This is a genomic window from Luteibacter flocculans, assembly GCF_023612255.1.
GTDB classification, from domain to species: domain Bacteria; phylum Pseudomonadota; class Gammaproteobacteria; order Xanthomonadales; family Rhodanobacteraceae; genus Luteibacter; species Luteibacter flocculans.
On the sequence record NZ_CP063231.1, the window covers coordinates 1,312,146 to 1,365,074 of the forward strand.

A 52,929-nucleotide genomic window follows, 5' to 3' on the forward strand; every position below is an offset into this window, starting at 1 on the left:
CCAGCTCGTGCAGCCGCCAGCGCGGTCATCACGCAGCACTCGGCCCTGTGCCTGAAGCGCGTGCAGCCGCCGCCGCGTCATCGGCACCGACATCCCGGCCGCCTCCGCGATCTCGCGCAGGAATGGCCCATAGCGCACGGCATACGCGTCGCCGTTGGCGATGATGCTCTGCCCAGGCCACATCGTCGTGTAACGTGTGGCGCGCTGAACGCACGCGAGGGCCAGGGCCTTCTCGAACTCTGGGGTGATGAGGGTGGTGGTCATGCCGTTTCTCTCAGCTTCATGGCCTGCTGACGCATGGCATCGAACGCTCTTTCGGCGTGTGTTCCTCGCGCTCTGGCAATGGCAATATGGTTCGGGTCGTCGTCGATACCGATGTAATCGAATCCATTCAGCGCGGCGCCGCGCCCGGTACTACCAGATCCCTCGAATGGATCTAAGACGACACGGGTGCCATAGAAAGGCGTTACGAGTTGGCACAGATAGCGCATCAGCTCCGTTGGCTTCACCGTAGGATGGGTATTGGCTCTTTTCGGCAGCTTGCGTCCTGCCTCTCTACGTGTGATGTGCTGACCAGACGTATTCGAGACCATGCCAGCGGCACTTCTCTCGAAGTCATCCAGGCCCGCCTCGCGATCCTTCGTGCTCGCCTTCGCGCAATAGAAGAACCGCGCCGCACTGCCGCTATCTTTTCGCGCTAGCGCGTCTGGCGCGACGGGCATATCGCCGTAGATGCCACGCGAGACACGCTTGCGCGACTGGCCCCGCAAATCACCTTGCTGGCCAGGAGCCTCGGGAAATGCGGCAAGCACCTCGTCGGCGCCATCGTGGATAACGTTTGCTGGCCACCGGCCGAGGTCCGAGGGACCGGTCCGCCCTACGGTCTCGCCTATCTGGCCTGGAGCTGCTGTGAGCTTCTTCGACGGTCCACCCCATCCAGGTGTCCCGATTTCGGGCGGCTGACCGCCCGGCCATTCAACGCGGCAACCATCGATATTCAGGCCGCCCGTTCCCCACTTGGCGAAGTTCTCGGCGACGGTGCCGTCAAAGGGCTTGCGAGCCATGACGATAGGCTCATGTGCAGGCTTGCACGCCGTGCCACCCCATTTCCCATTTTTGGACTTTGGGAAGCCTTGGCCGTAGATCCACATTATGCTGTCGCGGATCTCCCACCCAGCATCCTCGATCGCGCAGGTCAGCCGGTGCACAGTACGAGTGCCACCGAAGGCAAGCAAAAATGCTCCCGGCTTTGCCAGGCGAAGGACTTCGGCCCAAACTTCGACTTGGAACGCGATGCCAGATTTATCCCACGCCTTACCCATGAAGCCGAGTTCATACGGCGGATCCGTGACCACGGCATCGACGCTATCGCTCGGAAGTGAGCGCATTACTTCGAGGCAGTCACCGAGGTAGTGCGTCATCGTCATACGCTATCCGGCAGCTCGGCGTGATCGTCAGTCCAGTCAACGGCCTCGCGAGAGATCAGGCCGCGAACGGTTTCGAGTGTGTTGCAGCTACCTGTGTTGTCGGCGATCCGCCAGCCAGGCAATTCAAGCCCGCGGAAGAACTCGCCGTACTTGCGATAAGCGCCGATGCAGGCAGCTGTGAAGCCCTTATGCGTGACCACAAGGCCGAGGCGCTGGCGCGTACCATCGTCGCGCTCAAGGAACAGTTCGTACGTCTTGGCCTTCCGGACCCGGCGTAGCGCGGCGCGCACGGCGCCGGACGTGATGCCGAACTGGGCTGCCACCTGCTCTGTGGTGCAGGAGGCGCGCGCCGCGGCGATAGCCTGGTAGCGCTCGGGATCGCGGACGTTCGCGTAGATCGGCGAGGCGGCCATTACTCGGGCCTCGGCAGCTTGAAAAACTGGGCGAGCTTGTCGAGGAGGCTGCCGTGTTCGAGGGTCATCAGGGCAAGGTTGGCATCCAGCTCAGCCGCTGCTGACTCCGGCGAATCCGGCTGCTCGTCGAGCACGACGTCGGTGAACTTGAGCTTGCGCACGACGAGGTCTTCGCCCAGGACGAAGCTGATGCGATCGTCGAAGACCAGGCCGAGGCGGAACACCTGCTTGCCAGCGCGAAGGTGCTCGCGCACCTCGTCAGTGTCGAGGTCCAGCAACCGCCCGCGCACGACGCCACCGGATGCCGTTGCCGGGTCGCGCAACTCTACTTCGTCGCCGAGGGCGAAGCCGGTCGGAGCCTCGCCGCTGGCGAGCCAACGCGTCAGCAGGACGCGCGGCGACTCCTCGGGTGCGAGCGGCACGGCCGGGAAGCTACCAAGGGCCTCGCGCAGCATCGACAGGACGTCCTCGGCGGCGCGGCGGCTGCTGGTATCCACGACGACCCAGCCATTGCGGGCGTCGACGTAGGCAGCCGTGCGTGACTGCCGGACGAAAGCGCGCGGCAGCAATTCGTTGAGCACGTCGTCCTTGAGCTTCTTGCGCTCACGGCTGCTGACCTTTCGGCCCTCGTTCTCCGCGATCTTCTGCACGCGCTTGGCGAGTTCGTCGTTCACGACCGAGGGCGGGAGCATGCGGCTCTCGCTCGCGGCCACGACCTTGGTGTAGTGCCCGACGGTGTGCGTGAGCGAATCCTCCGCCGGGCCGAGCGGCGAGACGAAGCCACGCGTGGACATTTCCATCGGCCCCACGGGGCGCAGGCGGTGCCCGGCGAGCGCTTCGTCAAGGCGTGACACGTCATCGGCCACTTCGGTCGAGAAGCGGAACAGCGTGAGGTTACGGAAGAACATCCGAATTCCTTTGCCAGCCGAGGCTGGCGCAGCGTTGAAGATCAAGACAGGGAAGCCGCCTCACGTGCGAGACAGTCGGGGGGAGGGAGGAAACCAGCCCGCGACGTGAAGCGGCTTGCTTGTGCCCCGTAGCCCACGGGGCGAGGGCCTTACGGGTGGGAAGCGGGATCGATGACCCAGCAAGCGGCACCGAGGGTCCAGATGGTCAGCACGAGCAGTGCGGCAGAGCGCTCGTCGAAGGGCGCGGACATCCACCAGGCGATGAGCCGGCGCATCAGCGGGGCCTCCGGCACGGCTCGTCGGTGACGACCACCACCGGCGTCCCGTACGCCCCGAGCGTCCCCGTCTGCTGCACGCGGTGTTCGCGCACGCAGTCAGGCTTCGTGTTCGGCAGCGTCATGGTCGACGCGGGGTGCTGAGTGCTCGGGCGGAAGTTGCCGCATGCTGCGAGGCAGAGGATCGCAAGGCCAATCAGGAGGGCCAGGTAGATCACCTGCGGCGTTTCGCCGATCCGCTGCAACGCGGGCGTGGAGGACGATGCATGCAAGTGCACTTCGGCGGCGCGGACCTCGCGATCGCCTCCGGTCTTGATCGTGGCGTAGCGCAGGGCCTGCCGCTGGGGAATGGTGTGGGCGCTCATCAGTTCACCCTCATGTCTTTCATCGTGATGAAGCAGGGCTTTTCCAGTTGCTCTGTCGCACCCATTAGCAGCCCGCGAACGAAGTCATCCTGCTTGCCGCCATCGCGCAGCAGTTCGAAGCCGATCTGCACGACGGTCGTCAGATACGGGATCACCTGATCGGGCGGAAGCTTCGCGATCTGCGAAAACGTCTCGCGCATGGCCGCGGCGGTGGCGGCCTGACTGGCTTCGGGCTTCATGCCGCAGCCTGCTGCGCTTCGCGCGCCATCTGCTGGTAGTGATCGACGACTTGGTCGCGGGCGGAATCCGCCAGAGTGAGGACGGCGTCCTGAAGTGCGCGGTGCGCGACCCTGGCGTTGAACGCAGCATCAGCCGGCGCGCGCAGGTCGGACTCGATATCCGCGATCAGGTTGTTGACGACTTTGACCAAGGCGCCCGCCCGTTCGGCGAGTACTTGGTGGCTCGGCTTGTGCTGGTTGGTGCCCATGGTTCTCTCCCTCGCCGGCGGCCCGGCGCGGCAGAAAGATTACCAAACGGTAATTACTTGTCAATACCAAAAGGTAAACTTTTCCCCATGGGCACCGAACGGGGCCGCCGACGAGCGGTTCGTTCATCGGCGCGGGCTCTTCATTAGGTCCCAGCAGCTTGAAAGTTCAGCTATCGAACTTATGTATTGCTCAGATGTCCGTTTATGCGTCGTGTATCACGTAACTAGGCCAAAAGCTGATGTTGAGACGCTTGACGGTTGTATATACAATGCACACACGTCGCATCATGGAGGATGACCTTGAAGCTCAAGATTTCGAAGCGGATTGCCGACAAGATTCGAGACAAGCACGGCGTCTCCCCGAAAGACGTGTACGAGTGCTTCGAGAATCGACGGGGCAAGGATCTCTTTGACACGCGTGCGGAGCATCTAACGGATCCGCTTACGCGGTGGTTCCTGGCCTATACCAACCACAAGCGATTGCTCAAGGTTGTCTTCATCCCAGTCGACGGGTGCATGGAGATCAAGTCTGTCTTCGAACCGAACGCCGAAGAGATTCGAATCTACGACAAATACGGTTTGGATAACTAATACTTTCATAAACTTACATTCGAAGACTACGATTTACACCGCGGAGGAACTAGGTATGGCTACCCGAAAGAAGACGCTCGACAGTGGCGAGTGCCTGTGGGAGTCGGGACAGCTTGGTCAGAGCGAGCAGCACGTGCGCGTCGCAACGCCGGAAGAAATGGCGGAGGTGGACGCGGCACTGGGTTTGCAGATGATCTCCATACGTCTGCAGAAGGGACTGATTGATGCGCTGAAGGAGATTGCGAGCTATCACGGGATTGGTTACCAGCCGATGATCCGAGACCTTCTGAATCGCTTCGCGCGGTCAGAGATCAAGACGATCTTGGAGAGCCGGCTGTCTGGGCTGGAGAAAGAGCCCGAAGAGCCGCCGATGAAGCCTGTCGACGACTTTGTCGCCAGACTCAAAGCGGCATGAACGAAAAAGCCCCGCGGAAGCGGGGCTTTTTCTTTGGCGCTCAGAATTCTCTGAGGGTCCAGGCCGCGATGGCCCGCCCGCCGATTTGGATGTCCTCGATCGGCGCATCGATTGCCGGGTAGTCCGCGTTCTTGCTGAGGATGCGCAGCATGCCTCGGCCAACGAACTGTAGCCGCTTCACCAGCACGCGGCCCTCCCAGCGGAAGCAGTATGCGGAGTCCTGGTCGAAAGCTTTCACCCTGGTATCGATAAAGATCAGATCGCCGTCGTTGTACTGGCCCTTCATGCTATCGCCGCGGCCGGTGATGACCCGAATGGCCTCCGGCGGAACGCCTGGCAGCTTTCGCTCGACCCACTCCCTAGCCACCCGCAGGCTCTCAACGACCTCGGGATAGTCGGCCACATAGTCACCTGGTCCCATGCCAGCGAATCCCTCCAAAAGCGGGAATCGAACGTAGCTTTGGCCGGTCTCATCGATCGAGATATTCTGCGCGCCCGCCGCACGGGGACCGGTCAAACCACCAGAGGTTGCTGGACGATCAAGCCAACCGGCTGGCATGCCTGCCTGTCCCTCCAGCTTGCGAGCCTTCTTTTCGCCGAACGACTTCTTTCCGCTCAGCAGGCCCGAGAGTTCGCCTTGATTGGCCGGCGTACCGGTTCGCGCTGCAATGTCCGCCAAAAAAGCGTTCTGCACGCCAGCGAACTTCTCATCGATCCATGCCTGCAGTTGGCTGCGGCGCACGGCGGCATTGGCAGGTTCAGTCGGCATGACGGTAGTGTCCATTACCTACCGGTAAAGTACCAAAGGGTATTGACTGGAAATTACCAAATGGTAATATCGACGCATGGAGACCCTTCGCGCCTATCTGGCAACTCTGACCCCGGCTGACCAAGCCGCGTATGCACTTCGGTGCGGCACTTCCATCGGATACCTCCGCAAGGCGCTCAGCACGAAGCCCAGGCTCGACGGAGCGTTGGCACGCCGTCTCGACGAAGAAAGCGCAGGACGTGTTAGCCGTTTCGATCTCCGTCCCGATGTCTTCGGTGAGCCAGAGGGGAAGGTGGCCTGACGTGCTCACCGACCTTGCAAGCGTCCTGATCTTCGCGCTCTTCGTCGCCGCGCCGCTTCGAAAGCTGGCGCGAGGCTGAGGCGCGGTTCGTTCGAAGTCCCCTGATTTCCTACTCGTCGTGATCTCCATGGCGACGACTGTACCGGCGGAGCACCGCCAATTCTTCATGTGAGTGAGACCGCGATGCATGTTCTCGACGCTGCAGCCCAAACCGTGCACACCTACCCAGGCGGTGCTGAATCGCTTGCGCCGCGCATCGGCGTTTCCGCAGGCATCCTGCGCAACAAGGTCAACGTCAACAACACGACGAACCACCTGACCCTAGCCGAGGCGAACGAGATCATGTCGGCGACAGGGGACCATCGCATCCTCCAGGCGCTGGCGCAGGAGCATGGCTACGTGCTGGCGCGCATTGACGTTGGTGCTGGTGATGACAGGACCGTCGTTCATCACCTGCTCGACCTCGGCATGGCCGAAGGCGAGCTGTCGCGCACGATCCACGACGCGCTGGCGGACAACGTCATCACCTGCAACGAAATGAACGCGATCGCCGCAGCCGGCCATGCGAACCAGGCGGCACTGATCGGCTTGATCAACCGACTGCGCGCGGCAGCGAAGCCGGGGCAGGTGGCCCGATGAGCACGCCTTCCCGCATGTGCTGGTGCGACGACATGGCGTGCCGTTTCACGAGCCCGGATATCCCGTGTCCGTCGCCGCGCCCGATGTGGGCTGACGAGAACGGCTACTACCCCCTGGCGATCGACGCGACGGATAAGTGGCACGGCCGCCTGTTCACGTGCTCGCCGCTGCTGAGCCCGCCGCGATGAACCCCGGCACGCCTCGGTCCGACCGCCTGCTCGCGCACCTGCGCGACTGCGTGGCTGCGGCTGAGCGCGTCGCCACCCCTGAAGAACTCGTTGCCGCCAAGACCGCGCTGAATCAGCCAAGGCATGCGGTGCAACGCCCCTTGTTCAACCCGCAGCACGCTCACCTGGGAGTAGCTCCCCAGGGACAGCCGGATCCGGCCGGTTGCGTGTCTGCACTTGCCCGGAACCCGGAGTAGTCATGCAGGACCGAGTAATCGACGAAATAATTGGGCTGGCGAGGCACTTCCATCGCCTTATCAATCCCAGCACGACCAACACCGAGCAGTCGATGCTGATCATTTCGCTGAGCGGCCAAGTGCTTCAGGCCATCGTCGGCGTGTTTCAGCCTTCGGACGAGCAGCGCGAGATCCTGCGCGATCGGATCGATGCCGTATGCCGCGAGGTGGTCGCCGAGCATCAGGCTGAAGCCCAGCGGGCGTCGGTGCACTGACATGGCTACCGATGCAGCCGGTCAGGCACCGCCCGCGCCGATCCCGTCGAGCGTTGACCTGCAAGACTTTCAGTTCCTTCCGCTCGACGTGCTGCGTCTGCGCGACAGCATGCTGGCGGTGGAAGCGTCTGGCGACGAGTTCCGCGCCGCCGTACTGCTGTGGTGTGTCTCGTGGCACCAGGTGCCGGCGGCGAGCCTGCCGAACAGCGAGCAGGCCCTGGCGGCCTATGCCGGATACGGGCGCGACCCAAAGGGATGGAAGAAGGTCCGTGCTGGCGCGCTGCGTGGTTTCGTGCTGTGCGACGACGGACGCCTCTATCACCCCGTGCTGGCCGAGAAGGCTGCTGAGGCGTGGGAAGGCAAGCTGAAACGCAGGCACCTGCGCGAGTGCGAGCGCATCAAGAAGGCGGCGCAACGTGCTGGCACGACGCCCGCGTATCCCTCGTTCGACGAGTGGAAAGCGCACCTTGCTGAAACCGGATCAGATCGATGGGAGTCCCCCGTTGTGTCCCAAGGGACAGATAAGGGACAAGTCGATGAACGTCCCGAGGGACATGGTGGGGACGTCCCTATGGAGTCCCACCCTCTAAAGGGACAGGGGATAGGGACAGTAGACAGGGACAGTGGAGAGGGACAGGAGAAAGGGACAGAAGCGAAGCATGGCCGGACTGCGTCCGACCTGCCTTCGGCTGGCGCGTCGTCCAAGAAGGGCGGGGTGCTGCTGGACACGTGGATCGCATCCCTCGGTGACCGCGACGCCATCCCTGCGGACGACCCGATCTTCGCCTACGCCGAGAACGCCGGCATTCCGAGTGAGTTCCTGGAGCTGAGCTGGTTCGTGTTCCGTGCAAGAGCGCGGGAGAGCAAGAAACGGCAGGTGGATTGGCGCCAGACGTATCGCAACTACGTCAAGGGCGGTTACCTGAAACTCTGGTACATCGACGGCGACGGTGTGCATCGCCTGACCAGCACGGGCACCGAATGGCAGCGCGTGATGGAAGCCGAGCAGGAGCGCGCAGCGGCATGAGCGCACAGCCCGACTACTACCCCGGCATGGACGACTTCGCGCGCTTCGACGAGCGCCTGCCGCCGTGCTCGATCGAGGCTGAGCAAGCTGTGCTGGGCGGCCTCATGCTCTCGCCGGAGAGCCTGGCGAAGGTTTCCGACTGGCTGACGGCGGATGACTTCTTCCGCCGCGACCACCAGGCCATTTACCGCGCGATCCTCGGCTTATCCGCGCAGAAATCGCCGTGCGACGCGATCACGATGGGCGACTGGTTCGTCGCCAACGATCTCGGTCACATGATCGACGGTCCGACCTACCTGATGGAGCTGGCCAACGGCACGCCGAGCGCGGCGAACATCGTGGCCTATGGCGAGATTGTCGTGGAGAAATCCCGGCTGCGCCGCGCCAGCGACGTCGGTGCGGCGCTGATGCAGGCGGCCAATCGCACGACTGCGGCGTCCGACATGGTGATCGGCGAGGCAGTGCATCAGTTATCGAGCATGCACGCCAGCAAGTTGCGTGGCGGCCTCGAGTCGGCCGTTCCCGCTCTGAAACGCATGCAGGAGCAGATGTTCGCTCGTTACGACGCTGCCGAAAGCGACAAAGGAATGCGTCTTCTCGGCTTGCCGTGGCCGTGGCGCGAACTAAACCGCGCAACGAAGGGGCTTCGCGCCGGCGTGCTCTACGTCGTGGGCGCGCGCCCGAACATGGGCAAGTCGGTGTTCGGCGGACAGACCGCGGTGTTCACGGCACTGAGCAAGAAGAATGTCGCCTGGTTTTCGGTGGAAATGACGGCCGAGGAATGCATGGCACGCGCTGTGGCTGCCCAGGCGCAGATCCCGCACGACTGGGTGGAAAGCCCGACGCCGCACGACCCTGATGCTGAATCGTACTGGCCGCGCCTCACTTCGGCCGTAACGATGCTGATTGATGCCCCGCTGCACATCGACGAAACGCCGGGCATCAACATCGACCAGCTGATGGCCCGGGCTCGCCGTGCCCACATGCAGCGCCCGCTGGACCTGATCGTCATCGACCACATGCACGACATGGGCATCGATGAGAAGAAAGAGGTGCGGCACGAATACGGGCGGATCACCCAAGGCGCGAAGACGTTGGCGAAGGAACTGGGGTGCCCGGTGATCCTCATGGCGCAGCTCAACCGTGCCAGCGCTCAGCGGCCGAACAAGCGGCCGACGATGACCGACCTGCGTGAATCCGGCGAGATCGAGCAGAAGGCCGACGTGATCCTGTTCCTCCATCGCGACGACTACTACGACCCGAAGTCGCCGCGGAAGGGGATCGTCGACGTGATCCTCGCCAAGGGTCGCAACATCCGGACCGGCGACAACGTCGAGCTCTTGAACTGCTTCAGCGAGATGCGCTTGAAGGATCTCGATGAGTGGGACCGCCCGGAGCCCATCGCCGACAACATCGCCCCCTATATGCCACGAGGTTTCAAGGGATGACATCCACTCATCACTCCCGGCGCAAGGCGATCCCGCTGCGCGCCTACATCGGCAACTACGACCACGCTGGCGCTGAGTTCCTGGCGAAGCGCATCCGGGTCGCCATATCCGACCATGCCCGGGTCGCCATCTTCGCCGGCAGGAACGGCGAGATCGCTGCGTACTCGTGGCGCCACGTCGATTACGACCGGCACTGCCGCGTCCATGCGGAGAGCTTGGTGGGCATCTACCAGGCAAAGGACGACGGCGAAAAGTTCACCGCGTCAGACCTTGACGCTATCGCTCAGGACCTTTCCTGCCACATGTCCGCGCTGCGCGCATCGAGGGTCGCATGACCATAACCCTTTCATGGTGGGCGCTTCCCGTCGCCATGGTTGTCCTGGGGCTTATCGCCCTTGTGTGGCCTTCAAAGTCGGGTGGCGGGTACGTCGACCTTAGCGGTCTTGGCCAACTGGCTATCTTCTTCGTCTGCCTCATCATCGCGGTGAGCATTTGCGTGGGGCACTGGATTTGAAGCGCACGCCCCTCATCCGCAAGACGCCACTGGTCGCGCGCCAGCAATTCGTTGCTCGCACGGTCGTGACCACCGCCCTGAAGGCCAAGAAGCGCCTCCGGCAGTCCCGCAGCACGGGGAAGCCGACGAAGGGCCAGGCCGAGCGCATCGACCGGCTGAAGCGCGGCGAGTGCGTCTGCTGCTGGATCAACCGCCAGCAAGGCAGGCCGACGGCGTACTTCGGGGGGTGCGACGCGCACCACCTCTTGAGCGGTGGCCGTCGTCGCGGTCACGGATACACGATCGCTGGCTGCCCTTGGCACCACCGCGGCGTTAAGCCCTACGACGGGATGACAGACGCCCAGGCAACCGAGCACTTCGGCCCGAGCCTCGCCCATGGGTCGAAGCCGTTTCACGCCATCTACGGTACCGACGACGAACTGCTGGCGCTGCAAGAGCAGCTGCTTGCTTCCGAGGTGAGCCCGTGAAGCCGCTCATCGTCGAAATCGATGACTTCAAGCTGATGGCCGGTCCCAACGTCCATGTCCACTGGCGCGAGAAGGCGCGTCGCACGAAGCGAGAACGCCAGGCGGCACACTGGCTCCTGCTGGATGCCGAGCGTCCGCCGCTCCCCGTGACTGTTCGAATGGTTCGGATAGCGCCGCGCCGAGTCGACGAGGGCGACAACCTCAACGGAATGTTCAAGGCCATGCGCGACGGCGTGGCTGACGCCTATGGCATCGCCGACAACGACAAGACGAAGATCCACTTCACCTACGACCAGGAGCGCGGAAAGCCTCACCAGTATGGCGTCAGGATCGAGGTGCGGCCTGCGTGAACCAGCGGCGCAAGACATTGCAGGACCGAATAACCGAGGCGGTCGCCACCGCGGCCACGCTGGAGCCCTTGGTGCTTGCGCTCGATTGGAACTCGCGCAGCGACGTAGAGGCAGCCGCGAATGCCGTCACGGCGGCGGCGTCATACCTTAACGGCGCAGCACATCGACTACGCCGCATCGCTCGGCAGCAGAACAAGAGCGGCGCTGCTGGCGCCGTGCAACACACGCGGAAGTAACCAGGGGAACACCATGCACACCGGAAAGATAATCGCCATGCTCAACCCGAAGAACTGCCGGTTCGACATCGGCTCTGGTGGGATTCCAAGCCTTGTATCCACGGACGTGGCCGCTGCCCTCGGAATGGTCCCTGACGGCCTTGGCCGGGAAATTCTCTGCCGCGTGTGGTGGCCTGATGGGGCGAAGCTGACGGCGCACCAACTCCGCGAACTCGTCGATGCCAAGATGCGCGGGGAGTGGGCCCGCCGTGAGTCGTCAATGCTTGACGCACTCCTAGCCGTGGCCCAGCGCGGCAACCGAGCCCAGCGCACCTACTCGGAAGCGCATGCTGCGCGCTGGCCACGCATGGTTGTCCGTGAGCATGAAGTGCCCCAGCTCGCCCCAGGCTACGCGAAGGTGCGCGATGCGATCATCACCGAGCTGGCGAGTGCCGGCCTATGTCAGGCATGTCACGGTCGGGGTCAGGTCGCCAACGACATGCGGGTTTCCCGCACTTGCAAGGAGTGCAGCGGGGAAGGGCACATGCGCCTCAGCGAGCGTTCCCGGGCTGACCTTTGCGGATTCTCGTGGAAGACCTATCGAGAAGGTTGGGCTGGGGTCTACGACTGGGTGTTTCAGGCTTGCACGGACGAGCTGCACCGGGCAGAGCGGCTTTTTCAACGAGCACTGTCATGAGTGGGTCGGTAGGAGTAGGCCCGTTGCGCGCCACCCACGAGCCATCGATACTGGCGCTGCGCAAGCTAGGGAGCACGGAAGGCGTGGCGAAAATCATTCCACAGTATTCGATGAGCCAGATTGACAGGGCCGGAGAGGAAATCGCCCGGGGATGGACATCCGGTAGCCCTGGACTAGACGAAGCTCTTGCCGTCGTAAATAACTGGCGCCAGTCGCATGCCCACCCGCTGAATGTCCTTGCAATGACGCTGCGGAACCGTGCCCAGAAGCAAGACCCGCATTTTTTGCTTTCACAGCGCCTCAAGCGCTTACCTTCGATCCAGAGGAAGCTCACCCGCGACCAGACTCGCCGGATAAGACTCACCCAGATTCAAGATATGGGCGGATGCCGCGCGATCGTCTCAGATATGGAGGCACTCCACGGGCTCGTAGAGACATATCGGGAAGCAATAGCGAAAAACCCGAAAGGCCGCCACACGTTGGTAGGGAGTCCAAAGGACTACGTCGTCGAGCCCAAAGCCGACGGCTATAGGAGCGTTCACTACGTTTTTCGATACGCGAGCATTTCGAAGGCCAACGCAGGCTTCAATGGTCGTCGAATCGAAATTCAACTGCGGTCGAAGCTCCAACATGCCTGGGCCACCGCTATGGAGTCCGTTGACACGATTACCGGGCAATCACTGAAGTTTGCGCATAACTCAACATTCGGCGACGTTCGATGGAAGCGGTTTTTCTCTCTAATGTCGAGTGCGATCGCAATTCGGGAAAGTCAGCCCCTAGTTCCAGGCACCCCTACCGCTCATCGAGAAATTGTTTCAGAACTAAAGGGCCTGGCGGAGCGCCTAAACGTCGACGGCATTCTTCGCGGATTTGGGGTTCTGACTGCCGATACCTCTGGGCTGATACAGACCGGCGCTGCACAATTCCTTCTAATCCTAGACTCCGTAGCCGGCCGAGTAACGATTAGGCAGTATGCGAACGAATCACTGGAGGCCGCGGCAGAGGATCTCCTAAGGCTGGAGCGCGAAGCAGACCCTACGATCCAGGCTGTGCTCGTGAATGTTGACGATGTTCACAAGCTACGGGCTGCCTACCCGAACTATTACCTCGATACGAGCCTGTTCCTTGACGCGCTCGACGATGCCATTCGATAGGGTGTCAGGTGGGTGGGTGATGCCCACCCAAAAAATCCATACACTCGCGCCTAGTGATACAACCCAATGAAGCCCGGCCAAGCGCCGGGCTTCGTCGTTTTCGTCCCTGCCGCCGGGACGACCGGTCGTCTCGTCGTCTCCCCCGGCGAGGCGGCCAACCTATTCGGAGATCCCATGGAAGCCCAGACGCTGAGCAAGGTGGCGGGTATCTCGCTGCCCCGCGCCAAGCTGTGGGCAGAGCCGCTATCGACGGCCATGCACCTGTACGACATTGAGTTCGACTGGCGTATGGCGATGTTCATCGCGCAGGTCGGGCACGAGTCGATGGGGTTCTCACGTACGCGAGAGATCTGGGGTCCGACGACGCAACAGACTGGCTACGAGGGTCGCACGGACCTGGGCAACACCCAGCCTGGCGACGGCAAGCGCTTCATGGGCCGCGGTCTGATCATGATCACCGGCCGCGCCAATTACGCCGCGGTGTCGAAAGAGTTCGGCGTGGATTTCGTCCATAGCCCGGCGCTGCTGGAACGCGAGGACTATGCAGCGCTCACGGCGGGCTGGTGGTGGAGCAAGCACGGTTGCAATGAGATCGCTGACACGCGCGATTTCGTCGCCCTCACTCGACGAATCAACGGCGGGCTTACCGGCCTGGAAGACCGCACGCTTCGCTGGGAGCGGGCCAAGTTCGAACTGGGTGTGAAGTGAACGATCTGCCGCCGAGCCAGCCGCCTTTCAGTTGGCTGCAACTGGCGCTCGTCGCAGCATTCGCCGCTGTTGGCGGCGCCATCGGGTATGTGCTTCGCGCGATGGATGGGAATGAACCGATTCTGTTTTGGAAGGCCGTCGTCGAGTTCGTCGCCGCCGGTTTCGTTGGAGTCCTGAGCGGACTTCTGTGCTCGGTGTGGGGACTGAGCATCGTGTGGACCACCTTCATCGCCGGCACGTTCGGGATGATTGGTGCCCGAGCTACCACCCAGGTAATGCAGCGCTTCGTCTGGGCAAAGCTCGGCCTCAACCGGAGGTCGCAAGATGGCAACCCTACTCAGTAACGCGCGGGCACTCGTGTCGGGCAAAGCTCGGCTGATCATCGAGTACGCCCTGATCCTCGCTGTCGTCGTGCTGGGCGTTTATGGCGCGATGGCCTACTACCGCACAAAGGCTTTGACCGAGTCGACGCTCTCGCTCAGCGAAAGGCTCGGCACTGTGTCGGGCACGCTGGACCAGCAGGTCAAGGCAAACGCGGATCAGGACAAGGCGATTGCGGATCTGGCACGGCTGCGGAATATCGACAGCCAAGCGCTGGAGGACCTGCACCACGAGCTGGACAAGGCAGACACCAAGGGCCAAGCACTGCGGGACAAGCTCCGGCAGTTGGAGAAGACGAATGCAGATGCCAAAGCCTTGCTGGACACTGCTGTGCCTCCTGCTGTTGGGTGCGTGCTCGACGACACCCCATGCCCCACAGCCGGTGGTGACCAGCCGAACGGTGGTGCAGGTAGCCCGACCCGCTGACGCACTGCTACAGCAGTGCGAGGCACCGGTGCTCAAGCCGACGATGGTCGTTGGCGACATCCAAGAGAACCGCACCCGTGCGGTGGTCGCCTTCGACAAGTGCGCGGCACGCGTGCGATGCCTTATCTGGTGGGTCACCTCGGCGAACCGAGAAGCACCGCCTGTTGAGTGCAAGGCGTCTGACTGATGCCTCGGCTACGGACGCTGGGCAATCGTGTTGCCATGGCTCCATCAAGGCAGCCAGCACCGCAACGATCGTCGGACCGACGCATGACAGGAAGGGCGCTGCAGGAGCGCCGTTTGCGCATCTGGTCTCGTGACCCGCACTGCGCTGCTTGCGGAAGGCTGGTCGCCATGCACGAGTTCGAACTCGACCACATCGTCGCCCTCACGAACGGCGGCGCCGACATGGACGAGAACTGCCAGGTGCTTTGCATCGTCGAACCTGACGCGTGCCACCGCCGGAAGACGCAGGCCGACCTCGGTCGGTCGACGTGAATGCGAATGAGTCGCGACGCGATGCCCGGCCTCGACCGCAGGGCCTGAACGCGAACGAGTCGCATCGACGAAGGGTGGGGGCGGGTCGAAAGTCTGGGCCGATTCGGCCCGGAAACCGACCGTCCTCTCACGCACGGAAAATTTCCCCTGTTTGATTAATTGCAGCAGGGGTCGGAAATCAAACAACCCGCGCCGCGCAAGGCTTCAAGCCCGATCCGGCGCACCGAGGTGATGCATGCCGCGAGGTGGCTCCCGCCCGGGTGCTGGCCGACCGAAGGGCAGCACGAAGCCGGGGAAGAAGACGTCCGCATCGAAGGCGGACACGAAGAAGACGAAGGCGAAGGGCGGAAAGGTCACGGTGCTGCCGCCGGGTCCGCCACCGACCGATCCGGTGCTCGAGGGCGAGGTGCTGCCCGCGAAGATGAACCCGCTCGAGTACATGCTCTACGTCATGAACAACCCGAAGGCGGAGGGCGATCGCCGCGATCGAATGGCGGTCGCCGCGGCGCCGTACGTGCACGGGAAGATGGGAGAGCAGGGCAAGAAGGCAGCGAAGGACGCCGCCGCCGCTGCCGTCGGTGGTGGCAGCCGTTTCGGTGCCGCCCCGCCGCCGCGACGCAATAACGTGAACTGATCGGATGGAATGGAGCACCGCCTGTCCCGACTGGACCGAACGCCTTGTCGCCGGGCAGTCGATCATCCCGCCGCCGATCTTCCCCGATGAGGCCGAGCGCGCGCTGGGCATCTTCAAGCAGCTCCGGGTGGTGGATCTGCCCGGCAAGCCGACGTTCGGCGAGTGCAGCGAACAGTGGGTGTTCGATTTCGTGGCCGCCATCTTCGGCGCATACGACGCGGATACCGGCAATCAGCTGATCCGGGAATTCTTCCTGCTGATCAGCAAGAAGAACACGAAGTCGACGATCGCCGCCGGCATCATGCTCACGGCGGTCATCCTGTGCTGGCGTGAGGACGAAGAGCACCTGATCCTCGCGCCGACGAAGGAGGTCGCGGACAACAGCTTCAAGCCCGCGGCGGGCATGGTGCGGGCGGACGAGGAACTGAGCGACCTGTTTCACGTTCAGGACCACATTCGCACGATCACCCGGCGCGACTCCAAGGCGTCGCTGAAGGTCGTGGCGGCAGACACGGACACCGTATCGGGAAAGAAGTCCGGCAAGGTGCTCGTGGATGAGCATTGGCTCTTCGGTAAGCGCTCCAACGCCGAGGCGATGTTCATGGAGGCCTTCGGCGGACAGATTTCCCGCAACGAGGGCTGGGTGATCCTGCTGAGCACGCAGGCGGACGATCCGCCGGCCGGTGTTTTCCGGGAAAAGTTGCACTACTTCCGCGACGTGCGGGACGGCACGATCGTTGATCGCAAGTCGTTGGGCGTGCTGTATGAGTTCCCGCCGGACATGGTGAAGGCGAAGGCCTACCTCGATCCGAAGAACTTCTACATCACGAACCCGAATATGGGGCGCTCTGTGAGCGCCGAGTGGCTGGAAGACCAGCTCCGGAAGAATCTGCCGAAGACGGATGGCACGCTTCAGCAGTTCCTCGCGAAGCACCTCAACGTCGAGATCGGGCTAAACCTCCGCTCCGACCGATGGGCAGGCGCCGACTTCTGGGAGCAGCAGGCACGCCGCGAGGTCACGTTCGACTACCTGCTCGAGTGGGCCGAGGTCATCGACTTCGGCGTCGACGGTGGCGGCCTGGACGACTTGCTTGGCGCCGGTGCCATCGGCCGCCATCGAGTCACGAAGGAATGGATGGCCTGGACGCACGCCTGGGCCCACCCTTCGGTTCTGGCGCGCCGTACGGAGATCGCACCGGCGCTGCGCGACTTCGCGCGGCAGGGTCACCTCACTCTGGTGACGCGCATCGGTGAGGACGTCGCCGAGCTGGCGCAGTTTGTCGCCCAGATTGAAAACGCTGGTCTGCTCGACATGGTCGGAGTCGACCCGGCTGGCCTTGGCGGCGTTCTCGATGCCCTGGAAGATGCCGGCGTGCCCAAAGAAAAGATCGTCGGTGTAAGCCAAGGCTGGAAGCTCGGTGGCGCGATAAAGACGGTGGAGCGGAAGCTCGCCGAAGGCACGATGTGGCACGGCGGCCAGCCAATGATGAATTGGTGCGTGGGCAACGCGCGGATCGTGGTCACCAGTAACGCAATCAACATCACGAAGCAGGCCAGCGGTACGGCGAAGATCGACCCGCTGATGGCCCTCTTCAACGCGGCGTCGCTCATGGCGCTCAACCCCGAATCGAGAGGCGGTATGGACGACTGGCTGGGTGGCATCGTCCGGAGTGGGCGCGCATGAAGATTCCATCGAAGGGCGGCCTTGTCGCACGCGTGCGCGCCGCCGTCGACGGCTGGGTGCGATCGTTCACACCACGCGACAAGGACCTGTACATCGATCGCGCGATGGACACCGAGGCCGGCGTATCGGTGACGGCTAAGACCGCCATGCAGGTCGACGCTGTCTGGTCGTGCGTTCGCCTGATCTCTGAGACGATCGCGACTCTTCCGTTGTCCATGTACGAGCGGACCAGCGCAGGGAAGCGCATCGCGTCGCAACACCCGTTGCACTTCGTTATCCATGACCAGCCGAACGTCGACTCGACGGCGGCGGTCTTCTGGGAGGCCATGGTTGCGGCCATGCTTCTGCGCGGCGCGGGTCGTGCGGAAATGCTGTATGCGGGCGCGAAGCTGATCGGTCTGGCGTTTCTCGACCCTGAAAAGCTGGTCATCACCTGCGACGTGAATGGGAACAAGGTTTATCGCTACCTCCGGCCCGATGGAAACCAGCGGACCATACCCCCGTCACGGATCTGGACGGTGCCAGGGTTCACCCTGGACGGCATCAATGGTGTCTCGGTGATCGCCTACGGCGCCAAGGTCTTCGGCAACGCCATCGCGGCAGACAAGGCGGCTGCCCAGACGTTCCGTAACGGCCTGCTGCAGACGATCTACTACAAGATCAGCTCGTTCCTTACGCCGAGGCAGCGTACGGAGTTCAAGACCAACCTCGTCGGCTCGATCGAGCGTGGCGAGGCACCATTGCTTGAGGGCGGCACGGAAGCCGGAACGCTTGGCATCAAGCCGTCCGACGCGCAATTGCTTGAGTCTCGCTCCTTCTCCGTGGAGTCCATCTGCCGGTGGTTCCGCGTCCCACCCTGGATGGTCGGCCATACGGAGAAGTCGACGAGTTGGGGCACGGGCATCGAGCAGCAGATGATCGGGTTTCTGACGTTCACGCTCGCGCCGTGGCTGCGCCGCGTGGAGCAGGCGATCTCGAAGGACCTGCTGCTGCCGTCGGAACGGCTGCGCTACTACCCGAAGTTCAACGTCGAAGGCCTGCTGCGCGCGGACAGCGCCGGCCGCTCGGCTTTCTACGGCGTCATGGTCGATAAGGGCATCCTGACCCGCGACGAGGTGCGCGAGCTCGAAGACAGGGAGCCGATGGGCGGTAACGCCGCGGTCCTTACCGTGCAGTCGGCTATGACCACGCTCGATGCGTTGGGGACGACCCCGGACGCACAGCAGGCACGCGCGGCCATGCGCGCGTTCCTCGACATACCCGAAGAAAAGAGGGCGTAAGCCGATGACTATCAAGACGCTGCCGGGTGCTCCGGAGGGTCGCCCGTGCGCGGGCATCAGCAGCCAGCTACAGCCGCGCGCGATGGACCGCTGGAACGCCGGTGTGCGTGCCGCGGCCAATGACGAGGGTGATCGCTCCATCAGTGTGTACGACGTCATCGGCTACGACTATTGGAACGGCGACGGCGTCACTGCCAAGCGCGTCGCCGCTGCCCTCCGCAGCATGGGCGCCGGCCCGGTCACGGTGAACATCAATTCGCCTGGCGGCGACATGTTCGAAGGACTCGCCATCTACAACCTGCTGCGTGAGCACGACGGCGAGGTGACGGTGAAGGTGCTCGGCCTCGCAGCGTCCGCGGCGTCGGTCATTGCTATGGCCGGCGACACCGTCGAGATCTCGCGCGCGGGTTTCCTGATGATCCACAACGCGTGGGTCATGGCCGTCGGCAACCGGAACGACCTCGCGGAGGTCGCCGCGACCCTGAAGCCCTTCGACGACGCGATGGCGAGCATCTATGCAGCGCGTACCGGCGCCGACCAGAAGGCGATGGCGAAGCTGATGGACGCAGAGACGTGGATCGGCGGCCAGGCGGCGATAGACGACGGCTTCGCCGACAGCCTTTTGCCCTCCGACCAGGTCGAGAAGGGCAGCGGCAAGGCCTCTGCCTCAGCCGCGCGCCGCATCGAGGCCGGCCTGCGCGCCTCCGGCATGCCGAAGTCCGAGGCGATGCGCCTGATCAGTGAATTCAAGTCCAGCTCGGGCGACCCGGCTGGCGGCGGTGAGGGCGATCCCACCGAACACGGCCAAAAGGCCGTTGCTCAACCCAGCGAAGCGGATATCGCCGCCGCGCTGCGCAGCTTCACCCTCTGACCCCCGCAAGGAGTACCACCATGAACAAGCGCATCGTCCTGCTGGCGGCCATGGCCGTCCTGGGCATTTTCCTCGCGTTCGACGCATCTGCGGCGACCGCGCTCTACCACCTGGTTACCACCCACCCCGCGCATCTGCTCGCCGCCACTCCGGTACTCGCTGCCCTTCCCGAGGGTATCCAGGCAGAACTGAAGCGCATCGGCGACGAGGTGAAGTCCTACGCCGAGAAGGCCGAGAACGAGGTCAAGGCCAGCGCCAAGCTCTCGGAAGAAACGCGTGCCAAGGTCGACGAGCTTCTGCTGGCGCAGGGTGCCCTGCAGGCTGACCTGCAGCACGCCCAGCAGGCACTGGCGAAGATCGAGGCGAATGGTGCTGGCGGCGACGTACAGCACCAGAGCTTCGGCGAGCAGTTCGTCAACAGCGACCAGTTCAAATCCTTCACGGCGAACACGACGCCGCGCGGCCGCGTCGACATGACCTTTAAGGCTGCCATCACCTCCGTGACCACGGATACCGATGGCGCCGCGGGCGACCTGATCCAGGTGACCCGCGTCCCGGGAGTGATCGCGCCGCCGGACCGCCGGATGACCGTCCGCGACCTGATCACCCCGGGCCGTATGGACGGCAATGCACTCGAGTACGTGAAGGAAACCGGCTTCACCAACAATGCCGGCATGGTCGCCGAGGGGGCGAAGAAGCCCGAGTCGAGCCTGAAGTTCGACCTCGTCAGCACCACCGCCAAGGTCATCGCGCACTACATGAAGGCTTCGCGCCAGGTGCTCGACGACGCCTCGCAGCTGGCCAGCTACATCGACGGCCGTCTGCGCTACGGCCTGGCGTTCAAGGAAGAGCAGCAGCTGCTCAACGGCGACGGCACGGGCCAGAACCTGCTCGGAATCATCCCGCAGGCCACGGCCTACGTCGCCCCGTTCGATCCGGGCAGCGCGACGGTGATTGACAAGATCCGTCTCGCCATGCTGCAGGCCGAACTCGCCGAGTTCCCGGCCACGGGTATCGTCCTCAACCCGACCGACTGGGCACGAATCGAGCTCACGAAGGACACCACGGGCCGGTACATCATCGGCAACCCGCAGGGCGTCATCGGCGCGACGCTGTGGAACCGACCGGTCGTCGCGACGCAGGCGATCGCGGTCGACAAGTTCCTGACCGGCGCCTTCCGTCTCGGTGCCCAGCTATTCGACCGCTGGCAGGCGCGCGTCGAGGTGGCGACGGAGAACGAGGACGACTTCGTGAAGAACCTGGTCACGATCCTCGCCGAGGAGCGCCTCGCGCTCGCCGTGTACCGCCCGCAGGCGTTCATCTACGGCGACCTTGGCAACGTGGCCGACGCCTGATCCATCGGCGACCCGGGATCCCGGGCCGCCTTGAGGAGAGACGACATGCAGATCAAGTTCATCCCGCCGGACCCGCGCGCCGGCATGATCGCGACGATGGACAGCAGCCTCGGCGAGCTATTCGTCCGAAAGGGAAACGCGGTGCGAGTCTCCGAGCAGGCCGTCCCCGCGGACGCCGCGACACCGGCGCCCGACCCGGCCCAGGCTGAGCCAGTTGGCGAGCCGGACCTCGGCGAGGAAGAGCAGGAGCAGGAAGAGCAGGAGCAGGAAGAGCAGGAGCAGGAAGAGCAGGAGCAGGAAGAGCAGGAGCAGGACACCAAGCCCGCCCGCGACCTTCCCGCACTCGCTGCTACCTTCGTCGACGGCACTGTTCCCGACGTCACCGCACGAATCGAAGGTGCCGACGATGAACTGCTCAAGGCCGCGCTGGCGACCGAAACCGCAAGCGAGAAGCCGCGCAAGGGCGTCGTCGATGCTCTGATCGCTGCCCTCGCTCCGAAGGCCTGACGTGGATCTGATCACCATCGAGGAGGCCCGCGCTCACTGCCGGGCCGATAGCGATGACGACGCCATGCTCGAGGTCTACGGCGCAGCGGCTGAGGAGTCTGTGCAGAACTTCCTCAACCGTCGCGTCTTCAAGGACTCGGACGCACTCGCGGCGGCTGTGCTCGACGACAGTGCCGGCGACGATCCGATGGTGGTCACGCCTGTCGTTAAAGCGGCTGCCTTGCTGATCCTTGGACACCTGTACCGCAACCGCGAAGAGGTAGTCATGGGTGACAGCGCAGCCGCGGCGCAGCTCCCCGTCGGCGCGACGACGCTGCTCTGGCCCCATCGTGTGGGGCTCGGGGTCTGACCATGGGTCTTCCTGCAGGCGAGCTCCGCCATCGGCTCCGCATCGAGTCCTTGGTGCAGATGGAGGATCCTGATTACGGCGGACCATCCGGAGAGCCGACCTGGGCGTTTGTCGCCAGGGTGTATGCGCGCAGACGGAACACTCTGCGCGCGACAGCAGAGGCTGTTGCCAGTGGCACGACCGTCGCGCCGGTACAGGTTCAGTGGGACATGCGGCCGCGGCCGCTCTATGCATCGATGCGCATGGTCGGTGAGGGTGGTGACCACGACGGCGTCATCTACGACATCAAGAACGTCGCCATCAGCAACGACCGAAGCGAAATGGCGGTCCTCTGCACGTCCGGGGCCAGCAATGGCTGACCTTGATCTTGAGATCGAGGGGCTGGCCGATCTGGAGCGTCGCCTGACGGAACTCGGCGGCCCAGGTGCCCGCCGGTCGCTGTCGAAAGGCCTACGGGCGGGGTCCAATGTGGTGCTCACCGAGGCCCGCCGGCGCGTTCGGAAGAAGACCGGAGCCACGGCGAAGGCCACGAGGACGAAGAGCCAGGGCCAGCAAGGTCAGGACATTACCTATTCGGTGACCACGAACTATGTGGGCCGCTTCCTCGAGCTGGGCACGTCGAGGATGCCGGCATACCCATTTCTGCGCCCAGCGACTGAGGCAAAGGCACACGAGGCGGTAGAGATCATGCGGCAGATAACCCTTGCCGCGATTGAGGTGGAGGCTACGAAGCGATGAGCGTGGAAACTGCTCTCCATGGCGCACTGAAGACAATCGCTCCTACGTACCCGACGATCACGCCGCAAGGCATCACGACCCTGCCGCGCATCACCTATCAGCGTGTTTCCGGCAGCGATGAGCCGTCCTATGACGGCGATGGCCTCGGCGCAACGCGTGTGCGCGTGCAGGTCGACTTCTGGGCACTTGATTACCCAACGGCCCGCCGTCTCGCCGACCAAGCGCGCGCTGCGCTTTATGCCGCGCTGACCGTGGGCCAGATCACCGACAACCCGTCCGACTACGAGTCGGACACCAAGCTTCACCGGGCTTCGTTCGACGTCGAAGCCTGGGAATAACCACCGCGACCGCGGGACCACGCCGGCCATGCCGGTACTTCGAGGCTGCCGTTTCGGTGGCCTCTTTTTTTGGAGACCACCATGGCAGTCAACAAGGCCAAGAGCACTCAGTTCCGCAAGGTCGAGGTGAGCGCGACCGGCGGCTCGTCTGGAACCTGGACGAAGATCGGCCAGACCAGCGACGTGACCCTCTCGACGGGTTCGGCGCAGTTCCTGGATGCCACCAACTACGACAGCACGACGAAGGAATACATCGGCGCGCTGGACGACGTGCAGGACACCAACATCCAGTTCCAGCGGGTGGTGGACGACGAGGGCCAGAACATGGCGCGCGACGCCTCGTTCGAGCGTCCCCGTCCCACGCTGTACTTTCGCATGACCACCGGCCAGGGCGAAGTCATGACCTTCGAGAGCGAGGTCGGCGGCTGGCAGGTTGGCGGCGCCGCGAACACCGTGGAAACGGGCCAGTTCACGGTTCGTCCGCGCAACATCGTCTGGACCGCGCCGGAGACGCCGTAATGTCGAAGCTGCTGACGAAAGACCAGATCCTCGCGGCCGACCGCAAGAAGCACGAAGACATCGAGGTCAAGGAATGGGGCGGAACGGTTCGCCTGCAGGAGCTATCAGCCAGCGACCGGGACCTGTGGGAGGCGGAAGCCTTCACCGTTGCCCCGGACGGCGCAAGCGCGAAGTTCAACCCGAAGCACGCCCGCGCGCGCCTCGTGGTGCGCTGCCTCGTCGATGAAACCGGACGTCGTCTTTTCACCGATGATGAGGTCGCAGCCCTGGGCAGCCTCTCGGCGTCGACGATGCAGAAGCTGTTCAACAAGGCTCGCGCCCTGAACGCGATCACGAACAGCGACATCAAGGAGCTGGAGGGAAACTCCGACGCCGGCCCGAGCGCCGGCGGCTCTTCGACCTCTGCGAAAGGTTCGGCGTAGCGCACCCGTCAATCCTGCTCCGACAGCTCACCTCCAGTGAGTTGTCGGAGCTGATCGCCTACAGCGAATTGCATCCGCTCTCGCCCGGGCAGGAGCGGATGCTCGCGAAGCTGACACATATGGTTGCCATCGGCGCCCAGGTCCAGGTGGACGGCGAACCGATTCCCCTGAGCGACCACTTCATCCGCAAGTTCCCCGACGAGATCTGACCTTGGCCACGATCGCCCAAATCCGTGCCGACCTGGTCGGTTCGAGTGCCAGTTTCCGCGCGGAGATGATTGCTGGCCAACGTCAGGCGAACGAATCCCTGCAGAGCATTCGCAGGGAAGTCACTACGACGGCGACGAGCATCACGACGCTTAACAAGGCCGCTGCTGGCCTGGTCGGGTTCGAGGCGATCAAGGGCGGTGTGCAGTCTCTTCTAGATGCACAGAAGGCGGCGCAGCAGGTCCATTACTCTCTGGTCAGCGCCACCGGCTCGACCACGGCTGCAGACGCGGCGTACAAGGCAGTTTCTGCGACGGCGGAGCAGCTGGGCCTCGATCTGCGCACGTCCGCGTTGGGCTTCTCGTCCATGTCCGCCGCAGCGAGCGCCAACGGCGTGGCGATGCACGACCAGCAGGCACTGTTCGAAGGGCTTGCCCGCTCGGCGACGGTCCTCCACCTGTCGTCCGAGCAGACCGGCCGCGCCATTACCGCGCTCAGCCAGATTTTCGGCAAGGGGAAGATCCAGGCGGAAGAACTCCGGCAGCAGCTCGGCGACGCGATCCCCGGCGTCGTCCCGCGCTTCCAGCAGGCGGTCATGGCCATGACCCGTGGCACGGACCTCGCGGGCAAGTCGTTCGACCAGCTGCTCCAGTCGGGCGACATCACCGTCCAGCGGTTCCTGCCGGCGCTTATCCAGTCCCTCAATGACACTGGCCGCGGTGCCGAGCAGGCGGCCGGCGGCCTCAACGCCTCGGTCAATCGCCTGTCGTCCGAGTGGTTCCGCTTGAAGACGGATCTCTCAGGCGGTCTCTTCAGCGATGCTGCTACGGCGAGCATCGACTTGGTCACGCACAATTTGGAGCACCTCGCGGACGTCGCAGGGATCACCGGCGGACTCGTCGTGGCTCGGCTCGCCGGCGGTGGCCTCGGCAAGGCCTCATCCGGCGCGTCCGCGCTTGTCCAGCAACAGCAGGAGGCGCGCGCCGCGGCCGTGGCCGCGACTGAACTGGCGTCCGCGCAGGCAACCGCTGCGGCAGCAGAGATCAAGCAGAACGAGGCGGCGTTGGCTGGTGTCGCGTCGGCGCGTGCTCAGGCCGCCGCACAGCGCGACGCTGCTGCGGCGGCCCTACAGAAGGCCTTGGCCGAGAATGAGGCCGCACAGGCGACGCTCAACCATCAGCGCACGGCGGCGACCCTGTCGGCGAACACCCGCGCACAGAGAATCGCCACCACCGAGGCCGCCGCCGCACAGGCCGCGCTCTCGCGCGCGCAGGTGCAATACAACGCATCCGCGCAGGCGTCGATCGCGCTCAAGGCTCAGCAGATCGAGTTGGAGGGTGCGCTTTTCCGTGCCCGCGGCGCAGCGACCCTTGCCACTGAGGCGGAGGTAGCGGCCGAACGGCAACTTGCCACCACGAGTGCTGCCGGTCTGCTGGCGCGTGGAGCATCCGGCCTGGGCAACTTCGCCCTTGGCCTCGTCGGGGGGCCATGGGGTGCAGCTGTGGCGGCGATCGGGGCGGTCGGTTACGCCATTTACGATACTCAGAAGCGAGCGGAGGACTACCGAAAGGAAACCGACGAGCTCTCCAAGTCGGTTAAGCAGCTTCGTGAAGAGGCAGAGACTGCAGCCAAGTCCTTTGGCGTGCTCGATGGCTCGATGACCTTCAAGCAGGGCATCGAGCAATACAAACAAGAGTCGGCAGCCATCGCTGAGCAGCGTTCGGCCCTTTCCGACCTGGAGGCGCAGGCCGATGCCATCCGTGCGCGCATCGCCAGCCGTAGCAACGGAACCGCCGGCGGCGCCTTCGCCAATTTGCTCGACCAGCGCGAGCTGGACGGCGTAAACGAGCGTATCGAGGCCCTGCAATCGCAGCTCGGTCCGGCGACCGCTGCTGTCGACGCTCTCGGGAACAAGATGTCGGGCGTGCTCGCGCCATCGATCGGGGACGTGAAGAAAGCCCTTGCCGAACTCGCAAACGGCAAGTCGCTGCTCGACGTGGTCTTCGATCTGTCGTCTGGCGCCGATAAGGGCATCGCTTCGGCGGATGCTGCTCTCGCGAGCCTTCGGGCCGGCCTGCAGGTTTTCCAGGCAGGTGCGAAGGATCTCGCCGACAAGGCTGCAACGGACGGTTTGAACAACGCCCAGAAGGCCGCCTACCTCTACCAGCAACGCCTGAAGGACATCGCCAAGTTGCCAGCCGGGCAGCAGTCGGGAGCCCGCGCGACACTTGACCAGGATTACGCGCCGTATCTGGAGGCTGCGAAGCGGTTGGACGCGGCGGACGCCGCGAAGAAGGCGGCCTCGGCAGCGACCTCTCAAGCCAAACAGTACGCTGAGGCCACCCAGCGCCTCATTGACGAGGCGAAGCAGCATTCGGCGGTGCTGGCGGAACAGGCTGACGGCACGCAGAAGCTCACCGAGAGCCAGGCGAAGCTTGCCGCGTTCGAGCAAGAGCTGCTCACCACGAAGAACAAGTCGCTGATCGCGCGCGCGGCCGAGTACCGCGCGATCTTGCAAGAGAACGCAGCCAAGGAAGTGGCACAGCGACAGGCCCAGGAGGAGGCGGCCGCCCTCGCGCGCAGCATCGCCCTTCGCGACCAGCTGAGCGCACGCATTGACCGGCAGAACGAGGCGAACGCCCTCGCGGTCGCCGGCGTCGGTCATGGTCAGGAACTGACACAGCAGCTCCAGGACGAGCTGCGCATCCGCCAGGAATACGACCGCCAGCGGCAGCAGTACGACAAGCAGGCCGGTCAGCTGAAGCCCGGCGTCGCCGGATCGGTGGGATCGAAGGAGTACAACGAAGACGTCGCGCGGATGTTCGCCAGCCAGCAGCAGGAACTGGCGATCTACCGTGCCGGCGTTCAGCAGCGCCTCGATGCCGAGAAGGATTGGTCCAACGGTGCGCAGGCCGCCCTGGAGGACTACGTCTCGTCCGCCAACGATGTCGCCGGCCAGACGAAACAGGCGTTCTCGGATGCCTTCGGCGGCCTGGAAGATGCTCTGGTTACCTTCGTGCAGACCGGCAAGCTGAGCTTTACGGACCTGGCGAATTCGATCATCGCTGACATCGCGCGCATGCAGGTGAAAGCGGCCGCGAGCGGGCTTTTCCAGGTGGCCGCTAATGCCATCGGCGCCTATTTCGGCGGTGGGTCCGGTGGGTCGGTCCAGTCAATCGGCGGCGACACGTCGTACCTGGGGAACTCCTACAACACCGGTCAGTACGGCGGTGGTTTCAATCTGGGAGGTGGCAGGGCCGGCGGCGGTAGCACTTCGGCCGGAACGCTCTACGAGGTCGCGGAGCACGGTCCGGAGCTCTACCAGTCCGGCGGCCGAAGCTACCTGCTCTCCGGCAAGGACGGCTACGTCACACCGGCTGGGAGCAGCCGTGGCGCGACGTCTGCGGGTGCGGGCGGTGGTCTCATTGTGAATATCACCAATACCCAGGGCGACAAGGTCCAGGCCACGGCCAAAGAGAGTAAGGGGCCCGGTGGTGCTCGGCAGCTGGACATCATGATCGATGCCGTGGAGGCCAAGATCGCGGGCAATGTGTCACGTGGTCAGGGTCCGCTGTCGTCCGCGCTCAGCAGCCGCTACAGCCTGAACAAGGGGCAGAACATCTAATGGCAGATCCGATTTTCCCAGCGGCGTTGCCCGCCGTTCGTGTGGGCGACGGTTACGGCTATCAGCCGGTTTCGCCGTTCGCACGCACAAACATGGACAGCGGTCTGGCCCGGCAGCGACGCCGCTTCGTCAGCGTTCCGACGACCGTTACTGCCAAGCTTCGCCTCACGACAACACAACTGGGCACCTTCGAGTCCTTCTTCTGGAACGACCTCAACGCCGGCGTATCCTGGTTCGTGGTTCCGCTCGTGAACGGCCGCGGCATGAACAGCGTTCGCGCACGCATCACGGAGGCGCCGGCGACGGCGGGCACCGAGTCACCGGACGTGTGGGACGTATCGCTTAAGTTGGAAACCCTGTCGCTGCCGGTGGCCTCGTAATGGCGGATTATTCGCAGGCGCTGAAGGAGGCCTACGCTTCCAATCCCGTCGAACAGGTGATCCTCGACACGCTAGAGATCTACCACCCCGCATTCGTCGATGATGACGGCCACCCGGCACCGGCGCGTGTCGTGCGTGCATACGAAGACCTCTTCGCGGTCCTGGAACTGGACGCGCCGATGAATCCAGGCCAGCAGGTCCGCTTCGTGGCCATGGCCTTCGACTTCGTTCTTCCGGGTTTCGAGGAAGGCAAGACGCCTGAACTCAAGATCACCCTGGACAACGTCGGTCGCGAGCTCGTCGGTTACCTGGAGGCTGCAGCGAGCGATCCGAAGCAGGTGACGGTGATCTACCGGCCGTACCTGATTTCCGACCTCTCTGGGCCGCAGATGGATCCGCCCATCACGATGCTAGTCACCGGGGTAAGCGTCGACGTCTTCCAGGTGCAGATCAGCGCCTCGCTCGATGACGTGAACAACTGGGCCTTTCCCCATCGGCTCTATCAGCCGGAGGAGTTTCCGGGGCTCGTGCGATGACGCCCGAGCAGATCACGGGCCTCGTCGGCAAGCGCTATGCCCTTGGCGCCGACGGCCCCGACGCATACGACTGCCGCGGTCTTCTGCTGCACTGCCAGCGCACCTTCTTCGGAAAGCCTCTCCCGGAACTGCCAATGGGACAGGGCATGCGCGACCTGTTCGGCGAGAAGCTGGCCAGCGGTGCCTGGGAGCAGGTGGAACGGCCCGAGCATGGAGATGCAGCCTTGCTGCGCGGCGGGGATTACCCCCACGTCGGAATCTGGCTCACGTGTGTTGGCCCAGGCGTTCTTCACGCCCTTGACGGGGTCGGGGTCATCTGGTCGCCCCAGAACACATTGCGCCTGCTGGGCTTCAGTAGGATTCGATTCATCCGATTCCACGCGCCTCCCTCGTAGGTTTATCCTCATCGAAACGACTGAGGGGAGGCAGCGATGCGAAAGGTGTGGATACTTGTTGGGCTGTTGGGTGTAGCGGCCTGTAGCCCGGTACGGCCGATGGTCACGGAACCGTCGATGGCCGTTGCAAGCGCTGGGCGTTTCCCTGTGACGGTGGAGCGTGGGCGGTGGGCGGGCCTCAATTCGACGCCAATTGGCGTGTACATCGATCGGAAGCTCGTTGCCGTGGTTGGCGGTGGGCAGGTGGTGACCATGTACGTGAACGAAGGTAGGCACTCCGTCGGAGTTGGCCCAGACCGCGGCCCTCCTGACGTACTGGTGCCGAACGACGAGCTGGCCGTCGACGTGTCCTCAGAGTCACGCCCAATCCTTCGCACGAACGTGTCGGCCATGGGATACGGCGGCTGGAAGATAGAGCGCGTAAGCCAGTAACGGCGCTCCAACCTTTGATTTTACGAACCCCGCCCAGGCGGGGTTTTTTATTGCCCAGAGGAAAGACATGCAGTCCACGGTAGTCGAAATCACCGACTGGGCGAGGCCGCAGATCGGACGCGAACTGCACCAGGTCAGGGGCCGGTTGCGAATCGACACCCAACTGCGTCGTCAGGGGCTCATCGTTGGGCGGGGCCGGCATATGCGCCGCGTAAAGCCCTTCGTCGTGACCACGAACGGCAAGGACTATTTGCTTCAGGCCGACTGGAAGCGATGCCTGAAGGATGGCGAAGTTCTCCTCGTCATCGCGGCGCCCCCAGCGGGTGGTGGTGGCGGCTCAAGAATCCTCGCGATCCTTGCAATCGTGGCCCTGTCGATCTTCACAGCGGGCGCGGCGACCGCAGCTCTGGCGGCCGCCGGTGCATCGGCTGGCGTGGCTGCCGCTGGTGGCGCTATCGCCGGCGCTCTCGTAACCACGCTCGGCAACATGCTCGTCAACGCGATCATGCCGCCCCCCAAGCCGCCGAGCGGCCAGAACCGAGGATCTACGAGCCCGAACTACTCGATCGGTGCCCAAGGCAACACGGCTCGGCTCATGGAATCGATGCCCGTCCTTTACGGGCGGTTTCGCATCTATCCGGACTATGCCGCGCAGCCGTACACCGACTATCGCGGGAACGATCAGTACCTGTACCAGCTGTTCGTCATCACCCAAGGGAAGATGCAGATCGAAGAGATCCGCATCGACGAGACGAACGTCGACAGCTTCTCTGACGTGCGCTACGAGGTCATCCCTCCTGGCGGCCAGTTGACGCTCTTCCCAGACAACATCGTCACGTCCGAGGCGGTCGCCGGCATCCAGCTGGAGAAGCCCAGCGATGGAGGCGACTGGTCCGGTCCGTTCGTGACCAACCCGCCTGAGACGCAGGCGACCCGCATCGGCATTGATGTCGGCTGGCCTGGCGGGCTCTATCGCTACAACGACGAAGGGAAGAAGCGCACGGCGAACAGCCCGTGGACCGCGCAGGCCCAGCGTATCGACGACGAGGGAAACGCTCTGGGCGATTGGTTCACCCTGATCAACGAAAACAAGTCGTCGGACAGCGAGAAGCCGATCTACACGTCCTTTACCTTCGACGTGCCCGCAGGGCGATACCAGGTGCGCCTGCGGCAGAACCAGCCGGCGGACCTGAATGGGCAAGTCGTCAACATGATGACGTGGCAGTCCCTCAAGGGCTATTTGCCGAGCCAACTTACCTACGGCGACTGCACGATGCTGGCCATGGTCATCAAGGCCGGCGCGCAGGTGAATGGGCAGACCTCGCGCAAGGTCAACGTGATCGGTACGCGCATCCTCCCCGTGTGGAACGGCTCCGTATGGGCCGAGCAGCCTACCCGGAATCCCGCCTGGGCGCTGGCGGATGCGTTTCGCAACACGACCTATGGCCGCGGCTGGGCGGACAACCGGATCAACCTCGACGGCCTGCTGGCGGAAGCGCAGACGTGGGCAGCTCGTGGGGACACCTACGACGGGGTCTTCGATACGAAAGTCACCCTCTGGGATGCGGTCACGCAGATCGCACGCGCAGGCCGCGCGCTGCCGATGTACTTCGCAGGCGTCGTCGAGATTATCCGAGACGCGCCGCGGCAGGTGCCGACCCTGATGCTGACGCCCGACGAGATCGTGCAGGGCAGCTTCAAGATCGACTACGTGTACCCCACGTTCGACAGCCCCGACTACGTCATCGTCGAGTACACGAATCCGAACACGTGGCAGCCGCAGACCGTCCCGTGCGCTCTCACCGGCTCGGCCAAGCTGCGCCCGAAGAACGTCCAGCTTCCCGGCGTCATCTCCCGCGATCAGGCATTCCGCGAAGGCATGTACATGGCCGCGAGCAACCGCGACCAGAGAAAGTTCATCACCGTCACCGTGGAGATGGATGGCTATATCCCTCGGTACGGCGATCGCATCGACATCGCGCACGACGTTCCGCAGTGGGGCATCTCGGGCCGCATCGTCGGCTACGACGAGGCCACGGGCGTGCTGACCACCAGCGAACCGGTCGCGTGGTACGCCGGGCAAAACCACTTCGTGGCGCTGCGCGCGCTCGATGGCTCGGTGCAGGGGCCGTACAAGGTGCTCCAGGGCGATGACCTGTTCCACATGGTGCTCACGGGTCTCACGCAGCAGCAGAAGGATGCGCTGTGGATCTCAGATGGCAGCCATGCGGAGCCGACCAGCTTCTCGTTCGGTCCAGGCAGCCAACAGTTTCAAAGCTGCCTCCTGCTGCGTGCCACGCCGCAGGGCGACGACCATGTCGAGCTCTACATGGTGAACTACGCCCCGAGCGTCTACCTCGCCGAGGTGAACGCCGACGTTCCACCCCCGGGATCGCCCTCGCTCCTCACGCCAGCCAGCGGCGCCCCCGACGTAGGTGACATCGGCCTAAACCAGAACGAAGGATCACAGACGGTGCATCTCTGGGTGCCGCCTGTAGCCGGCGCGGTCGCCTACGAATTCGAGATCAGCTACGACGGCGGCGTCACCTGGGTGCCCGTGGGCGTCAGCGTCTACAACTACATCGATGCAGTGATTCCGCCCGGCACGTGGATCGTCCGCGCTCGGGCGATCGGCGCGAGCGGTATCCCCGGTGGCTGGAATCAGAACCCTGTCACGGTGGACGGCAAGCCGTGGCCGCTGGGTGCGCTGCAATCGCTCACGTGCTTCGAGCTGGTTATGGCGATCCGCCTCGTGTGGGCCATGCCGACCGGATTCGATGTACTCGATGCCGCATCCACCGAGATCCGGGTCGGCACGACGAACAACTTCGCGCTATCGTCGTTCCTTGCCGAAGTGGCATATCCGACGGCAACGTACACCCACAACACGAACACGGCCGGCGAGGAGTATTTCTTCTGGGCGCGCCTTACGAGTAAGTCCGGAAATGATCCGGGCCCGTGGATAGGGCCGGTGGTCGGGCAGACCAGCACTGATGCAACCGCGATCCTTGCCGTTCTCACCGGGAAAATCTCGTCGACGCAGCTGGCGCAGGACCTGCTCGCTAAAATCGAAACCGGTGCGGAGTTTGCCGCCTACCTAAATGCGCCCGACTGGGCTGCCGGCACAGCCTACGCAGCCTCGACTATCGTCAGCCACAGCGGGAGGCTATGGCGTGCTGCGCAGGCTGTGCCATCCGGTGGGCCCGAGCCAGGCACTTCCCCTGCCTTCTGGGAAGATGTTGGAAGCATCGCGCAGACCGCTTACGGCCAGGCGGCCACGATCCACGACACCACGCTCAAGGTAAGCGATCTTGACGGGCAGGTGCAGGGCGTCGCTTCCCAGGTAGATGCTCTCGAAGTGACGTCTGGTATCCCGGTGAAGGCCGGAGCGGACACGACGCCGGCTGGCGCCAATACGCGCCGAGCAGGCATCTACACCTACTCGGTGACGCGCGTCGACGGCGACCTCGCCGAAGCGATAAAGACTGAGACCCTGTCCGCTCAGGTGAACACCTATTCGGCATCGATCCAGACGATCCAACAGGCTCAGGCCACAACGGACGGCAAGGTATCGGCGAGTCAAGTCGTCAAGGTGCAGGTGGCCGCTAACGGTCAGACATACCTCGCCGGGATCGCCATTGGCGTGGACTACTCGGGTGGTACGGTTACTTCGCAAGTCCTCGTCAACGCGGCAACCTTCGCTGTCTTCGACGCGTCCAGCGGCTCACCGCCAACTATTTTTCCTTTCGTCATCCAAGGTGGGCAGGTCTTTATCAACCAGGCGCTGATCGGCACCGGCTGGATCACGAACGCGATGATCGGCAACGCGATTCAATCAACGGCCGTAGACAGCACGGGGCAGCCGCTGTGGTCGCTCAACAAAACGACCGGCCTTGTAATGCGCGGATCGGGTTCGGGCTGGCGCACGGAGCGCGACGGCGCCGGTGCCCGGCTGTACGACGGCAACGGCGTCCTCCGTTTCCGCTGGGGTGCTTGGTAATGGGTATCGGCATTCAAGTCCTCGGCATTCAAGTGTTCGACGCCGCGGGAAACCTGCAGATCGACGTCACCACTCGGCTATCACGCGTCATCGGAACGACGGTCATCCCTGCTGGAAGCAGCGGAGCGATCGCGGTGCCTAACGCAGGGCAGGGTGCCATCTGGTACGCCATCTATACGACGAACGGCAACCGATATACCCCGGTTATCTCCGTGGACAATGGCGTCATTTCATGGGTGCCTCGCGGCGGATTCCCTGGCGGTCCAGTCGATACAACCATGATCTACGGCCTCTACTGATGACGATCGGATTTCAGGTCCTTCTCGCCGACGGCACGACGGTGCAGGCGGATGACACATATCGAAACTTGTCCGTTCGCGAGCAGGGATCGGCCACGACTACAAACCTGACCGCTGCGGGCGGCACATCGTTCATCGTGTTCTACCGCACCGGTTTGACTATGCCGCTTCTCGCAGTGGGCGGTACCGGTTATGCCACCGGCCAGGTCTGGTATGACGCTGCGAATGCACGCTGGGGCTTCATGATCACCTCGGGCGGCGGGGTAGGCACGTCGGTGCCGTTCTACATTTTCGACGTCCCTTACGACTCCGATCCTGGTTTCGGCCTGCAGGTCTTCAATGCGGCTGGTCAGAAGACGTTCGACATCATGCAGAAATACATGCGCGTGAATGACTTCTACTCGGTCAGCGCAGCCGTGTTGGCGACACGAAACTACGACCCTTCGCGCGTCTACGCATGCATCCACATGATCGTAGGCTTTCGAATATCGGCTCAGGCTGGCAACACGCAGCTCGTCGCGAGCAGGGTATCGGGCGGCTCAGTCACCACGACGGGAATCATTGTGGACGGACCTCAGGGCATTCCCACTATCAATGAAGCGTTGGCCGTGATCCTCGTGGTCGACGTTACCTACTACTGAGGCATCCATGGCACAGCAAGCTATCAATTTTGACCCTGCGACTGGTGATGACACCAGTGGTGCGCTGCGGAAGCTCGACAACAACGTCAATGACCACGAGACGCGCATTGTCGCAGTGAAGGCAACAGCCGACGGAGCTGCTGGGACGGCCGCGACTGCTGGGACGGCCGCGAATACGGCGAACACCGCTCTCACGGCGACTGGCTGGTCTGCGGCGGTGGCGCCCCAGATCAACTCGATCGATGGTGTGAACCGCTCGGCGATCTACCGATTCATTGCGACTACACCTGGCGCGCTACCTACGAACCAGGCCTACGGAACGCTGATTACGCTGTCGTACAGCGCATCGGACTACACGCAGCTCGCCACAAGCGTCACGAACAACGAAATGGCGTTTCGCTTCTATCGAGGTGCGGGCGGCGGCTGGAACGCCTGGAACCGCGTATGGCATTCCGGCAACACGACCGTCGACGCCAACCTATTCATCAAGAAGGCCAACTAAGATGCATGTGCAAGGCTCCGTTGCGTTCAATTTCCTGCCAGACGGCACGATCGTAGAAGAGGGCGACCATTCGCCGGCTGTCAGCGACGGGATCAACGTTCCGTTCGACGCGCTGTCCATCCATGTGTCCCATGCCGCCACCGGTGACTATCGAATCGATGGTCCGGGACTGAGCTGGCCGGCGGGTTGGAAGATCACCATCTTCAAAGACGAGAACGACGAAAACACGGTGCGCGTGACTCTCTCTGCGGACGCGGGCACGCTGCGCGTTCAGTGCGTCGACCCGACGACCCACGATCCGAAAGACGTGGTCTACATGATGACGGTGCGCGTTGGCATAAACGCCGACATCGAATACGTGCCGCCCGTCCCGCCGCCGATGCCCGAAGGTGTCGCCCCGCCGATCGGCGAGCCTGCGGGATTTGAGCCCGACGCCACGGCCTGACACCGCCGTCACGCCCTGACGGTATGCTGCGGCCATGTGCGGCCGCTACGCCACCTTCGGACCTGTCTCCGTCTCTCGCCACGAGCGGGAGGTGCTCGAGCAAATCGAGTTGGACATCATCAGCGAGATCAATCAGCGGGAGCCGAAGTACAACATTGCCCCGATGCAGCGCGCGCCGGTGGTCGTGTACGGGGATGGCGGCTACCACGTCCGCGACTACCGCTGGGGCCTGGTGCCTCACTGGTCGAAGGATCTCAAGTTCGGGGCGAAGACGATCAACGCCCGCGCCGACACCGTGGCGAGCAAGCCATCGTTCCGCGAGGCGTTCAAGAAGCGTCGATGCCTGGTGCCGGCCAGCGGCTACTATGAGTGGAAGGGCCAGTCGCCGAACAAGCAGCCCTATTTCATCCACGACCCTGCCGGCCACCTGCTCATGTTCGCGGGCCTGTGGGAAGGCTGGCGGGAATCGCCCGAGGCCGAGTGGGTGCATACCTTCACGGTCATCACCGGCGAGCCTGGGAAGGTCTCCGGCGACATCCACGACCGGCAGCCGGTGATCCTGCCGCCCGACCTGTGGACCGTGTGGTGCGAGGCGCCGCCGGCAGACGCCGCGGGCGTGCTCGCCGATGTCCCTGAGGCGGACTTGGTCTACCACCCCGTCTCGAAGGCCGTGGGCTCGCCGAAGAACAGGGGGGCGGAACTGGTCGAACCTGCGGTTATCGTTGAGCCTTTTTAAGTCCCGTCGTCAGGCGGTCAGCATTGCCGAGGGCGATGATTTTGCGGATGCAGATATCGGCTCGCAAAATAAAATGTCAGATGCGATGAGTCGCTCCGCCGGCTACAGGCCCGCAGCTTCTTTCGCAAGTTCGCTCATTTCCTTTTGGAAGCTGCCCTGAAGTTCGGTAAGCCTCGAAACTATCTCGCCCTGCGAAAAGACCTCCATCAAGGCCTTCGCCATTGCCAAGCATTGATTCGTCGGCATGATCAATACGCTGGTAGGGACGATGACCTCCTCACCCTCCGTGTCCTGGCTTTGTACTCCTAGGGTTAACTTTGAGGTAAATGGTCCCAACTGCATGCCAAGCATCTGATCTACGAAGATCGTGGAACAAGAAGGAAGTGACTGCTTGTCGACACGAATTCCGACGTTTTCCTTCACCTCAAGCTCCTTAACCTGGATTCTCTTCTTCGATGCCATTGTCGATCTCCTTAATTTCTTCGTCGTAGCTTCGGACATATAGATCTTTCTCTGCGAGAAGAAAGCTTTCGCGCGCGAGAGCTGAGTAGGGGACAAGCTTGACGAGCAGGGCGCAACGAAAGGCGTGAGCTACTTCTTTCAGTCGAGCTAACGAATGAGATCCGTATTCCGGATCTTCCATCCTACTGATCGCCGATTGTCGCGTGGATAAGCGGTCGGCAAGATCGCGTTGGGTCATTCCCCGCATCTCACGATTAATCCGGATCTGCCATGAGATGCCTTGGTCAACAGCTGCTTCTGCGTACGACTTTCTGTACTCCTCGTTTCGCCATTTCCGCTTTTGTGCCAGAAGCTGCGCAGACGTCGATCGACGCGCCTCATCAACTGAAATGCGAGCGACCGGAGTCAGCGACGCCGTTACTTTAACGGTGATCGTGGTGCTCCCGCCCAATCGCGGCTGCTTCTGCTCAGTCACATTCCGTCGTAAGGCGCCTGAAGTCGGCGCAAACGACAGATTGATAGTGGCTTGCGAGCTTGATCGCGTTTTTGGGGTGGTAGACACCGTCATTCTCATGTCCCGGTAGTGTCATTACAAAACGACCCTCGGAAGGATCGGCGTGGCCGAAGACTCGCCATTGCCGACGCGACTCACCCTCGAATCGTATCACATATATGTGTTTGCCAAGCGGGGACGCGTGCGGCCTAGACCATCTGCTAAGCGGCTGTTGCGTCAGCTGTTCTTTCGCCCGGTCGAGGCGTGCCTCGGCGTAAGCCGACAAGTCCGACTTAATCCAGGCGTCAATAACGTCCCTTCCGCGCTCGTCCTTGCGGCAAAACCAAGACCAAGGGGGGCCCTTCGCGTCGCCCACTGCCCCCTCTGTGATCACCGTGCCGGTCAGTACCGTGCCAGCAGCAGCCCCCGGGCGATGTTTCTTCCCCATGTTGCATCCTTTCCGTCCTTCCTTAAATGTCGGCGCGTGCCGTGAGACCTTGAGGCTCAGCCGATTCTAAGGTCGATTTTCGGCCGCTACAATGCATCGCAGCCTATGCGATCCAGCCCATCAGCGACGCACAGGATCCCGGCGCCATAGCCGTCGCGCGGCACGGTCCCGATGGGTCCGAGTCGCTCCGCTGTGTACGACGCGGCAAGCACGACATCGAGATGGCCCGCCACGTCCGCCCTGGCGATGATGAGCTGCGCCCGAAACCGCGCCTCGTCGAAGTCGCCGGCCAGCGCAGCTTGGGCCATAGCCTCGCAGTCCCGCACGATCTGCGCCACGGTGATGATGGTTTCTTCGTCGGGTTCCATGGTCGGAGTCTAGCGGCGGCAAGCAGTTGCCGAGACGTTCTTCTGCCGATTCCGCATACGGTCCACATTTCTGAGACCGGCCGCGCGTACCGTCGCGCCCATGGCCCGCAGCGATCACCCACTCGTTTACTGGAAGCATTACGCGTACGGCTATGAGGCAAGGCTGACGCCATACGGGCGGGCCTTTGCACTGGCTCGGATGGTTACCGGTGTGCCAGGCATTCACTACGAACTGGTCTGGATCTACGGGCCAAAGTTCTGGCGACCGCAGCGCGTGTTCAACGTGATCACGATCGAGCGCATGGTCGACCGCTGGGTCGCATGCCATCGCGACAGCCTGATACGGAAGATGCCGCCCGACCCGATGAGGGTCATGGTGGCCAACCCGATCTTCGAGCAGCAGGATGACGCGATCACCTGCAGCGAGTCCACCTGCCCGGGTTGCGGGCGGTTCCTGGGGCACTGCACGAGGACGATATCGCGGGCCGCGCGTCAGAGGGGGAATGTGGGCTGGGCCTGCGCCTAGTCGCGGCGCTGGGTGGCCTCGTAGCGCGCTACTGCGCACTTCGGGCATTCGCGTTGCCGCCAGCCGCCGAGGGTGCGCTGCCATGGGTTGTAGCCGCCGTGGTGCGGGCAGATCACCCACGCATTCTCGCGCTCGCGCCGCGCATCCGCTTCACTGCGGGATCGGTTCCGACCATAGAAGGCCATCAGCGACAACCCCGGCGCCGAGGCAGGGGCCGCTGGTTTGGCAGGCAGATCGGGCAGGCCCGGTTATCCGGGTATCGCTCGCGGTGCCGCTCGCAGAACATGAAGCCGCGGCCGGCGAATGTGTGTCGATGGGTGAGGGCGCGGCGCTCCTCGAGCGTGTCGCGCATGAGCTTTCGGAACGAGGTCATGTGGCGATTTTCTCGCCACTCGTTCTCACCGTTCGCGACGGAAATTGCGGTCCGCAATTACTCAAAGTCATTAGCCAAATAGCGCAGAAATGCACGGTCTTTTGATGCCTAATCGGACCGGAAAATCTGGGTAAGCGTCGGTGCAACGCCATTCCTGACGAGACTTAAAATCCCTCATCCGAAAGGGTATGTGGGTTCGAGTCCCACTCCGGGCACCATCTGCAAGTTTCGCGGCATCGCAAGCCATCCCTCCTGCAATCCAACTGCCCGAAATGTCCCTAGGAATAGGGCCTTCGGTGTCTCCTTGTGTCCCTAGGCGTCTCATCGCGTCCCTTCTTGCATGTGAGTAACTTTGTGAGTAGGCTAATAGCTACTCACCATGGGCGACTCGGTTACTCACCATGCTCACCGATGCGAAACTTAGGGCCCTGAAGCACCGAGAGACGCTTTACCGCGTCACTGACTCGGCGGGCCTCGCGGTCGAAGTGCCGGTTAACGGTGCTCCTCGCTGGCGCTTCCGCTACCGCTTCGACGGCAGGGCGAAGATGCTCAGCTTAGGCACGTATCCCAGCGTATCCCTTGCGCAAGCTCGCCTCCGGCGTGATGCGGCTAGAGCGCAACTGGCGAACGGCATCGACCCGAGTGCGAATCGCCAAGAAGAAAAGCGCTCGCGTTCGTTGGCACTCGCGCCTGTTCCCACCTTCCGTTCAGTAGCCGAAATCTGGATGTCACGTCAGGACGTTTCCGAAGCGACAGCCAATAAATCCCGGTGGATCTTCACTAAGTTCCTTTACCCGGATCTCGGTGCACTCCCTCTGCGCGAAATCACGTCCCGAGTCGTACTGGACTGCCTCCGAAAGATCGAGGGGGCGGACATGCTGGAAACAGCCCGTCGCGCGAAAATCAGGGTGGGGCAGGTGTTCCGCTTTGCTGTGATCGAGGGGCTGACCGACGTCGATCCTACGCAGCCCCTCCGTGGGGCGCTCAAGGCTCCGAAGGTCAAGCACCACGCAGCCATCGTGGACCCGGTAAAGATCGGTGGTCTACTGCGGGCCATCGACGGGTTCTCCGGGCAGTTCGTGACCCTGTGCGCCCTCCAGTTGGCTCCCCTTGTGTTCGTGCGTCCGGGCGAACTACGGGCCGCTCAATGGTCCGAGTTCGATCTTGACGGGCATGTGTGGCGAATTCCTGGGGAGCGCATGAAGATGAAGGCGGCTCATGTCGTGCCGCTGTCGAAACAGGCTGTTTCGGTCTTGCGCAAGCTGCATGAGTTTACCGGCCACGGACGTTACGTCTTCCCAAGCCTCCGGTCAGCGCACCGTCCCATGAGCGAGAACACAATCAACGCCGCGCTGCGTCGCCTTGGCTACTCCGGCGAAGAAATGACCGGGCACGGCTTCCGCAGCTTGGCCGCCACGCGCCTGAACGAAATGGGTTGGAACGCGGACGCCATCGAGCGCCAGCTAGCCCATGCGGAGTCAAACAAGGTCCGTGATGCCTACACGCATGCCGCTCAGTATCTCAAGGAGCGCACGAAGATGATGCAGGCGTGGTCGGATTATCTGGACAGCCTGAGGGCTGGTGGCAAGGTCGTTGCATTCAAACCGCAGGCGGGGTCTGCGGCGTAAAAATTCCGACGCGAAGTCGGGAGCGGCGGGACAGGGTGTAGCAGCACCCCGCCCGCCTAACCACAACCACGACGATAGGAGTCGAGACCATGGGTAACGAAATTGTAGCTGCACGTTCGTCCATTGCGGCGGGCCTTCCTGAGGACTCATTCGTGCCTTTTGCTGAAACGGCTCAGGAGCGCGAATTACTAGACCTGTACCGCCGTCTGTCCCGAGGCGATAAGGCGGCGATCCTTGCAGCCATGGCACCCCTTGCTGCCACGGCGTCTCTTGCTTCGTCTACCGCGACTCACTGAGGGCTGCCAACATGGGGAACGAGTGTCCAGCGATGAGCGCCGACGTCATTGATTTCCAGGCAGCCCGGCAGCAGCGGGGGCTTCCTGCCGTGCGTTCCAAGCGCACACGCGAGGAACTGCTCAGGCTCGGTCGTAGTGAGTGGATACAGCAGCAGCTTCTAAAGCAAATCGACGAATGGGGCTGGGACAGAGATGTCCCCATAGTCAGTTGACCATCAACCAAACTGGGGCCTCGCGACGGGGCCCCTTGTCGCTTTAGGACACACCCATGCCCTTCAATTACAAACTGCCGATAGAGGAAATGGAGCGGGCCTGCCAAGGAATTCAGATCCATGTCCCTGGCGCCGGGGCGGTGGACGACCCAAGGCCGCTCGACGAAGATACGGAAGCGCTATGCGACTCAATGTTTCACTATCTGTCGTCAGACGAGAATGACCACACCTATGCCGCCTCAGCGTTGACTTGGAAATACGCAAGCGCTGCCTTTGAGGGCTATTTTCCTATCCAAGCGCCTATCCGAGATTCGCAACTGGCGGCAGGAACGCTCATAGCTCATATCGCTCTCGTCCATGCCTGTCGTCCGTTCCTTTTGAGGACATATGCCTGGACTCAACAATGCCTACGAGCTGCGTTTCGAGTGGTGGAGCGACGCGCTGAGGAAGACCTTACCGACCGAAAGCGATTCGCCGCCAAGAAGGGCGTAGACCAGTGGAGAGAGCCAGTCCGGGCGCTAGTGATTGGAAAGGTTGAGGCCGCGAGCGACGAGTGGAGCGCCAGCAGGCTAGCCCGTGAATTGAGCGGTGAGGTTTTGGAAGTTGCGAAGGCCCACGGGCGGAGTCTTAGCCCGTACAACGTCGAAGGCACCATTCGCAAGATGATCGGCAAGCATCGCCGGGAGACCGGTCGGGGCTGAAAATTGGCCTGACCATGCCTAAGCCAACGGCAGCACGCTAAAGCCATGCTGTCGCACTTTACATCGACCCCCTCCGGTTATAGCTTGCCTACAAGCGCTGATGCGACGCCATTCGTCACCATGCGAACTGGTGTTTGGCGGTGAGCGAGCACATGCGCCGACCCACTTCTAGACCTTCTCGGGGGCAATAAAAAGCCCCCACCGCGCCAACGGTGAGGGCTAGGAGTCTTGCTAACAAAGGCCGTCGCCTTTTGGGCGGGGCACCTTCATGGTAGGTAATGCCCTACCTAGATGCAAGGTGCCTTGTTCCTGAGGTCCGGCCGTCATTACGAGACGACCGCATGACCCACGTGTCCCATGTGTCGGGCCCGTTTGTGCCCGAAAACTCGATCAAGTTCCTCCGTCTTCCCGCTGTATGCGAACGCACGGGGCTTTCCCGCAGCCAGGTCTATCGACTGGAAGCCGCCGGCAAGTTCCCGCGACGCGTAAAGCTCGCCCTTTCCACAAGCGCCTGGGTGGAAGCAGAGATTCAGCTTTGGGCGGCCGACCGCATCGCCGCCTCGCGGGGTGAGGCATGAACCGCGCTCCGCGTTGTCCTCGCTTCGATTCCTGCAACGCTCCGATCTGCCCCCTCGACCCGAAGTGGCCGACTGCCCAGCACATCAAGGGCGAGCGGGTGTGCGCGATGCTCTCGGAGCTGGTCAAGGTGGGCGGTAAGGCCCGTCTAGAGGGACTTCTGTCCGCGGAGCAATTGGATGCCCTGATAAGGGAATGGCCAAAGGTGGAAGCACGATGGAGTCCCATCCGTGCACGACTGAAGGACGCGGCCACGTCGGGATCGCGTATCGAGCACGGAAAGCGCTTTGGAAGGGGGTCTGTATCCGGGGAGCAACCACGACCCCTAGCTCACCCATTGGCGAGGTCACGTAGCCTTGATACAGGCCCAGCTAGAGGGGGCGTTAGCGGGGGTGCAGGGTGACAGCGCCGAAGAAGCGATGGAGAGAGAAGGGGCGCAAGGAATCTGGCAACTTCTCCCTGATTCCTCATGCCGTACAGGACTCTCCGAACTGGAAGGCGTGCAGCGGGACAGCGGTCAAGCTGCTTTGTGATCTCGCTCGCCAATATAACGGCCGGAACAACGGGGATCTGTGTGCAGCACGTAGTGTCCTAGCCACTCGTGGCTGGCGCTCACCGGACACTCTAGATCGGGCACTCCACGAACTCCTGCACTACGGGTTCATCACGCTGACCCGCCAGGGTGGCCGCAACTTGGCGAACCTCTACGGATTGACTTGGCATGCCATAGACGAGTGCGACGGAAAGCTTGATTGCTCGGCTACGAGGGTTGCGTCGGGTGACTGGAAACTCGCGAAACCACCGTTCAAGCGACGTCCGAGAATTGAAAGTAGTAGTACGGAATCCGTAGCAACTAACTACGGAATCCGTACTAGTGGGACTTCCAAGGCAGCCTGACTAGTACGGAATCCGTAGTTGTAGGAGCCATTTTGGGTAAATCCTAACTACGGAATCCGTACACCTTTATAGATATATACCAAGGGCTCTCCTGTTTATGAGCATCTACTATCTCCCCGGATACCACCCTACGACCTCCGCGAATCCGCCAACGGATTCGGCCCGGACAATCACAGGACGTGACGTACCGAGCAATGCTCTGAGCAACGCTCTGGCCGTTACTCAGCGCTCGCCAGGCTGGAACAATCGCAAGCCGGACATTCAGCGGGTCCAGTTGGGCGCTTGTACTCTGCTAGCGGTTCCGTACCGTCGATGGGCGTGGCGACGGTACGAGCAGCGGGTCGCAGCACAGCGACGAAAGGAAGCCTAATGACGATCGGCAGGCGGGCCGATCATGACGAGGCAATCATCGAGCGGGCGGCGAGGCGTTTAGCGGGTGCACTCGGGACCGGGCAGAGCTGGTTCGCAAACACCGCCATCGCGAGCGCTCGCGACCTTACTCACGAGGACGGGCTCATGCCGTCCGCCCTTACGGTCGTCCGCCGTGGGCGAGTGACGGAGCAGGCGGCGAAGTCCATCGGAGGCTCGGGCAAGGTGAAGCGCCAGCATCAGTGGTCAGCATCGAGGGGCGTAGTTGCCGTCCCCGCATGTCGCCCTGATAGCGAGGCGCTAGCATCTCTTAGCTTCGCGAAGCTGGACGGACCATTGGAGGCGATCTTGCTTCTATACGCGACAGGGGACGTGGAACGGTTCTGGCCGGTTGTGAAACGGTTCGGCTTGGCATGCCTTCGACGTCCCCCCGCTTTCAGTAGCGGAGCGAATTAGAGTCCGGGGGTTACTTTAGCTGCTCGGCGTAGGCGGCGGGAGTCAGCCCGCCCAACGCCTTCTTCGGCCGTTCCTCGTTATATTCCCTGCGCCAGTTTTCGATCTCGGTGCGTGCGTGAAGCAGGCTCGGGAACCAGTGTTCATTGAGGCACTCGTCGCGCAAGCGGCCGTTGAACGATTCGATGTAGGCGTTCTGGTTCGGCTTGCCCGGTTCGATCAGGCGCAGCTGCACGCCACGCTCGTGGGCCCAGGTGACCATCGCCTTGCCACAGAACTCTTTGCCGTTGTCGCTACGAATTACCTTCGGAAGGCCGCGGGTCAGCGCCAGCCGATCCATCACGCGCGTCACGCCCATGCCGGAGATCGCGCGTTCGACTTCGATAACGACAGCCTCGTGCGTGGCGTCATCAACGACCGTCAGACACTTGATGACGCGGCCCTCGGCCGTGCGATCAAACACGAAGTCCATCGACCAGACCTCGTTGGGTGCCATGGGTCGGAACAAGGGTTGCCGTTCGCCTGCTGGCACCTTTTTGCGCTTGCGGCGACGCACCTGCAGCTTGGCGGCTTGATACAGCCGCTCTACACGCTTGTAGTTCACGAGCATCCCTTCTTGCCTAAGCTTCAGATAGATCATGCCGACGCCATAGCGCTTGTGCCGCTGCGCCAAGGCCACGATCCGCTGTCGAAGTTCGCCATTGCGGTCCGCGCGCGGCGCGTAACGCAATGCACTGGCGCTCATACGAAGCACCATCAAAGCACGACGTTCGCTGAGTCCTTGGCTCGTCATCTCCCGCACCAGCAACCGTCGCGCCGGTGCCGTCACCACTTCTTTCGCAGTGCCTCACGAGTGATCTCGTTCTCCAGCATCGACTCCGCCAGGAGCTTCTTCAGCCGGGCGTTCTCCGCCTCCAGTTCCTTAAGTCGCTTGGCTTCGGACACCGTCATGCCGCCGAACTTGCTACGCCACAGGTAGTACGAGGCTTCGCTGAAACCGTGCTTGCGGCACAGGTCCTTCACTGCCATGCCGGCTTCGGCCTCACGCAGGAAGCCAATGATCTGCTCTTCGGAAAAGCGCTTTTTCACGTCCAATCTCCGTCAGTTGGGGGATTGGACTCCAAATCACCGTGCTACTCAAAATCGGGGGGACGTCGCCTTCGCAATGCGTTCGCATCAGAGGCGTTTAACGACGCCATGGCACGCATCATGTATCGGAAGGCGGCACTGGCCCAGGATGACAGGGCGAAACAGCTGGGGATCAGGGCAAGTTCCTACCGGGTCGCGACTAGGGAGGCGGAGTCGATGCTCAGGCGATGGCTTCTTATTGCCGCCAAGCGATACTTGCAAGCATTCCGCTAGCAAACCCAAATCAACTTGCGCTCATTTCGCGCGCAATCTGCCGGAGCGCTGGACTTGTCCCGGTTCGCGTTACCCCGCATTGAGTCGTTGCATACGCAGACTTTAAGCGATGACGGGTCTTTAGGTATGGAATCTGGCTGTATACGGAGAACGAAGACCGCGACTCCAAGCGATGCGGTAGGCGCATGTTGTCGCTAAATACGCCATCAGCTAGTAGAACCCTTTGATTCGTGCCTTCGAAGAATACCCCGACGTCGGAAATTGTGATTGGAAACGCGCTCAGGTTAGTAACCTCGACCGCGAATTTGAGGCGCTCATCGGCACCACCGAATGGGATTGCGTGCGACGGACGAACTCGCAGTTTAACCCGCGACTTGTCAACCGCATGCCAGGTGTTTATGAGTCCTAGGACTGCGCCAAGAACGGCTAATCCAAAGGTCACCATATTGAGCGTAGATGCATCGTTCATCGACACCACCTCTCCCTTGTTGGACCGACACTTTAGCTAGCCCGAATGCTGCTACTCAAGCGAGGGACGGAAAGACACCATGAAAACGACCATATATATAGGGCCCCTTGCCGCCTCAAGGAGCCTCCCCGACGCCGTGCCGGGCAACGCACGGCTTTATTCTCCTCACAGCAGCACGCAGGCGGCATCACTAACGACAAGAGGCTACACATGGGCGGCGGAAGCTCTCAACCCAAGAACACGACGACGACCACCAAGACGGAACTCCCACCGTTTCTCTAGAACGCATACCAGCAGTTCTTTAACGAAACGAACGCGGTGAACAACAAGCCGTACCAGTCGTATACTGGACAGCTCAACGCCAACCCGACGATTGACCAGACGTATGCGCTGGAATTGGCCCGGTCTGGCGCACAAGGCAACCCGCAGCAGTCGGCCGCCCTTTAGCAGCTTCTCGGTGGAAGCCAGAACGTCAAGGCGCAGACGAGCCCTTACGCTGGCCCGAACCAGTATCTCGATCAGGTCATCAGCAACTCCAATCGCGATATCACGGATGCTTACCAGCGAGGTACTGGGGTTGGCCTGCCGACGCAGTTTGCCCAAGGTGGCGCATTCGGTGGATCAGCCATGCAGTAGGCTCAGGATGCGAGCAAGTACCAGCTTGCGCAAACCCTGGCGGACAACACGAGCAACCTGCGATATCAGGACTACAACGCCCAGGCTGACCGCTGGCAACAGGGGTTCCAGAACCAGCTAGCCGCCTCGCAGAACAACGCGCAGAACATCCTAGGGGCATCGAGTGCCCTCAATGGAGCCGGAGCGCTACAGGCGCAGTTCAACGGCCAGTACGGGCAGCTTGCACAGATCCAGCAGGACTTCGCACAGGGCAACATCGACCAGGCTTACAACGACTGGTATCAGCGCAACTACGGCTACGACCAGCAGCGTCTTGCGAACTACGGAAACGCGCTTAACTCGACGGCTGGTCAGTTCCAGGGATCGGCCACATCCGGCCTTAACCCGGCATATAAGCCTCGTACGGTCGGTGGTGGTGTCGCTGCGGGTGTCAGTGGTGCCGCAGCAGGTGGCGCTATTGGTGCAGCCATCGCGGGTGGCACCTCCGGCTCGGTTGTACCTGGCTGGGGTACCGCTATCGGCGCCGCCGCTGGGCTCGCTTCCTATTACCTATAAGGTGACTGCTATGGAATATGTCGTTGTGCTAGATGCTGCTGCCCCGTCCGCTCGGCTCAATGCTGGGCTCGGCGTTCTCGCGGGCGTTCTGGTTGAGGGTGGTCCGCCAACGGTACTCGCCGTCACGTGTTCTGAGGTCGATACCTCGCACTCGCACCTGTTGCGAGCAAAGGTAAAGTCCGACGAGGCCCCTGTCTTTTGGGTGCCCTACAGCCATCTTGTTGGGATATTGGAAGGGCCGTCGGCGACGCCAGCAAGCATGGGCTTCACCGCACATTGAGTTGCCGCGTGGTTGGCGGGAGGAAGTAAGTGGGTCGCCTCCCGCCCCGAATGCCTCCGAGACCTCCGCAATGGGGGTCTGTACCGTCACTGGGTCTGGCCCTAGGGATGAGGTGGCCCCTTGTTGCCCTTCAGCCACAGCCGACCACCGCTGTGGACCGCTCAACGACAATTTGCCTAAGCCCCGTGCCCGGCCATTTTCGGCAAGAACCCTGGGCAACCGGGCGGCTGGCTAGACCGGTCCATCAGTAGCGGCATTGGCGGGCTCCTGGGCTCCGGCCTACGTGGTATCGAGGGCGGCCTCCTGGGGTCCAGCCTGGGTCTGGGCGTCAGTGATGCCATCGGAGCCGCCAATTCTCGCGTGACGGCTCGCACGGGGTAGATGGCAGCCGATGCCGGGGTACGGCTGAGGCCATCCAGCGTTGGCTCTCCAAGCAGCCCAAGGCCAGCAGCGGGGGCTGCTGGACTACTACCTTTACGGTCTTCCCGCAGCCGCAGCCAACGGACCCTGATCGGGTAAGGGGGTCTGGTATTATTTTGCTGGGACGGGAGTTGGCTCTAAATGGAACGTAACTCTATCAATCCGGCGGTACTGGTCTGGGCGCGGGAATCCGCAGGTCTGGGCTTGGCTGAAGCTGCTCGAAAGATCGGGTTGTCCGCGAGCCGTAACCTAAGCCCTGCTGAGAAACTTGCTCAAATCGAGCAGGGTGCGCGAGCAGTCAGCACCTCGCTCCTAGAATGCATGAGCAAGGCGTACCACCGCCCACTCATTGCATTTTACGCGGCTACACCGCCGCCAACAGGAGAGCGTGGGGCGGATTTTCGGACCCTGCCTCCCGACCGACGGTGTGAAGATGCGCCGACAATTGACGCGCTCATTCGCGACATTAAGGCACGTCAGGCCCTTGTCCGAGAGTTAGTTGAAGACGATGAAGGGGTCGAACCGATCCGCTTCGTCAATTCTCTAACAATGGATACGCCCATCAGCGTAGCTGCGCAGGCCATAGCTGGAGCACTAGGGTTCACTAGCCGAGGGTTCAGGCGCGGACCGGTTGAGGCTGGCTTCGCGTACTTAAGGGAGTTGGTAGAGCGCACCGGTGTATTCGTGCTGCTAATGGGGAATCTTGGTTCCAGTCACACCAACATTAGTGCGGAGGTCTTCCGAGGGTTCGCTGTCGCCGACCGATTTGCCCCGTTCGTAGTTATAAATGACCAGGATGCCAAGGTTTCTTGGTCATTTACGCTTCTGCATGAGCTGGTACATATATGGCTCGGGGCGTCAGGAATCAGCGGTGGTTCCGCGGACAGTCGAATTGAGCGGTACTGTAACGATGTAGCGAGTGCACTCCTCTTAGACCAAGCAGAGCTTGAGGGCTTTGTCTGGACTGGAGACGATCGAGCGTTAGAAGCCATAAATCAGATTGCGCAAGAGGCAAGGGTCAGCCGGAGTCTTGTTGCCTACCGTCTGTTTCGCTCGCACGTTGTAACGGAGATAGTATGGCGCACGCTCACTGACCGTTTTAGGCAGGAGTGGCTGGCAGAGCGCGAGCGCCTGAAGGCGATTGAGAAAACAGCAAGAAAAGAAAAGCCCGGGGGCCCTAGTTACTACGTCGTGAAGCGCCACAAGCTAGGTGATGCGCTGGTCGACCTTGTTCGACGTTCCGTAGCTGAAGGTAACCTGACACCTTCGAGGGCAGGACAAGTCTTGGGTGTTAGCGCAATGAATGTCCAGCCGCTTATCAGCGGCAAAGCGGCATAGGGATTGTGATGCTTTATCTACTTGACGCGAATGTCCTCATTACGGCGAACAATCAGTACTACGCTCTCGATGCGGTCCCTGAGTTCTGGGACTGGATGCTCCATGTCGCGGGAGCGGGGTACGTGAAGATGCCTCGTGAGACGTTGGCAGAGTTGAAGGGAGGCAATGCTCAAAAGGATGCCCTCCACGCATGGGCGGCTAGTCAGGACGTTAGGGACGCTTTGGCCCTACGAGAGGACGTAGATGCTGATCTGGTGAGGAAGGTTATTGCTGAGGGATACGCTCCAGATCTGAGTGATGACGAGTACGATCTTCTCGGGCAAGATCCCTTTCTGATCGCCCATGCATTTCGCGCCCCCCAGGACCGTGTAGTAGTCAGCATGGAAGTATCGAAGCCGTCACTCGCTCGGGCTAGGCGGAAGGTGCCCGATGTGTGTAAAACCTTGAACGTCAGGTGCCGTGACACATTCCAGTTCATTCGTGAGCTGGGTTTTCGGACCAATTGGAAGACGTAGTGCCGGTTGTTGTTGCGATTCTCTCCTGAGTCGGTAGAAGTGCCCCGGCGGATTCAATTGATCGCTTGCACACGCCAATGAGGCATGTAGACGATGGTGCGTACTCCCGACGGCTCGAAGTTTTCCGACGCTATAAAAAAGCGTGTGGTAGAGGCCGGATCATTATCCCGGCTCTCCCTAGCGGCTGAAAGTCCGCCTTCTCGTAGTATTGGGATAGCCTTGCCCTGTCTTTGGCAAACGCTTTCGACTTCTCGTACGGCTTCCCATGCCATTGGGACGGGAAGGCGATAAGCGCAGCGAGTGCGCAGCCGATTCCCGCAACATCGCAGGCGATTGACAGCGCCATCAGGCCGAGGCCATGACCCCGGTATTCGGGTGCAATTTCGATCTTGTCGATGATGAGAACGGGGCGGGGACGAGTTCCGATCAAGCCTGCCACCTTGGGAACGAAGCCTCTCGAGTTCACCAAGCGACAGAACTCGGCAAGGTCAGCGCTATACGAGTCCATGACTTCAAACGGATCGTTTCCTATGTCTTCAGCGGCCAGTAGGTCAACGATGAAATAGCGTAAAGCGCCGACCTCGACCGTGCGATCAGTGTCGCCGATGATGGCCGCCTCGTACTCAGTAACGTAGCTTGATGGCTCCTCGGACCGCTGCCCGATATTTCCTTTGACGTTAAGCGAGCAGCTCCAGGAGCGCAGATAATCGGGGTCGTCCATGGCTTCATCCGTCGAGGTAATCGACCGATTCTAGGCGTGGTGAGGAGGCGCTGGAAGTCCCGTATTGGGCCTCGCCAAGCCAGCGCCCGTCTTTGACCCGAGCATGCCTAGGGCCGTCTCCAGTGGCGCGTCTATGGGAGAACCGTCGTGAGCCTATGGAGTGGTAGCACCCGACCATCATCCCTTGTAGCGATCCGCCTCTAGGCGGCCTCATGGCATTTCTAAAGTAGAGGGGTTTAGACCTTTACTCACTCCAGCCATGCTTGGCGCGATAGCTTCACTAGCGGTGCGTGGGACGACCAATGGCTGACAGATGGTGCTTGAAGATCTCCTCCGCTTCTCGAATCGGGTGCATCGCGTCTGCTTCTAACCCCGCTACTCGGTTACACCGTAGATAGCCGTCTGCCGACGCAATTACAAGATGATCCAAAACCGGCAGCAGGGTTTCCCTGCCCACTTCATGAGTCGTCAGCGTCCACTCTTTCATCATTGCCAAGTTGCCCCGAGCCATAGCTTTGATCTTGCGGAAGCTCAAGAGGACCAAGCCGAATGCCGCGGCGTCCTCGTAGTCGAACAGATTGATCTTCTCGATTGTCCAGTCCAAAGCTTCAACCGGAAATTGAGTGATCTGGTGATAGATGCCAGGAAGCTCAAATCGGTCCTCCTTCAGCATTCTTGACCAGAGTGTGCCGTGCACCATGAGGTCGTAGAAGTCTCTGGACATTACAGCCGCGTGCAGTTTTGCTTGCCGCAATTCTTCGTCTGCGCGTGCTCTTGCTTCGGCGTTCCGCATATCTCGCTCTGCTTCTACTGCTCGTTTGCCTCCCTGCAACGAATAATAGATGGCTGCGAATGTAGCGATCGCAGCCAGGAGCCCCACGCCTACGGCCGACCACTCTGCCAACTTGTCTGCTCGAAATGGTCCGCAGGCCGCGCGTGGAAGACGAAAGATCGCCCAGGAAACTGCTCCTCCTACCAAGCAACCGATAAATAGGAGTGCAGTAGACCGAATCGCCCTCATAAATGGATGCTCCTACGATGGCTCAAGCCAGCGGCTTTGATTTATATCAATGAATCAAACTGGGTCTGACCGACCGGCAGTCATGTAGCGAAGTGCCCGTAGTCGCTCCCTAACAGCTACTCCATGGGGAAAGCAAGGGTGTCCCCGGTAGGGTGGTAGCGGCTAGGGTGGCATGCATGATGGAGGGTAGCCCGCACGCGATTGAGGCGGTTCCATCACTAAAGTAGTGACGAGTAGCAATGCAACCCATCCCACAGTGAGACGATGTGCGATGGATGTATAGGAAAGTTAGGGCGGTTTAGGGGCACCGCGAACAAACGTCTTTGCTTCGGCAAGAACACTGGCACCATGACGCTTCATGATTAGCTCATCAAAGTGACCACTGAGAAACTCATCCCAGGTGCAGCGAGCTGAGCCAGAACTGTGCGCGAAGCGACCGGTCGCAACCAACACGGTGCCGTCTGGGTAAACCATCAGTTCGTCAAGATCACCATTCGGAATGTCACTGGTCCACGTGCGAAGTGGGCTTTGCATAGGGGCCATACGACGTTTCCTAGGGCAGGCTGGCTGTTGATTTACAATGAATCGGCCTGTAAACAACAACAAAATACCGTTGAGAACAATGGGTATCAATGGCCCATCAACAACAGCAGGTACCCCCGTCATCATTTGATGCGCGTCGCCTCTACCGTCTCGTTGTCGTCTACGTTGATTAGCTTATCGTCACAGACCACGATTTCAGTCATGGGTAGCCAAAGTGCGCTGTTGATCTTGTCGATAGAAGAAACTTCCCAAATAGTCCCGTCGTTGAGGACGATGATTCCCCCGTCGTCTGCAACCGACTGAACCCAATAGCCGCTGTCGCATGCTGATGCGGTTTTCGGTGAGGTGGCGAGGGCGAGGAAGACGAGAGACGCTAACCATTTAGCGAGTGACTGCATAAGCCTTCATCCTGTATTTGTTCCGAATGCTCGACTGGATGAAAGCCACGTCGAACGCCTGGACGCCTTCCGGCTGGCCCTTGAAGCAGCGGACCATGAGCTTGCTGTTGGGCTTGACCATGGGGAAGACGCCACCCGTGGAAATAGCCGTGTTCTCTCCATAGGCCGCCGTATTGACCGTGACAGCCCCTGTTGTGGACGTCTCGGCCCCGTTGAGGATGGCGAAGTGGTCGCAGCCCAGGGCTTCCGATTTGTCTGCCGCCCGGAGGATGGCAAAGTCCGACGCTTGTTCTGGCGTCGTATAGGCGTTGGCCGCGAAATTGACCATGAAGGTATCTGGCGACAGCTGGGTTTCGCTGAACCCGCCTGACCAGCCCTTGGCCTTGTAGCCGGTAGCACAGCCCGCCAGGCAAACTGCCAGCAGGGCGCAAAGTAGCTTCCCCATATTCCTTCCCCTGATTGACTCACCCCTGGGCCTATTCTAGGCCGATCCAGGCAGAAGCGAAGGTGAGTAACTTTGGGAGTAAGTAGGTCAGGTTAGCCATGCAATCGGCCTAAATACTGGGTATTCGGCGCCCACTCCGGCACCAAGCGTCCCAACGGGTTACGCGAGTCGCAACGACCGCAGCACACCTCACCCGTAGAATTCACCGTAAAAATCACTGATGTTCGAGCGTGCGGATGATGGGCGCATCGGAGCCGTAGACATCCGGCGCTTGGTCTCCGCGCTTCACCACGCGTGTCCTTCGTGTCCATGATGCCTTCCCGCTTCAAGTGGGGTGGGCCACTGCGCCGTTGTCGGCAAACACGCCGTTTGCAAT

67 protein-coding genes (1 of these 67 cut by a window edge) are annotated in these 52,929 nt (G+C 62.1%); 48 read left to right on the forward strand and 19 right to left on the reverse strand.

Annotated elements, in window-relative coordinates; genetic code table 11:
• From IM816_RS05670 to IM816_RS05700, 8 genes are all read right to left on the reverse strand, one after another.
• Positions 1 to 264, reverse strand: the 5' end (the start) of a protein-coding gene (locus IM816_RS05670; protein WP_250340108.1) for a hypothetical protein. The gene continues 300 nt to the left of window position 1, outside the view; 264 of the gene's 564 nt are visible here — the first part of the coding sequence; the start codon lies at positions 262 to 264; the stop codon falls past the left edge of the window.
• Positions 261 to 1,427, reverse strand: coding sequence for a DNA-methyltransferase (locus tag IM816_RS05675; protein WP_250340109.1), 1,167 nt, complete (start codon positions 1,425 to 1,427; stop codon positions 261 to 263). The genes IM816_RS05670 and IM816_RS05675 overlap by 4 nt, the downstream gene beginning before the upstream one ends.
• The gene (locus IM816_RS05680) at positions 1,424 to 1,840 is read right to left on the reverse strand and encodes a hypothetical protein (RefSeq protein WP_250340110.1); all 417 of its coding nucleotides are present in this window, start codon (positions 1,838 to 1,840) and stop codon (positions 1,424 to 1,426) included. The genes IM816_RS05675 and IM816_RS05680 overlap by 4 nt, the downstream gene beginning before the upstream one ends.
• A complete protein-coding gene (locus IM816_RS05685) occupies positions 1,840 to 2,748 on the reverse strand; it encodes a recombination-associated protein RdgC (protein ID WP_250340111.1) in 909 nt (302 codons plus the stop codon). Before IM816_RS05685 ends, IM816_RS05680 begins: the two co-directional genes overlap by 1 nt.
• A 149-nt stretch (positions 2,749 to 2,897) precedes the next feature.
• The gene (locus tag IM816_RS18690; protein WP_256470255.1) at positions 2,898 to 3,023 is read right to left on the reverse strand and encodes a hypothetical protein; all 126 of its coding nucleotides are present in this window, start codon (positions 3,021 to 3,023) and stop codon (positions 2,898 to 2,900) included.
• Positions 3,023 to 3,388, reverse strand: a complete 366-nt coding sequence (locus IM816_RS05690; protein WP_250340112.1) for a hypothetical protein — start codon at positions 3,386 to 3,388, stop codon at positions 3,023 to 3,025. The genes IM816_RS18690 and IM816_RS05690 overlap by 1 nt, the downstream gene beginning before the upstream one ends.
• Positions 3,388 to 3,627, reverse strand: coding sequence for a hypothetical protein (locus IM816_RS05695; RefSeq protein ID WP_250340113.1), 240 nt, complete (start codon positions 3,625 to 3,627; stop codon positions 3,388 to 3,390). The genes IM816_RS05690 and IM816_RS05695 overlap by 1 nt, the downstream gene beginning before the upstream one ends.
• Complete coding sequence (locus IM816_RS05700) at positions 3,624 to 3,875, reverse strand: hypothetical protein (protein WP_250340114.1); 252 nt, start codon at positions 3,873 to 3,875, stop codon at positions 3,624 to 3,626. The genes IM816_RS05695 and IM816_RS05700 overlap by 4 nt, the downstream gene beginning before the upstream one ends.
• 300 nt (positions 3,876 to 4,175) lie before the next feature.
• Between IM816_RS05700 and IM816_RS05705 the strand changes: the two genes are divergently transcribed.
• Together IM816_RS05705 and IM816_RS05710 are read left to right on the forward strand one after the other, a co-directional pair.
• Positions 4,176 to 4,466, forward strand: coding sequence for a BrnT family toxin (locus tag IM816_RS05705; protein ID WP_250340115.1), 291 nt, complete (start codon positions 4,176 to 4,178; stop codon positions 4,464 to 4,466).
• A 55-nt stretch (positions 4,467 to 4,521) separates the two neighbouring features.
• Positions 4,522 to 4,881, forward strand: coding sequence for a hypothetical protein (locus IM816_RS05710; protein ID WP_250340116.1), 360 nt, complete (start codon positions 4,522 to 4,524; stop codon positions 4,879 to 4,881).
• 40 nt (positions 4,882 to 4,921) lie between these two features.
• Here the strand turns inward: IM816_RS05710 and IM816_RS05715 are convergent, their stop codons facing one another.
• Positions 4,922 to 5,650 carry a S24 family peptidase gene (locus tag IM816_RS05715; protein WP_250340117.1) on the reverse strand — a complete coding sequence of 243 codons (729 nt, stop codon included), beginning with the start codon at positions 5,648 to 5,650 and terminating at the stop codon, positions 4,922 to 4,924.
• Between the two features lie 484 nt (positions 5,651 to 6,134).
• Between IM816_RS05715 and IM816_RS05720 the strand changes: the two genes are divergently transcribed.
• The 33 genes from IM816_RS05720 (at position 6,135) to IM816_RS05875 (ending at position 28,598) form a co-directional block, all read left to right on the forward strand.
• Positions 6,135 to 6,590, forward strand: coding sequence for a phage regulatory CII family protein (locus IM816_RS05720; RefSeq protein WP_250340118.1), 456 nt, complete (start codon positions 6,135 to 6,137; stop codon positions 6,588 to 6,590).
• Positions 6,587 to 6,778 carry a hypothetical protein gene (locus IM816_RS05725; protein WP_250340119.1) on the forward strand — a complete coding sequence of 64 codons (192 nt, stop codon included), beginning with the start codon at positions 6,587 to 6,589 and terminating at the stop codon, positions 6,776 to 6,778. Before IM816_RS05720 ends, IM816_RS05725 begins: the two co-directional genes overlap by 4 nt.
• 238 nt (positions 6,779 to 7,016) lie before the next feature.
• Positions 7,017 to 7,268: a hypothetical protein gene (locus IM816_RS05730; RefSeq protein WP_250340120.1), complete on the forward strand. Its 252-nt coding sequence runs from the start codon at positions 7,017 to 7,019 to the stop codon at positions 7,266 to 7,268.
• A 1-nt stretch (position 7,269) separates the two neighbouring features.
• Complete coding sequence (locus IM816_RS05735) at positions 7,270 to 8,295, forward strand: YdaU family protein (RefSeq protein WP_250340121.1); 1,026 nt, start codon at positions 7,270 to 7,272, stop codon at positions 8,293 to 8,295.
• A complete protein-coding gene (locus IM816_RS05740; RefSeq protein ID WP_250340122.1) occupies positions 8,292 to 9,743 on the forward strand; it encodes a replicative DNA helicase in 1,452 nt (483 codons plus the stop codon). The genes IM816_RS05735 and IM816_RS05740 overlap by 4 nt, the downstream gene beginning before the upstream one ends.
• Positions 9,740 to 10,078: a hypothetical protein gene (locus IM816_RS05745; RefSeq protein ID WP_250340123.1), complete on the forward strand. Its 339-nt coding sequence runs from the start codon at positions 9,740 to 9,742 to the stop codon at positions 10,076 to 10,078. The genes IM816_RS05740 and IM816_RS05745 overlap by 4 nt, the downstream gene beginning before the upstream one ends.
• Positions 10,075 to 10,257, forward strand: coding sequence for a Sec62 family protein translocation protein (locus IM816_RS05750; RefSeq protein ID WP_250340124.1), 183 nt, complete (start codon positions 10,075 to 10,077; stop codon positions 10,255 to 10,257). The genes IM816_RS05745 and IM816_RS05750 overlap by 4 nt, the downstream gene beginning before the upstream one ends.
• The gene (locus IM816_RS05755) at positions 10,254 to 10,724 is read left to right on the forward strand and encodes a Ref family recombination enhancement nuclease (protein ID WP_250340125.1); all 471 of its coding nucleotides are present in this window, start codon (positions 10,254 to 10,256) and stop codon (positions 10,722 to 10,724) included. Before IM816_RS05750 ends, IM816_RS05755 begins: the two co-directional genes overlap by 4 nt.
• On the forward strand, positions 10,721 to 11,074 hold the full coding sequence (locus IM816_RS05760) for a hypothetical protein (protein WP_250340126.1): 354 nt from the start codon (positions 10,721 to 10,723) through the stop codon (positions 11,072 to 11,074). Before IM816_RS05755 ends, IM816_RS05760 begins: the two co-directional genes overlap by 4 nt.
• The gene (locus IM816_RS05765; RefSeq protein ID WP_250340127.1) at positions 11,071 to 11,310 is read left to right on the forward strand and encodes a hypothetical protein; all 240 of its coding nucleotides are present in this window, start codon (positions 11,071 to 11,073) and stop codon (positions 11,308 to 11,310) included. The genes IM816_RS05760 and IM816_RS05765 overlap by 4 nt, the downstream gene beginning before the upstream one ends.
• A gap of 13 nt (positions 11,311 to 11,323) precedes the next feature.
• A complete protein-coding gene (locus IM816_RS05770) occupies positions 11,324 to 11,986 on the forward strand; it encodes a hypothetical protein (protein WP_250340128.1) in 663 nt (220 codons plus the stop codon).
• Between the two features lie 23 nt (positions 11,987 to 12,009).
• Positions 12,010 to 13,140, forward strand: a complete 1,131-nt coding sequence (locus IM816_RS05775; RefSeq protein WP_250340129.1) for a RelA/SpoT domain-containing protein — start codon at positions 12,010 to 12,012, stop codon at positions 13,138 to 13,140.
• Positions 13,141 to 13,314: 174 nt separating this feature from the next.
• Complete coding sequence (locus IM816_RS05780) at positions 13,315 to 13,848, forward strand: glycoside hydrolase family 19 protein (protein ID WP_250340130.1); 534 nt, start codon at positions 13,315 to 13,317, stop codon at positions 13,846 to 13,848.
• Positions 13,845 to 14,192, forward strand: coding sequence for a phage holin family protein (locus IM816_RS05785; protein WP_250340131.1), 348 nt, complete (start codon positions 13,845 to 13,847; stop codon positions 14,190 to 14,192). Before IM816_RS05780 ends, IM816_RS05785 begins: the two co-directional genes overlap by 4 nt.
• Complete coding sequence (locus tag IM816_RS05790) at positions 14,173 to 14,655, forward strand: hypothetical protein (protein WP_250340132.1); 483 nt, start codon at positions 14,173 to 14,175, stop codon at positions 14,653 to 14,655. The genes IM816_RS05785 and IM816_RS05790 overlap by 20 nt, the downstream gene beginning before the upstream one ends.
• Positions 14,612 to 14,842 carry a hypothetical protein gene (locus tag IM816_RS18840; protein WP_425602617.1) on the forward strand — a complete coding sequence of 77 codons (231 nt, stop codon included), beginning with the start codon at positions 14,612 to 14,614 and terminating at the stop codon, positions 14,840 to 14,842. Before IM816_RS05790 ends, IM816_RS18840 begins: the two co-directional genes overlap by 44 nt.
• Positions 14,843 to 14,925: 83 nt before the next feature.
• On the forward strand, positions 14,926 to 15,153 hold the full coding sequence (locus tag IM816_RS18695) for an HNH endonuclease (protein WP_256470256.1): 228 nt from the start codon (positions 14,926 to 14,928) through the stop codon (positions 15,151 to 15,153).
• Positions 15,154 to 15,388: 235 nt separating this feature from the next.
• The gene (locus IM816_RS05800) at positions 15,389 to 15,787 is read left to right on the forward strand and encodes a hypothetical protein (protein WP_250340134.1); all 399 of its coding nucleotides are present in this window, start codon (positions 15,389 to 15,391) and stop codon (positions 15,785 to 15,787) included.
• 4 nt (positions 15,788 to 15,791) lie between these two features.
• A complete protein-coding gene (locus tag IM816_RS05805) occupies positions 15,792 to 17,471 on the forward strand; it encodes a terminase large subunit (RefSeq protein ID WP_250340135.1) in 1,680 nt (559 codons plus the stop codon).
• Positions 17,468 to 18,751: a phage portal protein gene (locus IM816_RS05810; RefSeq protein ID WP_250340136.1), complete on the forward strand. Its 1,284-nt coding sequence runs from the start codon at positions 17,468 to 17,470 to the stop codon at positions 18,749 to 18,751. Before IM816_RS05805 ends, IM816_RS05810 begins: the two co-directional genes overlap by 4 nt.
• 4 nt (positions 18,752 to 18,755) lie before the next feature.
• Positions 18,756 to 19,622: a head maturation protease, ClpP-related gene (locus tag IM816_RS05815; RefSeq protein WP_250340137.1), complete on the forward strand. Its 867-nt coding sequence runs from the start codon at positions 18,756 to 18,758 to the stop codon at positions 19,620 to 19,622.
• 20 nt (positions 19,623 to 19,642) lie between these two features.
• Positions 19,643 to 20,977: a phage major capsid protein gene (locus tag IM816_RS05820; protein WP_250340138.1), complete on the forward strand. Its 1,335-nt coding sequence runs from the start codon at positions 19,643 to 19,645 to the stop codon at positions 20,975 to 20,977.
• 45 nt (positions 20,978 to 21,022) lie between these two features.
• Positions 21,023 to 21,484, forward strand: coding sequence for a hypothetical protein (locus IM816_RS05825; RefSeq protein WP_250340139.1), 462 nt, complete (start codon positions 21,023 to 21,025; stop codon positions 21,482 to 21,484).
• Between the two features lies 1 nt (position 21,485).
• Positions 21,486 to 21,833 carry a head-tail connector protein gene (locus tag IM816_RS05830; protein ID WP_250340140.1) on the forward strand — a complete coding sequence of 116 codons (348 nt, stop codon included), beginning with the start codon at positions 21,486 to 21,488 and terminating at the stop codon, positions 21,831 to 21,833.
• Between the two features lie 2 nt (positions 21,834 to 21,835).
• Positions 21,836 to 22,192, forward strand: a complete 357-nt coding sequence (locus tag IM816_RS05835) for a head-tail adaptor protein (RefSeq protein ID WP_250340141.1) — start codon at positions 21,836 to 21,838, stop codon at positions 22,190 to 22,192.
• A complete protein-coding gene (locus IM816_RS05840) occupies positions 22,185 to 22,571 on the forward strand; it encodes an HK97-gp10 family putative phage morphogenesis protein (protein WP_250340142.1) in 387 nt (128 codons plus the stop codon). Before IM816_RS05835 ends, IM816_RS05840 begins: the two co-directional genes overlap by 8 nt.
• 2 nt (positions 22,572 to 22,573) lie before the next feature.
• Complete coding sequence (gene gp17, locus IM816_RS05845; protein WP_250340143.1) at positions 22,574 to 22,909, forward strand: tail completion protein gp17; 336 nt, start codon at positions 22,574 to 22,576, stop codon at positions 22,907 to 22,909.
• 81 nt (positions 22,910 to 22,990) lie between these two features.
• Positions 22,991 to 23,428, forward strand: a complete 438-nt coding sequence (locus IM816_RS05850; RefSeq protein WP_250340144.1) for a hypothetical protein — start codon at positions 22,991 to 22,993, stop codon at positions 23,426 to 23,428.
• Positions 23,428 to 23,850: a phage tail assembly chaperone gene (locus tag IM816_RS05855; protein WP_250340145.1), complete on the forward strand. Its 423-nt coding sequence runs from the start codon at positions 23,428 to 23,430 to the stop codon at positions 23,848 to 23,850. The genes IM816_RS05850 and IM816_RS05855 overlap by 1 nt, the downstream gene beginning before the upstream one ends.
• A gap of 41 nt (positions 23,851 to 23,891) precedes the next feature.
• Positions 23,892 to 24,059: a hypothetical protein gene (locus IM816_RS05860; RefSeq protein ID WP_250340146.1), complete on the forward strand. Its 168-nt coding sequence runs from the start codon at positions 23,892 to 23,894 to the stop codon at positions 24,057 to 24,059.
• Positions 24,060 to 24,061: 2 nt separating this feature from the next.
• Entirely contained in the window at positions 24,062 to 27,682 is a 3,621-nt protein-coding gene (locus tag IM816_RS05865) for a phage tail tape measure protein (protein WP_250340147.1), read from the forward strand.
• The gene (locus tag IM816_RS05870; protein ID WP_250340148.1) at positions 27,682 to 28,062 is read left to right on the forward strand and encodes a hypothetical protein; all 381 of its coding nucleotides are present in this window, start codon (positions 27,682 to 27,684) and stop codon (positions 28,060 to 28,062) included. The genes IM816_RS05865 and IM816_RS05870 overlap by 1 nt, the downstream gene beginning before the upstream one ends.
• On the forward strand, positions 28,062 to 28,598 hold the full coding sequence (locus IM816_RS05875) for a DUF1833 family protein (RefSeq protein WP_250340149.1): 537 nt from the start codon (positions 28,062 to 28,064) through the stop codon (positions 28,596 to 28,598). Before IM816_RS05870 ends, IM816_RS05875 begins: the two co-directional genes overlap by 1 nt.
• Here IM816_RS05875 and IM816_RS05880 read toward each other — a convergent pair.
• On the reverse strand, positions 28,565 to 28,978 hold the full coding sequence (locus tag IM816_RS05880; RefSeq protein WP_250340150.1) for a hypothetical protein: 414 nt from the start codon (positions 28,976 to 28,978) through the stop codon (positions 28,565 to 28,567). The genes IM816_RS05875 and IM816_RS05880 overlap by 34 nt on opposite strands.
• A 514-nt stretch (positions 28,979 to 29,492) precedes the next feature.
• Between IM816_RS05880 and IM816_RS05885 the strand changes: the two genes are divergently transcribed.
• The 6 genes from IM816_RS05885 to IM816_RS05910 are packed head-to-tail and all read left to right on the forward strand — an operon-like array spanning position 29,493 to position 36,048.
• Positions 29,493 to 33,425 carry a host specificity factor TipJ family phage tail protein gene (locus tag IM816_RS05885; RefSeq protein WP_250340151.1) on the forward strand — a complete coding sequence of 1,311 codons (3,933 nt, stop codon included), beginning with the start codon at positions 29,493 to 29,495 and terminating at the stop codon, positions 33,423 to 33,425.
• Positions 33,425 to 33,724: a hypothetical protein gene (locus IM816_RS05890; protein ID WP_250340152.1), complete on the forward strand. Its 300-nt coding sequence runs from the start codon at positions 33,425 to 33,427 to the stop codon at positions 33,722 to 33,724. The genes IM816_RS05885 and IM816_RS05890 overlap by 1 nt, the downstream gene beginning before the upstream one ends.
• Complete coding sequence (locus tag IM816_RS05895; RefSeq protein ID WP_250340153.1) at positions 33,724 to 34,365, forward strand: hypothetical protein; 642 nt, start codon at positions 33,724 to 33,726, stop codon at positions 34,363 to 34,365. The genes IM816_RS05890 and IM816_RS05895 overlap by 1 nt, the downstream gene beginning before the upstream one ends.
• Positions 34,366 to 34,372: 7 nt before the next feature.
• Positions 34,373 to 34,867 carry a pyocin knob domain-containing protein gene (locus IM816_RS05900; RefSeq protein WP_250340154.1) on the forward strand — a complete coding sequence of 165 codons (495 nt, stop codon included), beginning with the start codon at positions 34,373 to 34,375 and terminating at the stop codon, positions 34,865 to 34,867.
• A gap of 1 nt (position 34,868) precedes the next feature.
• On the forward strand, positions 34,869 to 35,312 hold the full coding sequence (locus tag IM816_RS05905) for a hypothetical protein (protein ID WP_250340155.1): 444 nt from the start codon (positions 34,869 to 34,871) through the stop codon (positions 35,310 to 35,312).
• A 34-nt stretch (positions 35,313 to 35,346) separates the two neighbouring features.
• Positions 35,347 to 36,048, forward strand: a complete 702-nt coding sequence (locus tag IM816_RS05910) for an SOS response-associated peptidase (protein WP_256470257.1) — start codon at positions 35,347 to 35,349, stop codon at positions 36,046 to 36,048.
• A gap of 102 nt (positions 36,049 to 36,150) precedes the next feature.
• On the opposite strand, the gene IM816_RS05915 is transcribed toward IM816_RS05910, so the two are convergent.
• From IM816_RS05915 to IM816_RS05925, 3 genes are all read right to left on the reverse strand, one after another.
• Entirely contained in the window at positions 36,151 to 36,510 is a 360-nt protein-coding gene (locus IM816_RS05915; protein ID WP_250340157.1) for a hypothetical protein, read from the reverse strand.
• Entirely contained in the window at positions 36,482 to 36,985 is a 504-nt protein-coding gene (locus IM816_RS05920) for a helix-turn-helix domain-containing protein (protein ID WP_250340158.1), read from the reverse strand. The genes IM816_RS05915 and IM816_RS05920 overlap by 29 nt, the downstream gene beginning before the upstream one ends.
• A gap of 552 nt (positions 36,986 to 37,537) precedes the next feature.
• Positions 37,538 to 37,819 (reverse strand): hypothetical protein, encoded by a 282-nt coding sequence (locus IM816_RS05925; protein WP_250340159.1) that lies wholly within the window; start codon positions 37,817 to 37,819, stop codon positions 37,538 to 37,540.
• A 100-nt stretch (positions 37,820 to 37,919) separates the two neighbouring features.
• Here IM816_RS05925 and IM816_RS05930 point away from each other — a divergent pair, with 100 nt between their 5' ends.
• On the forward strand, positions 37,920 to 38,345 hold the full coding sequence (locus IM816_RS05930; protein WP_250340160.1) for a hypothetical protein: 426 nt from the start codon (positions 37,920 to 37,922) through the stop codon (positions 38,343 to 38,345).
• On the opposite strand, the gene IM816_RS05935 is transcribed toward IM816_RS05930, so the two are convergent.
• Entirely contained in the window at positions 38,342 to 38,530 is a 189-nt protein-coding gene (locus tag IM816_RS05935; protein ID WP_250340161.1) for a hypothetical protein, read from the reverse strand. The two genes, IM816_RS05930 and IM816_RS05935, sit on opposite strands and share 4 nt — an antisense overlap.
• A gap of 589 nt (positions 38,531 to 39,119) precedes the next feature.
• On the opposite strand from IM816_RS05935, the gene IM816_RS05940 reads away from it, so the two are divergent.
• The 4 genes from IM816_RS05940 to IM816_RS05955 all read left to right on the forward strand — a co-directional run bounded on the left by IM816_RS05940 (position 39,120) and on the right by IM816_RS05955 (position 42,133).
• Positions 39,120 to 40,346 carry a tyrosine-type recombinase/integrase gene (locus tag IM816_RS05940; protein WP_250340162.1) on the forward strand — a complete coding sequence of 409 codons (1,227 nt, stop codon included), beginning with the start codon at positions 39,120 to 39,122 and terminating at the stop codon, positions 40,344 to 40,346.
• Positions 40,347 to 40,674: 328 nt separating this feature from the next.
• Positions 40,675 to 40,854, forward strand: a complete 180-nt coding sequence (locus tag IM816_RS05945) for a hypothetical protein (protein WP_250340163.1) — start codon at positions 40,675 to 40,677, stop codon at positions 40,852 to 40,854.
• Between the two features lie 56 nt (positions 40,855 to 40,910).
• On the forward strand, positions 40,911 to 41,555 hold the full coding sequence (locus tag IM816_RS05950) for a hypothetical protein (RefSeq protein ID WP_250340164.1): 645 nt from the start codon (positions 40,911 to 40,913) through the stop codon (positions 41,553 to 41,555).
• Positions 41,556 to 41,896: 341 nt separating this feature from the next.
• Positions 41,897 to 42,133: a helix-turn-helix transcriptional regulator gene (locus tag IM816_RS05955; RefSeq protein WP_250340165.1), complete on the forward strand. Its 237-nt coding sequence runs from the start codon at positions 41,897 to 41,899 to the stop codon at positions 42,131 to 42,133.
• 1,730 nt (positions 42,134 to 43,863) lie between these two features.
• Here the strand turns inward: IM816_RS05955 and IM816_RS05960 are convergent.
• Positions 43,864 to 44,879, reverse strand: a protein-coding gene (locus IM816_RS05960; RefSeq protein WP_425602631.1) for an IS3 family transposase whose coding sequence is annotated in 2 segments (ribosomal slippage) — positions 43,864 to 44,681 and positions 44,681 to 44,879 — 1,017 coding nt in all. Because the reading frame shifts where the segments join, the coding sequence is not laid out codon by codon here.
• Positions 44,880 to 47,713: 2,834 nt separating this feature from the next.
• Between IM816_RS05960 and IM816_RS05965 the strand changes: the two genes are divergently transcribed.
• Together IM816_RS05965 and IM816_RS05970 are read left to right on the forward strand one after the other, a co-directional pair.
• A complete protein-coding gene (locus tag IM816_RS05965; protein ID WP_250340166.1) occupies positions 47,714 to 48,910 on the forward strand; it encodes a helix-turn-helix domain-containing protein in 1,197 nt (398 codons plus the stop codon).
• Positions 48,911 to 48,918: 8 nt separating this feature from the next.
• The gene (locus tag IM816_RS05970; protein ID WP_250340167.1) at positions 48,919 to 49,425 is read left to right on the forward strand and encodes a DUF4411 family protein; all 507 of its coding nucleotides are present in this window, start codon (positions 48,919 to 48,921) and stop codon (positions 49,423 to 49,425) included.
• Positions 49,426 to 49,555: 130 nt separating this feature from the next.
• Here the strand turns inward: IM816_RS05970 and IM816_RS05975 are convergent, their stop codons facing one another.
• The 4 genes from IM816_RS05975 to IM816_RS05990 form a co-directional block, all read right to left on the reverse strand.
• Positions 49,556 to 50,146: a GNAT family protein gene (locus IM816_RS05975; RefSeq protein ID WP_250340168.1), complete on the reverse strand. Its 591-nt coding sequence runs from the start codon at positions 50,144 to 50,146 to the stop codon at positions 49,556 to 49,558.
• A 280-nt stretch (positions 50,147 to 50,426) separates the two neighbouring features.
• Positions 50,427 to 50,939, reverse strand: a complete 513-nt coding sequence (locus IM816_RS05980) for a hypothetical protein (protein WP_250340169.1) — start codon at positions 50,937 to 50,939, stop codon at positions 50,427 to 50,429.
• Positions 50,940 to 51,832: 893 nt separating this feature from the next.
• A complete protein-coding gene (locus IM816_RS05985; protein WP_250340170.1) occupies positions 51,833 to 52,108 on the reverse strand; it encodes a hypothetical protein in 276 nt (91 codons plus the stop codon).
• Positions 52,092 to 52,553 carry a CC0125/CC1285 family lipoprotein gene (locus IM816_RS05990; RefSeq protein ID WP_250340171.1) on the reverse strand — a complete coding sequence of 154 codons (462 nt, stop codon included), beginning with the start codon at positions 52,551 to 52,553 and terminating at the stop codon, positions 52,092 to 52,094. The genes IM816_RS05985 and IM816_RS05990 overlap by 17 nt, the downstream gene beginning before the upstream one ends.
• Positions 52,554 to 52,929: the final 376 nt, after the last annotated feature.

What these genes read in the sequence shown, in the direction of transcription:
- IM816_RS05895 (WP_250340153.1), top strand. Translation starts at nt 33,724, where the DNA reads ATGACGATCGGATTTCAGGTCCTTCTCGCCGACGGCACGACGGTGCAG.
- IM816_RS05965 (WP_250340166.1), top strand. Translation starts at nt 47,714, where the DNA reads ATGGAACGTAACTCTATCAATCCGGCGGTACTGGTCTGGGCGCGGGAA.
- IM816_RS05675 (WP_250340109.1), bottom strand. Translation starts at nt 1,427, where the DNA reads ATGACGATGACGCACTACCTCGGTGACTGCCTCGAAGTAATGCGCTCA.
- IM816_RS05695 (WP_250340113.1), bottom strand. Translation starts at nt 3,627, where the DNA reads ATGAAGCCCGAAGCCAGTCAGGCCGCCACCGCCGCGGCCATGCGCGAG.
- IM816_RS05915 (WP_250340157.1), bottom strand. Translation starts at nt 36,510, where the DNA reads ATGGCATCGAAGAAGAGAATCCAGGTTAAGGAGCTTGAGGTGAAGGAA.
- IM816_RS05885 (WP_250340151.1), top strand. Translation starts at nt 29,493, where the DNA reads ATGCAGTCCACGGTAGTCGAAATCACCGACTGGGCGAGGCCGCAGATC.
- IM816_RS05850 (WP_250340144.1), top strand. Translation starts at nt 22,991, where the DNA reads ATGGCAGTCAACAAGGCCAAGAGCACTCAGTTCCGCAAGGTCGAGGTG.
- IM816_RS05810 (WP_250340136.1), top strand. Translation starts at nt 17,468, where the DNA reads ATGAAGATTCCATCGAAGGGCGGCCTTGTCGCACGCGTGCGCGCCGCC.
- IM816_RS05975 (WP_250340168.1), bottom strand. Translation starts at nt 50,146, where the DNA reads ATGGACGACCCCGATTATCTGCGCTCCTGGAGCTGCTCGCTTAACGTC.
- IM816_RS05945 (WP_250340163.1), top strand. Translation starts at nt 40,675, where the DNA reads ATGAGCGCCGACGTCATTGATTTCCAGGCAGCCCGGCAGCAGCGGGGG.
- IM816_RS05910 (WP_256470257.1), top strand. Translation starts at nt 35,347, where the DNA reads ATGTGCGGCCGCTACGCCACCTTCGGACCTGTCTCCGTCTCTCGCCAC.
- IM816_RS05680 (WP_250340110.1), bottom strand. Translation starts at nt 1,840, where the DNA reads ATGGCCGCCTCGCCGATCTACGCGAACGTCCGCGATCCCGAGCGCTAC.
- IM816_RS05750 (WP_250340124.1), top strand. Translation starts at nt 10,075, where the DNA reads ATGACCATAACCCTTTCATGGTGGGCGCTTCCCGTCGCCATGGTTGTC.
- IM816_RS05955 (WP_250340165.1), top strand. Translation starts at nt 41,897, where the DNA reads ATGACCCACGTGTCCCATGTGTCGGGCCCGTTTGTGCCCGAAAACTCG.
- IM816_RS05770 (WP_250340128.1), top strand. Translation starts at nt 11,324, where the DNA reads ATGCACACCGGAAAGATAATCGCCATGCTCAACCCGAAGAACTGCCGG.
- IM816_RS05700 (WP_250340114.1), bottom strand. Translation starts at nt 3,875, where the DNA reads ATGGGCACCAACCAGCACAAGCCGAGCCACCAAGTACTCGCCGAACGG.
- IM816_RS05740 (WP_250340122.1), top strand. Translation starts at nt 8,292, where the DNA reads ATGAGCGCACAGCCCGACTACTACCCCGGCATGGACGACTTCGCGCGC.
- IM816_RS05950 (WP_250340164.1), top strand. Translation starts at nt 40,911, where the DNA reads ATGCCCTTCAATTACAAACTGCCGATAGAGGAAATGGAGCGGGCCTGC.
- IM816_RS05875 (WP_250340149.1), top strand. Translation starts at nt 28,062, where the DNA reads ATGGCGGATTATTCGCAGGCGCTGAAGGAGGCCTACGCTTCCAATCCC.
- IM816_RS18690 (WP_256470255.1), bottom strand. Translation starts at nt 3,023, where the DNA reads ATGCGCCGGCTCATCGCCTGGTGGATGTCCGCGCCCTTCGACGAGCGC.
- IM816_RS05900 (WP_250340154.1), top strand. Translation starts at nt 34,373, where the DNA reads ATGGCACAGCAAGCTATCAATTTTGACCCTGCGACTGGTGATGACACC.
- IM816_RS05685 (WP_250340111.1), bottom strand. Translation starts at nt 2,748, where the DNA reads ATGTTCTTCCGTAACCTCACGCTGTTCCGCTTCTCGACCGAAGTGGCC.
- IM816_RS05815 (WP_250340137.1), top strand. Translation starts at nt 18,756, where the DNA reads ATGACTATCAAGACGCTGCCGGGTGCTCCGGAGGGTCGCCCGTGCGCG.
- IM816_RS05720 (WP_250340118.1), top strand. Translation starts at nt 6,135, where the DNA reads ATGCATGTTCTCGACGCTGCAGCCCAAACCGTGCACACCTACCCAGGC.
- IM816_RS05930 (WP_250340160.1), top strand. Translation starts at nt 37,920, where the DNA reads ATGGCCCGCAGCGATCACCCACTCGTTTACTGGAAGCATTACGCGTAC.
- IM816_RS05790 (WP_250340132.1), top strand. Translation starts at nt 14,173, where the DNA reads ATGGCAACCCTACTCAGTAACGCGCGGGCACTCGTGTCGGGCAAAGCT.
- IM816_RS05990 (WP_250340171.1), bottom strand. Translation starts at nt 52,553, where the DNA reads ATGGGGAAGCTACTTTGCGCCCTGCTGGCAGTTTGCCTGGCGGGCTGT.
- IM816_RS05890 (WP_250340152.1), top strand. Translation starts at nt 33,425, where the DNA reads ATGGGTATCGGCATTCAAGTCCTCGGCATTCAAGTGTTCGACGCCGCG.
- IM816_RS05735 (WP_250340121.1), top strand. Translation starts at nt 7,270, where the DNA reads ATGGCTACCGATGCAGCCGGTCAGGCACCGCCCGCGCCGATCCCGTCG.
- IM816_RS05970 (WP_250340167.1), top strand. Translation starts at nt 48,919, where the DNA reads ATGCTTTATCTACTTGACGCGAATGTCCTCATTACGGCGAACAATCAG.
- IM816_RS05710 (WP_250340116.1), top strand. Translation starts at nt 4,522, where the DNA reads ATGGCTACCCGAAAGAAGACGCTCGACAGTGGCGAGTGCCTGTGGGAG.
- IM816_RS18695 (WP_256470256.1), top strand. Translation starts at nt 14,926, where the DNA reads ATGACAGGAAGGGCGCTGCAGGAGCGCCGTTTGCGCATCTGGTCTCGT.
- IM816_RS05825 (WP_250340139.1), top strand. Translation starts at nt 21,023, where the DNA reads ATGCAGATCAAGTTCATCCCGCCGGACCCGCGCGCCGGCATGATCGCG.
- IM816_RS05690 (WP_250340112.1), bottom strand. Translation starts at nt 3,388, where the DNA reads ATGAGCGCCCACACCATTCCCCAGCGGCAGGCCCTGCGCTACGCCACG.
- IM816_RS05840 (WP_250340142.1), top strand. Translation starts at nt 22,185, where the DNA reads ATGGCTGACCTTGATCTTGAGATCGAGGGGCTGGCCGATCTGGAGCGT.
- IM816_RS05745 (WP_250340123.1), top strand. Translation starts at nt 9,740, where the DNA reads ATGACATCCACTCATCACTCCCGGCGCAAGGCGATCCCGCTGCGCGCC.
- IM816_RS05715 (WP_250340117.1), bottom strand. Translation starts at nt 5,650, where the DNA reads ATGCCGACTGAACCTGCCAATGCCGCCGTGCGCCGCAGCCAACTGCAG.
- IM816_RS05870 (WP_250340148.1), top strand. Translation starts at nt 27,682, where the DNA reads ATGGCAGATCCGATTTTCCCAGCGGCGTTGCCCGCCGTTCGTGTGGGC.
- IM816_RS05730 (WP_250340120.1), top strand. Translation starts at nt 7,017, where the DNA reads ATGCAGGACCGAGTAATCGACGAAATAATTGGGCTGGCGAGGCACTTC.
- IM816_RS05985 (WP_250340170.1), bottom strand. Translation starts at nt 52,108, where the DNA reads ATGCAGTCACTCGCTAAATGGTTAGCGTCTCTCGTCTTCCTCGCCCTC.
- IM816_RS05805 (WP_250340135.1), top strand. Translation starts at nt 15,792, where the DNA reads ATGGAATGGAGCACCGCCTGTCCCGACTGGACCGAACGCCTTGTCGCC.
- IM816_RS05855 (WP_250340145.1), top strand. Translation starts at nt 23,428, where the DNA reads ATGTCGAAGCTGCTGACGAAAGACCAGATCCTCGCGGCCGACCGCAAG.
- IM816_RS05820 (WP_250340138.1), top strand. Translation starts at nt 19,643, where the DNA reads ATGAACAAGCGCATCGTCCTGCTGGCGGCCATGGCCGTCCTGGGCATT.
- IM816_RS05800 (WP_250340134.1), top strand. Translation starts at nt 15,389, where the DNA reads ATGCCGCGAGGTGGCTCCCGCCCGGGTGCTGGCCGACCGAAGGGCAGC.
- IM816_RS05725 (WP_250340119.1), top strand. Translation starts at nt 6,587, where the DNA reads ATGAGCACGCCTTCCCGCATGTGCTGGTGCGACGACATGGCGTGCCGT.
- IM816_RS05905 (WP_250340155.1), top strand. Translation starts at nt 34,869, where the DNA reads ATGCATGTGCAAGGCTCCGTTGCGTTCAATTTCCTGCCAGACGGCACG.
- IM816_RS05980 (WP_250340169.1), bottom strand. Translation starts at nt 50,939, where the DNA reads ATGCGGAACGCCGAAGCAAGAGCACGCGCAGACGAAGAATTGCGGCAA.
- IM816_RS05925 (WP_250340159.1), bottom strand. Translation starts at nt 37,819, where the DNA reads ATGGAACCCGACGAAGAAACCATCATCACCGTGGCGCAGATCGTGCGG.
- IM816_RS05780 (WP_250340130.1), top strand. Translation starts at nt 13,315, where the DNA reads ATGGAAGCCCAGACGCTGAGCAAGGTGGCGGGTATCTCGCTGCCCCGC.
- IM816_RS05935 (WP_250340161.1), bottom strand. Translation starts at nt 38,530, where the DNA reads ATGGCCTTCTATGGTCGGAACCGATCCCGCAGTGAAGCGGATGCGCGG.
- IM816_RS05835 (WP_250340141.1), top strand. Translation starts at nt 21,836, where the DNA reads ATGGGTCTTCCTGCAGGCGAGCTCCGCCATCGGCTCCGCATCGAGTCC.
- IM816_RS05940 (WP_250340162.1), top strand. Translation starts at nt 39,120, where the DNA reads ATGCTCACCGATGCGAAACTTAGGGCCCTGAAGCACCGAGAGACGCTT.